59 protein-coding genes, 3 tRNA genes and 1 pseudogene (1 of these 63 cut by a window edge) are annotated in these 55,582 nt (G+C 61.5%); 40 read left to right on the top strand and 23 right to left on the bottom strand.

All coding sequences use genetic code 11. The features are described from left to right. The 17 genes from murD to QEG70_RS12050 form a co-directional block, all read left to right on the top strand. On the top strand, nt 1–1,243 hold the 3' portion of the coding sequence (murD, locus tag QEG70_RS12130) for a UDP-N-acetylmuramoyl-L-alanine--D-glutamate ligase (RefSeq protein ID WP_308720915.1). 146 nt of this gene lie to the left of the window's left edge; the window shows 1,243 of its 1,389 coding nt (coding positions 147–1,389); its start codon lies beyond the left edge, outside the window; it ends in the stop codon at nt 1,241–1,243. Then, nucleotides 1,240–2,406 (top strand): FtsW/RodA/SpoVE family cell cycle protein, encoded by a 1,167-nt coding sequence (locus QEG70_RS12125; protein WP_308720914.1) that lies wholly within the window; start codon nt 1,240–1,242, stop codon nt 2,404–2,406. The genes murD and QEG70_RS12125 overlap by 4 nt, the downstream gene beginning before the upstream one ends. Beyond that, nucleotides 2,403–3,515 (top strand): undecaprenyldiphospho-muramoylpentapeptide beta-N-acetylglucosaminyltransferase, encoded by a 1,113-nt coding sequence (gene murG / locus QEG70_RS12120; RefSeq protein ID WP_308720913.1) that lies wholly within the window; start codon nt 2,403–2,405, stop codon nt 3,513–3,515. Before QEG70_RS12125 ends, murG begins: the two co-directional genes overlap by 4 nt. A gap of 33 nt (nt 3,516–3,548) precedes the next feature. Then, the gene (murC, locus tag QEG70_RS12115) at nt 3,549–4,997 is read left to right on the top strand and encodes a UDP-N-acetylmuramate--L-alanine ligase (protein ID WP_308720912.1); all 1,449 of its coding nucleotides are present in this window, start codon (nt 3,549–3,551) and stop codon (nt 4,995–4,997) included. Continuing rightward, a complete protein-coding gene (murB, locus tag QEG70_RS12110; protein ID WP_308720911.1) occupies nt 4,994–5,965 on the top strand; it encodes a UDP-N-acetylmuramate dehydrogenase in 972 nt (323 codons plus the stop codon). Before murC ends, murB begins: the two co-directional genes overlap by 4 nt. After that, nucleotides 5,962–6,900, top strand: a complete 939-nt coding sequence (locus QEG70_RS12105; protein ID WP_308720910.1) for a D-alanine--D-alanine ligase — start codon at nt 5,962–5,964, stop codon at nt 6,898–6,900. The genes murB and QEG70_RS12105 overlap by 4 nt, the downstream gene beginning before the upstream one ends. After that, nucleotides 6,897–7,832, top strand: a complete 936-nt coding sequence (locus tag QEG70_RS12100; RefSeq protein WP_308720909.1) for a cell division protein FtsQ/DivIB — start codon at nt 6,897–6,899, stop codon at nt 7,830–7,832. Before QEG70_RS12105 ends, QEG70_RS12100 begins: the two co-directional genes overlap by 4 nt. Continuing rightward, nucleotides 7,829–9,235 carry a cell division protein FtsA gene (gene ftsA / locus QEG70_RS12095; RefSeq protein WP_308720908.1) on the top strand — a complete coding sequence of 469 codons (1,407 nt, stop codon included), beginning with the start codon at nt 7,829–7,831 and terminating at the stop codon, nt 9,233–9,235. Before QEG70_RS12100 ends, ftsA begins: the two co-directional genes overlap by 4 nt. A gap of 78 nt (nt 9,236–9,313) precedes the next feature. After that, nucleotides 9,314–10,825, top strand: coding sequence for a cell division protein FtsZ (gene ftsZ / locus QEG70_RS12090; protein ID WP_308720907.1), 1,512 nt, complete (start codon nt 9,314–9,316; stop codon nt 10,823–10,825). Nucleotides 10,826–10,983: 158 nt separating this feature from the next. Next, nucleotides 10,984–11,940 carry a UDP-3-O-acyl-N-acetylglucosamine deacetylase gene (gene lpxC, locus QEG70_RS12085; RefSeq protein ID WP_374762598.1) on the top strand — a complete coding sequence of 319 codons (957 nt, stop codon included), beginning with the start codon at nt 10,984–10,986 and terminating at the stop codon, nt 11,938–11,940. A gap of 82 nt (nt 11,941–12,022) precedes the next feature. Beyond that, complete coding sequence (locus QEG70_RS12080; protein ID WP_308720906.1) at nt 12,023–12,907, top strand: outer membrane protein assembly factor BamD; 885 nt, start codon at nt 12,023–12,025, stop codon at nt 12,905–12,907. Nucleotides 12,908–12,946: 39 nt separating this feature from the next. After that, a complete protein-coding gene (recN, locus tag QEG70_RS12075) occupies nt 12,947–14,668 on the top strand; it encodes a DNA repair protein RecN (RefSeq protein ID WP_308720905.1) in 1,722 nt (573 codons plus the stop codon). 1 nt (nt 14,669) lies between these two features. Continuing rightward, the gene (gene ligA, locus QEG70_RS12070) at nt 14,670–16,817 is read left to right on the top strand and encodes an NAD-dependent DNA ligase LigA (RefSeq protein ID WP_308720904.1); all 2,148 of its coding nucleotides are present in this window, start codon (nt 14,670–14,672) and stop codon (nt 16,815–16,817) included. A 423-nt stretch (nt 16,818–17,240) separates the two neighbouring features. Continuing rightward, complete coding sequence (locus QEG70_RS12065) at nt 17,241–18,368, top strand: BMP family ABC transporter substrate-binding protein (protein WP_308720903.1); 1,128 nt, start codon at nt 17,241–17,243, stop codon at nt 18,366–18,368. A 28-nt stretch (nt 18,369–18,396) separates the two neighbouring features. Beyond that, a complete protein-coding gene (locus QEG70_RS12060) occupies nt 18,397–19,956 on the top strand; it encodes an ABC transporter ATP-binding protein (RefSeq protein ID WP_308721103.1) in 1,560 nt (519 codons plus the stop codon). After that, complete coding sequence (locus QEG70_RS12055; protein ID WP_308720902.1) at nt 19,956–21,020, top strand: ABC transporter permease; 1,065 nt, start codon at nt 19,956–19,958, stop codon at nt 21,018–21,020. The genes QEG70_RS12060 and QEG70_RS12055 overlap by 1 nt, the downstream gene beginning before the upstream one ends. After that, nucleotides 21,017–21,955: an ABC transporter permease gene (locus QEG70_RS12050; protein WP_308720901.1), complete on the top strand. Its 939-nt coding sequence runs from the start codon at nt 21,017–21,019 to the stop codon at nt 21,953–21,955. Before QEG70_RS12055 ends, QEG70_RS12050 begins: the two co-directional genes overlap by 4 nt. A 174-nt stretch (nt 21,956–22,129) precedes the next feature. Here QEG70_RS12050 and QEG70_RS12045 read toward each other — a convergent pair whose 3' ends face one another. Then, nucleotides 22,130–23,212, bottom strand: a complete 1,083-nt coding sequence (locus QEG70_RS12045; protein ID WP_308720900.1) for an ABC transporter substrate-binding protein — start codon at nt 23,210–23,212, stop codon at nt 22,130–22,132. Nucleotides 23,213–23,357: 145 nt separating this feature from the next. Here QEG70_RS12045 and QEG70_RS12040 point away from each other — a divergent pair. Both QEG70_RS12040 and QEG70_RS12035 read left to right on the top strand, forming a co-directional pair. Then, a tRNA-Asn gene (locus QEG70_RS12040) sits at nt 23,358–23,433 on the top strand. Between the two features lie 679 nt (nt 23,434–24,112). Then, on the top strand, nt 24,113–24,562 hold the full coding sequence (locus QEG70_RS12035) for a hypothetical protein (RefSeq protein ID WP_308720899.1): 450 nt from the start codon (nt 24,113–24,115) through the stop codon (nt 24,560–24,562). Between the two features lie 56 nt (nt 24,563–24,618). On the opposite strand, the gene QEG70_RS12030 is transcribed toward QEG70_RS12035, so the two are convergent. The 3 genes from QEG70_RS12030 to QEG70_RS12020 form a co-directional block, all read right to left on the bottom strand. Continuing rightward, entirely contained in the window at nt 24,619–24,963 is a 345-nt protein-coding gene (locus tag QEG70_RS12030; protein WP_308720898.1) for a hypothetical protein, read from the bottom strand. A 48-nt stretch (nt 24,964–25,011) separates the two neighbouring features. Further along, nucleotides 25,012–25,560 carry a recombinase family protein gene (locus tag QEG70_RS12025; RefSeq protein WP_308720897.1) on the bottom strand — a complete coding sequence of 183 codons (549 nt, stop codon included), beginning with the start codon at nt 25,558–25,560 and terminating at the stop codon, nt 25,012–25,014. A 383-nt stretch (nt 25,561–25,943) separates the two neighbouring features. Continuing rightward, nucleotides 25,944–26,306, bottom strand: coding sequence for a hypothetical protein (locus QEG70_RS12020; RefSeq protein WP_308720896.1), 363 nt, complete (start codon nt 26,304–26,306; stop codon nt 25,944–25,946). Nucleotides 26,307–26,592: 286 nt separating this feature from the next. Between QEG70_RS12020 and QEG70_RS12015 the strand changes: the two genes are divergently transcribed. Both QEG70_RS12015 and QEG70_RS12010 read left to right on the top strand, forming a co-directional pair. Continuing rightward, a complete protein-coding gene (locus QEG70_RS12015; RefSeq protein WP_308720895.1) occupies nt 26,593–27,051 on the top strand; it encodes a hypothetical protein in 459 nt (152 codons plus the stop codon). Between the two features lie 12 nt (nt 27,052–27,063). Continuing rightward, nucleotides 27,064–27,336 (top strand): helix-turn-helix transcriptional regulator, encoded by a 273-nt coding sequence (locus QEG70_RS12010; RefSeq protein WP_308720894.1) that lies wholly within the window; start codon nt 27,064–27,066, stop codon nt 27,334–27,336. 171 nt (nt 27,337–27,507) lie between these two features. Here QEG70_RS12010 and QEG70_RS12005 read toward each other — a convergent pair whose 3' ends face one another. From QEG70_RS12005 to QEG70_RS11950, 12 genes are all read right to left on the bottom strand, one after another. Beyond that, nucleotides 27,508–28,200, bottom strand: coding sequence for a hypothetical protein (locus QEG70_RS12005; protein WP_308720893.1), 693 nt, complete (start codon nt 28,198–28,200; stop codon nt 27,508–27,510). Between the two features lie 315 nt (nt 28,201–28,515). Continuing rightward, complete coding sequence (locus QEG70_RS12000; RefSeq protein ID WP_308720892.1) at nt 28,516–31,110, bottom strand: DUF927 domain-containing protein; 2,595 nt, start codon at nt 31,108–31,110, stop codon at nt 28,516–28,518. Then, on the bottom strand, nt 31,107–31,415 hold the full coding sequence (locus QEG70_RS11995) for a hypothetical protein (RefSeq protein ID WP_308720891.1): 309 nt from the start codon (nt 31,413–31,415) through the stop codon (nt 31,107–31,109). The genes QEG70_RS12000 and QEG70_RS11995 overlap by 4 nt, the downstream gene beginning before the upstream one ends. Further along, nucleotides 31,412–31,684 carry a hypothetical protein gene (locus QEG70_RS11990; RefSeq protein ID WP_130731244.1) on the bottom strand — a complete coding sequence of 91 codons (273 nt, stop codon included), beginning with the start codon at nt 31,682–31,684 and terminating at the stop codon, nt 31,412–31,414. Before QEG70_RS11990 ends, QEG70_RS11995 begins: the two co-directional genes overlap by 4 nt. 225 nt (nt 31,685–31,909) lie before the next feature. Beyond that, nucleotides 31,910–32,107 carry a helix-turn-helix transcriptional regulator gene (locus tag QEG70_RS11985; RefSeq protein WP_048855537.1) on the bottom strand — a complete coding sequence of 66 codons (198 nt, stop codon included), beginning with the start codon at nt 32,105–32,107 and terminating at the stop codon, nt 31,910–31,912. Nucleotides 32,108–32,218: 111 nt separating this feature from the next. Beyond that, entirely contained in the window at nt 32,219–32,893 is a 675-nt protein-coding gene (locus tag QEG70_RS11980) for a hypothetical protein (RefSeq protein ID WP_308720890.1), read from the bottom strand. A 132-nt stretch (nt 32,894–33,025) separates the two neighbouring features. Continuing rightward, nucleotides 33,026–33,355 (bottom strand): hypothetical protein, encoded by a 330-nt coding sequence (locus QEG70_RS11975; RefSeq protein WP_308720889.1) that lies wholly within the window; start codon nt 33,353–33,355, stop codon nt 33,026–33,028. After that, nucleotides 33,352–33,651, bottom strand: coding sequence for a hypothetical protein (locus tag QEG70_RS11970; protein ID WP_308720888.1), 300 nt, complete (start codon nt 33,649–33,651; stop codon nt 33,352–33,354). The genes QEG70_RS11975 and QEG70_RS11970 overlap by 4 nt, the downstream gene beginning before the upstream one ends. Further along, on the bottom strand, nt 33,648–33,770 hold the full coding sequence (locus QEG70_RS11965; protein WP_259369275.1) for a hypothetical protein: 123 nt from the start codon (nt 33,768–33,770) through the stop codon (nt 33,648–33,650). The genes QEG70_RS11970 and QEG70_RS11965 overlap by 4 nt, the downstream gene beginning before the upstream one ends. Continuing rightward, on the bottom strand, nt 33,767–34,015 hold the full coding sequence (locus QEG70_RS11960; RefSeq protein ID WP_308720887.1) for a hypothetical protein: 249 nt from the start codon (nt 34,013–34,015) through the stop codon (nt 33,767–33,769). The genes QEG70_RS11965 and QEG70_RS11960 overlap by 4 nt, the downstream gene beginning before the upstream one ends. Continuing rightward, nucleotides 34,012–34,272: a hypothetical protein gene (locus QEG70_RS11955; protein WP_308720886.1), complete on the bottom strand. Its 261-nt coding sequence runs from the start codon at nt 34,270–34,272 to the stop codon at nt 34,012–34,014. The genes QEG70_RS11960 and QEG70_RS11955 overlap by 4 nt, the downstream gene beginning before the upstream one ends. Then, a complete protein-coding gene (locus QEG70_RS11950; protein WP_308720885.1) occupies nt 34,269–34,469 on the bottom strand; it encodes a hypothetical protein in 201 nt (66 codons plus the stop codon). The genes QEG70_RS11955 and QEG70_RS11950 overlap by 4 nt, the downstream gene beginning before the upstream one ends. A gap of 357 nt (nt 34,470–34,826) precedes the next feature. Between QEG70_RS11950 and QEG70_RS17020 the strand changes: the two genes are divergently transcribed. The 7 genes and pseudogenes from QEG70_RS17020 (at nt 34,827) to QEG70_RS11915 (ending at nt 39,928) form a co-directional block, all read left to right on the top strand. Next, entirely contained in the window at nt 34,827–35,090 is a 264-nt protein-coding gene (locus QEG70_RS17020) for a helix-turn-helix domain-containing protein (RefSeq protein ID WP_475704682.1), read from the top strand. Next, the gene (locus tag QEG70_RS11940; RefSeq protein WP_308720884.1) at nt 35,091–35,330 is read left to right on the top strand and encodes a hypothetical protein; all 240 of its coding nucleotides are present in this window, start codon (nt 35,091–35,093) and stop codon (nt 35,328–35,330) included. It begins immediately after the preceding gene. Between the two features lie 609 nt (nt 35,331–35,939). Further along, entirely contained in the window at nt 35,940–36,935 is a 996-nt protein-coding gene (locus QEG70_RS11935; protein ID WP_308720883.1) for a hypothetical protein, read from the top strand. Nucleotides 36,936–37,003: 68 nt separating this feature from the next. Then, nucleotides 37,004–37,504 (top strand): hypothetical protein, encoded by a 501-nt coding sequence (locus tag QEG70_RS11930; protein WP_308720882.1) that lies wholly within the window; start codon nt 37,004–37,006, stop codon nt 37,502–37,504. Between the two features lie 36 nt (nt 37,505–37,540). Next, nucleotides 37,541–37,819 (top strand): annotated as a pseudogene (locus QEG70_RS11925) (CatB-related O-acetyltransferase); the annotation flags it as partial. Nucleotides 37,820–38,108: 289 nt separating this feature from the next. Beyond that, nucleotides 38,109–39,065: a DNA cytosine methyltransferase gene (locus QEG70_RS11920; RefSeq protein WP_308720881.1), complete on the top strand. Its 957-nt coding sequence runs from the start codon at nt 38,109–38,111 to the stop codon at nt 39,063–39,065. Next, nucleotides 39,065–39,928 (top strand): NgoMIV family type II restriction endonuclease, encoded by an 864-nt coding sequence (locus QEG70_RS11915; protein WP_308720880.1) that lies wholly within the window; start codon nt 39,065–39,067, stop codon nt 39,926–39,928. The genes QEG70_RS11920 and QEG70_RS11915 overlap by 1 nt, the downstream gene beginning before the upstream one ends. Nucleotides 39,929–39,932: 4 nt before the next feature. On the opposite strand, the gene QEG70_RS11910 is transcribed toward QEG70_RS11915, so the two are convergent. Beyond that, on the bottom strand, nt 39,933–41,135 hold the full coding sequence (locus QEG70_RS11910; RefSeq protein WP_308720879.1) for a tyrosine-type recombinase/integrase: 1,203 nt from the start codon (nt 41,133–41,135) through the stop codon (nt 39,933–39,935). Nucleotides 41,136–42,110: 975 nt separating this feature from the next. Between QEG70_RS11910 and QEG70_RS11905 the strand changes: the two genes are divergently transcribed. The 3 genes from QEG70_RS11905 to QEG70_RS11895 all read left to right on the top strand — a co-directional run bounded on the left by QEG70_RS11905 (nt 42,111) and on the right by QEG70_RS11895 (nt 44,181). Continuing rightward, on the top strand, nt 42,111–42,389 hold the full coding sequence (locus tag QEG70_RS11905; RefSeq protein WP_308720878.1) for a hypothetical protein: 279 nt from the start codon (nt 42,111–42,113) through the stop codon (nt 42,387–42,389). A 42-nt stretch (nt 42,390–42,431) separates the two neighbouring features. Then, entirely contained in the window at nt 42,432–43,145 is a 714-nt protein-coding gene (locus tag QEG70_RS11900) for an autoinducer binding domain-containing protein (RefSeq protein ID WP_308720877.1), read from the top strand. Between the two features lie 94 nt (nt 43,146–43,239). After that, nucleotides 43,240–44,181, top strand: coding sequence for a pyruvate kinase (locus QEG70_RS11895; RefSeq protein WP_308720876.1), 942 nt, complete (start codon nt 43,240–43,242; stop codon nt 44,179–44,181). Between the two features lie 71 nt (nt 44,182–44,252). Here QEG70_RS11895 and QEG70_RS11890 read toward each other — a convergent pair whose 3' ends face one another. Continuing rightward, entirely contained in the window at nt 44,253–44,834 is a 582-nt protein-coding gene (locus QEG70_RS11890; RefSeq protein ID WP_308720875.1) for a hypothetical protein, read from the bottom strand. Between the two features lie 400 nt (nt 44,835–45,234). On the opposite strand from QEG70_RS11890, the gene QEG70_RS11885 reads away from it, so the two are divergent. Beyond that, nucleotides 45,235–45,777 (top strand): hypothetical protein, encoded by a 543-nt coding sequence (locus QEG70_RS11885; protein ID WP_308720874.1) that lies wholly within the window; start codon nt 45,235–45,237, stop codon nt 45,775–45,777. 117 nt (nt 45,778–45,894) lie between these two features. On the opposite strand, the gene QEG70_RS11880 is transcribed toward QEG70_RS11885, so the two are convergent. Together QEG70_RS11880 and QEG70_RS11875 are read right to left on the bottom strand one after the other, a co-directional pair. After that, nucleotides 45,895–46,374 carry a GlcG/HbpS family heme-binding protein gene (locus QEG70_RS11880; RefSeq protein ID WP_308721101.1) on the bottom strand — a complete coding sequence of 160 codons (480 nt, stop codon included), beginning with the start codon at nt 46,372–46,374 and terminating at the stop codon, nt 45,895–45,897. Between the two features lie 178 nt (nt 46,375–46,552). Further along, complete coding sequence (locus tag QEG70_RS11875; RefSeq protein ID WP_308720873.1) at nt 46,553–47,509, bottom strand: alpha/beta hydrolase; 957 nt, start codon at nt 47,507–47,509, stop codon at nt 46,553–46,555. Nucleotides 47,510–48,157: 648 nt separating this feature from the next. Here QEG70_RS11875 and QEG70_RS11870 point away from each other — a divergent pair. Further along, nucleotides 48,158–49,384 (top strand): cation:proton antiporter, encoded by a 1,227-nt coding sequence (locus tag QEG70_RS11870; protein WP_308720872.1) that lies wholly within the window; start codon nt 48,158–48,160, stop codon nt 49,382–49,384. A 42-nt stretch (nt 49,385–49,426) separates the two neighbouring features. Here QEG70_RS11870 and QEG70_RS11865 read toward each other — a convergent pair whose 3' ends face one another. Continuing rightward, nucleotides 49,427–49,822, bottom strand: a complete 396-nt coding sequence (locus tag QEG70_RS11865; RefSeq protein ID WP_308720871.1) for a winged helix-turn-helix transcriptional regulator — start codon at nt 49,820–49,822, stop codon at nt 49,427–49,429. 110 nt (nt 49,823–49,932) lie between these two features. On the opposite strand from QEG70_RS11865, the gene QEG70_RS11860 reads away from it, so the two are divergent. Next, nucleotides 49,933–50,997: an SDR family oxidoreductase gene (locus QEG70_RS11860; RefSeq protein ID WP_308720870.1), complete on the top strand. Its 1,065-nt coding sequence runs from the start codon at nt 49,933–49,935 to the stop codon at nt 50,995–50,997. Nucleotides 50,998–51,050: 53 nt separating this feature from the next. Here the strand turns inward: QEG70_RS11860 and QEG70_RS11855 are convergent, their stop codons facing one another. After that, nucleotides 51,051–52,298 (bottom strand): MFS transporter, encoded by a 1,248-nt coding sequence (locus tag QEG70_RS11855; RefSeq protein ID WP_308720869.1) that lies wholly within the window; start codon nt 52,296–52,298, stop codon nt 51,051–51,053. A gap of 108 nt (nt 52,299–52,406) precedes the next feature. On the opposite strand from QEG70_RS11855, the gene QEG70_RS11850 reads away from it, so the two are divergent. From QEG70_RS11850 to QEG70_RS11825, 6 genes are all read left to right on the top strand, one after another. Next, nucleotides 52,407–52,772, top strand: a complete 366-nt coding sequence (locus QEG70_RS11850; RefSeq protein ID WP_308720868.1) for a tRNA-binding protein — start codon at nt 52,407–52,409, stop codon at nt 52,770–52,772. Next, nucleotides 52,772–53,254, top strand: a complete 483-nt coding sequence (gpt, locus tag QEG70_RS11845; protein WP_308720867.1) for a xanthine phosphoribosyltransferase — start codon at nt 52,772–52,774, stop codon at nt 53,252–53,254. Before QEG70_RS11850 ends, gpt begins: the two co-directional genes overlap by 1 nt. A gap of 148 nt (nt 53,255–53,402) precedes the next feature. Then, a tRNA-Pro gene (locus tag QEG70_RS11840) sits at nt 53,403–53,479 on the top strand. Nucleotides 53,480–53,555: 76 nt separating this feature from the next. Next, on the top strand, nt 53,556–53,807 hold the full coding sequence (locus QEG70_RS11835; RefSeq protein ID WP_240906337.1) for an NADH dehydrogenase ubiquinone Fe-S protein 4: 252 nt from the start codon (nt 53,556–53,558) through the stop codon (nt 53,805–53,807). A 26-nt stretch (nt 53,808–53,833) separates the two neighbouring features. Further along, nucleotides 53,834–53,910 (top strand) — tRNA-Arg (locus QEG70_RS11830). 246 nt (nt 53,911–54,156) lie between these two features. Next, nucleotides 54,157–54,600, top strand: a complete 444-nt coding sequence (locus QEG70_RS11825; protein WP_308720865.1) for a hypothetical protein — start codon at nt 54,157–54,159, stop codon at nt 54,598–54,600. A 446-nt stretch (nt 54,601–55,046) separates the two neighbouring features. Here the strand turns inward: QEG70_RS11825 and QEG70_RS11820 are convergent, their stop codons facing one another. After that, nucleotides 55,047–55,268: an energy transducer TonB family protein gene (locus QEG70_RS11820; protein ID WP_308720864.1), complete on the bottom strand. Its 222-nt coding sequence runs from the start codon at nt 55,266–55,268 to the stop codon at nt 55,047–55,049. Nucleotides 55,269–55,582 lie beyond the last annotated feature (314 nt).

Here is a 55,582-nt window from a genome sequence, read left to right as displayed (position 1 = left end):
GGCCCTTGCCGACCACCCGCGCCTGAAGGTTGCGCCGTTTGCCAACATGCTGGGGCTCGCGGCCCTCGTGCTCTCGCCCGGCATTCCGCACCACCTGCCCAGCCCGCACCCGCTGGCCACCATGGCGCGGGATGCGGGCGTGCCGATCCTGTCCGATGCCGAACTGCTGTTCCGCGCCGTGCGGGCTGCGGGAAGCCAGGCGCGTTTTGCGGGCATTACCGGCACCAACGGCAAGTCCACCACCACCGTGCTGCTGGCGCACATGCTGGCCTGTGGCGGCATTGCGGTCGCGGCTGGGGGCAACCTCGGTCCTGCCGCACTCAGCCTGCCGCTGCTGCCCGATGACGGGGTGTACGTGCTTGAAATGTCATCATACATGCTCGAGCGGCTGGAGCAGTTGCATTTCGATGCCGCCTGCCTGCTCAACCTCACCCCCGACCACCTTGACCGCCATGGCGACATGACCGGCTACACGCGGGCCAAGATGCATGTGTTCGACCGCCAAGGCCCGGGCGACCTGGCCGTGCTGGGCGCGACCCTGCCCGATTATGCCAGCCTGAACCGCCTGCTTGCACCCACCCGCGCCACGGTGGCGTGCATCAGCGGGGCGGACATACCGCAATGCGATTTCTATTGCACGCCGCACGCACTGTGCGACCGCCACGGCGTGATTGCCGACCTGACCCATGTGCCCGACCTGCCCGGCACCCATAACCGCGAGAATGCCGCCGCCGCCACGGCCATGGCGCTGCATCTGGGCCTGCCGCGGGCTGCGGTGGAGGGCGCGCTGCGCAGCTTCAGCGCGCTCGACCACCGGCAGAAAACGGTGGGCAGCATAGAGGGCATTCGCTTCATCAATGACAGCAAGGCCACCAATGCCGATGCCACGGCCCGCGCGCTCGCCTGCCATGAACGCATGGTGTGGATTGCAGGCGGCACGGCCAAGGCGGGCGGAATCGAGCCGCTTGCGCCCCTGTTCGGGCGCGTGGCGCTGGCGCTGCTGATCGGGCGCGACGCGCCGGTGCTGGCCCGCACCCTTGCGCAGCACAAGGTGCCCTACCGCATTGTCGAAACCCTTGAGCGCGCCGTGCCCGAGGCATACGAGGCCGCCCGCGCGCTGGGCGTGGACGTGGTGATGCTTTCGCCCGCCTGTGCGAGCTTTGACCAGTTCAGCGGTTTTGAAGCCCGAGGCGCGCGTTTTGCAGCCCTTGTGGCAAAGCCGGAGGGCACCGGCGCGCAATGAGTGGCCTGTCGCGCATAAACACATCGCATCTGGCGCGATGGTGGCGGAGCATCGACCGGGTCACCCTGATCTGCGTGTGCATCCTGATCGGGTTCGGCTATATCCTGATGCTGGCGGCAAGCCCGGCGGTGGCGGTGCGTATTGGCGCCTCGCGCGATATGTTCATTTTCAAGCAGGTCGTCTTTCTGGTGCTCGCGGCAGTGATCGTGTGCGCAACCTCGCTCCTTTCGCTACGCGGGGTGCGGCTGATGGGGTGGATCGGCTTCGCACTCGCACTTGCCGCCACCTTCATGACCCTTGTGCATGGCATCGAGATCAAGGGCGCGCGGCGGTGGATCGCGCTGCCGATGATGTCGGTCCAGCCCTCCGAATTCCTCAAGCCCTTCTTTGCCGTGGTCACCGCCTGGCTGCTGACCGAGCGCAGGACGCGACCATATCTGCCTGGCCTGCTGGTGGCGCTGGGGCTGTTCGCGCTCGTGCTGCTGCTGCTCAAGTCGCAGCCCGATATCGGCATGCTGAGCGTGATTACCACCGTATTCCTGGCGCAGCTTTTTGTTGATGGGCTGAGCCTGTTCCTGGTGGGCGCAGGTGTCGCCAGCATGGTGGCGGCATTTATTGGCGCGTATATGGTGTTCCCGCATGTGCGCTCGCGCGTTGAGCGGTTTCTGCACCCCGCCGTGGGCGACCATTACCAGATCGACACGGCACTGCGCGCTTTTGGCAATGGTGGCCTGCTGGGGCGCGGGCCGGGTGAAGGCCGGGTGAAGGACCTGCTGCCCGATGCGCATGCCGATTTCGTATTCGCGGTGGCGGGCGAGGAATTCGGCATGCTGGTGTGCCTGTTCATCATTGGCGTGTTCGCCACCATCGTCATCCGCACGCTGCTCAAGCTGCTGCGCGAGAACGATCCCTTCATTGCCGTGGCAACGGCGGGGCTGGTGACGGGCTTCGGGTTGCAGGCCTTTGTCAACATGGGCTCGACGCTGCACCTCATCCCGACCAAGGGCATGACGCTGCCGTTCATTTCCTATGGCGGGTCATCGGCCATGTCGGTGGCGCTGACCATCGGGCTGGTGCTGGCGCTGACCCGCAACCGGCCCAACGAGACCCGCTTCGGGCAGTTTACGCCAGCCCCTACCCCCGCACCGAGAGGATCGTCATGACCCAACACTGCATTGCCGTGGCGGCCGGGGGCACCGGCGGCCACTTCTTCCCCGCCGAGGCACTGGCCTGCGAACTGGTGCGCCGGGGGCATGACATTCTCCTCATGACCGACCAGCGCGCAGGCGGGCGCGACAGTGGCGTGTTTGCAGGCCGCCAGCAGTTCGTACTGCCGGGCGCTGGCATTGCCGGGCGCGGCCTGGCGCGGGCCAGCCGGGCGGCGCTGGCGCTGGCGCGGGGCACGATGCAGGCACGCGGCATCATTGGCCGCATCCGTCCTGCCGCCATCATCGGCTTTGGCGGCTACCCCTCCGTGCCGCCGCTGCTTGGCGGCTGGCTGCTGGGCAGGAACCGCCCGCTGCTGTTCATTCATGAAGGCAATGCGGTGCTGGGCAAGGCCAATGGCTTCCTGGCCCCGCGCATGGATGGCATCGCCACGTCCTTCCCCACGGTGGCGGGCGTGCCCTCTGGCGTGCCCACCACGCTGACCGGCATGCCGGTGCGCCCCGATATCGCGGCACTGGGCGGGGAAGGCTATGAACCCTCGAACGGCGTGCTCAACCTTCTGGTATGGGGCGGCTCGCTGGGTGCCCGCGTGTTCAGCGACGTGGTGCCCGAAGCCCTTGCCGCCCTGCCGCCTGCGCTGCGCGCGCGGCTGCAGGTCACCCAGCAGGCCCGCGCGGAGGATGTCGAACGCGTGCAGGCCGCCTATAAAACGGCTGGCATTCCCGCCACCATAGCGCCTTTCCTTGATGACGTGCCCGGCCTGCTGCGCGCAGCCCATCTGGTCATTGGCCGCGCGGGTGGCTCATCGGTGGCGGAACTGGCCGTGGCGGGCCGCCCGTCGCTTCTGGTGCCGCTGCCCATCGCCGCGCGTGATGAACAGGGCGCCAACGCGCAGGCGCTGATTGATGCAGGGGCGGCATGGATGATCCGCCAGCCTGATTTTACTGCCCCGGCACTCACGCAACGCCTGACCACCCTGCTCGCTGACCGCGACCTGCTGGCCCGCACGGCGCAGGCCGCAAGCCGCCTTGGCCGCCCCGATGCCGCCCGCCTTCTGGCCGATATGATAGAAGCCCGCTTGCCTGACACGCCCCGCACCGCTTAATTCCCGGCAGCGCGAATACGGAGACCTGAGTAGATGAGAGCCCTGCCCCTTTCGATTGGCACCATTCATTTCGTCGGCATTGGCGGAATTGGCATGTCCGGCATTGCCGAAGTGCTGCACATGCTTGGCTATGCGGTGCAGGGCTCCGACATTGCCGAGAGCGCCAATGTAGCCCGCCTGCGTGCTTCCGGCATTCCCGTCACCATTGGCCATGACGCGGCCAATCTTGGCGGGGCTCAGGTGGTGGTCACCTCGACTGCCGTCAAGCGCGACAACCCCGAGGTGGTGGCCGCGCGCGCGCGCCTGATCCCGGTGGTGCGCCGCGCCGAGATGCTGGCTGAACTGATGCGCCTGCGCTGGTCGGTGGCTGTTGGCGGCACACATGGCAAGACCACCACCACCAGCCTTGTCGCCGCCGTGCTCGAGGCCGCGAAGCTTGACCCCACGGTCATCAATGGCGGCATCATCGAAGCCTACGGCACCAACACCCGCATGGGCTCGGGCGACTGGATGGTGGTCGAGGCCGATGAGAGCGACGGCTCGTTCCTGCGCCTGCCTTCGGTCATTACGGTCGTGACCAACATGGACCCCGAGCACCTCGACCACTGGGGCACGGAAGAGGCGATGCAGGCGGCGTATGACCAGTTCGTGTCGAACATTCCGTTCTACGGCTTTGCCGTGCTGTGCATCGACCACCCCGCCGTGCAGCAGATGATCCCGCGCCTGTCCGACCACCGCATCGTCACCTACGGTTTCTCGCCGCAGGCCGACGTACGCGCCGAAAAGGTGATTACCGACAAGCTTGGCGCCACCTTCGAGGTCGTGATCACCAACCGCAACCGCAACCGTTCGCGCCGGGCGGGCCCGTTCCGCCTGCCCATGCTCGGCCATCACAACGTGCAGAACGCGCTGGCGGCGATTGCGGTGGGCACCGAGATGGAAATCGACGATGCCACCATCCGCTCGGCCTTTGCCGCCTTCAGGGGCGTCAAGCGCCGCTTCACCCGCACGGGCGAGACCGGGGGCATCACCATCATCGACGATTACGGCCACCACCCCGTCGAGATCGCCGCCGTGCTCAAGGCCGCACGCCAGGCGGGCGCGGGCAACGTGATCGCGGTGATGCAGCCGCACCGTTATTCGCGCCTCAAGAGCCTGTTCAACGAGTTCTGCACCTGCATGAACGACGCGGGCACGGTCATCATTGCCGATGTGTATGCCGCCGGCGAGCAGCCGATCGAGGGCATCGACCGCGATGCGCTGGTCGAGGGCCTGCGCGAGCGCGGGCACCGCTCGGTCGTGCCGCTGCCGGGGCCTGAGCATCTGGCGGAAATGATCAACGCCATCGCCCGCCCCGGTGACTTCGTGGTGTGCCTCGGTGCTGGCAGCATCACCAACTGGGCACAGGCGCTGCCAGCCCAGCTTGCGGAACTGCAGGGCATTGCCCATGCCCCCGCCCAGAAGGCGGATGCCCATTCATGACCACTGACCCCGCCACTCCCCTGCCTCAATGGGCGCAGGTTCTGGACACGGACGAATTCCGCCCCCGTGGGCGCCTGACCCCGCAGGCCGCCCTCGGCCCGCGCACATGGTTCCGCGTGGGGGGGGCGGCCGAGCTATTGTTCCAGCCCGCCAGTGCCGAGGACCTGGCGCAGGTGCTCGGCCGCCTGCCGCTTGAGGTGCCGGTGCTGCCGCTGGGCGCGTGCTCGAACGTGATCGTGCGCGATGGCGGGATTGACGGGCTGGTCATCCGCCTCGCCCGTGGTTTTTCGACCATCCGGCGCGATGGCGATGGCCTGGTCGTGGGGGCCGCCTGCCTGGACATGACCGTGGCCGAACATGCGGCCGAAGCAGGCCTGTCGGGGCTTGAATTCCTGGCGGGCATTCCCGGCTCGATCGGGGGGGCCGTGGCCATGAACGCGGGCGCTTACGGCTCGGACATGGCTACGGTGCTGGACTGGGTGGAAATCGTGACCCGCGATGGCGGACTGCTGCGCCTGCCTGCCGCCTCGCTTGATTTTGGCTACCGCCATGCCAGCCTGCCGCCGCAGGCCGTGGTGGTGCGCGCGCGCCTCAACGCGCAGGAGGCGCCGCCTGCCGTCATCCGCCAGCGCATTGACGAGATCCGTGCCGCGCGCGAGGGCGCCCAGCCGGTGCGCGCGCGCACCGGCGGCTCCACCTTCCGCAACCCCGCACCCGACGAATCGGAGCGCAAGGCATGGGAACTGATCGACGCCGCAGGCTGCCGCGGGCTTGTGGTGGGTGGTGCCCAGATCAGCGAGAAGCACTGCAACTTCATGCTCAATACCGGCACCGCAACCGCCGCCGACCTTGAACGTCTTGGTGATGTCGTGCGTCAGCGCGTGCATGACCATACGGCGGTCATGCTGCGGTGGGAAATCAAGCGCATCGGGCGGCCTGCCCCGCAAGGCACGGGAGATAACACATGAAACGCCGCATCTGCGTGCTGATGGGCGGTCTTTCCGCCGAGCGCGAGGTCAGCCTCGATAGCGGGCGCAACGTGGCGGACGCGCTGCGCGGCCTTGGCCATGACGTGCATGTCATCGACCCCACCGCCGACCTGCTGGCCCTGGTGCGCGACCTGCAACAAAGCCAGCCCGATGTCGTGTTCAACGCCCTGCATGGCCGTTTTGGCGAGGACGGGTCGATTCAGGGCATACTCGACTGGATGGGCATTCCCTACACGCATTCCGGCGTGCGGGCCTCGGCCACCGCCATGGACAAGGATGCCGCCCGCGCCGTGTTTGCCGCAGCCAGCCTGCCCATCGCCACCGGGATGTGCCTCACCCCCGCCGAACTCGAACCCGCCGACCCGCTGCCAGCCCCCTACGTGGTCAAGCCGCTCAATGAGGGGTCATCGGTGGGCGTGGAGATCATCCGCGCAGGCAGCAACCGCCGCGCCGAGATCGCACGCGGCTGGACATTCGGCCCCCGGATGCTGGTGGAAGAATACATTCCCGGCCGCGAACTGACCGTGGGCGTGCTGCATGACCGCGCCCTGACCGTGACCGACATCACCCCCACCGGCAGCGGCCCCACCTTCTATGACTACCAGGCCAAATACGCCGCGGGCGGCTCGTGCCACGAACTGCCCGCGCGCATTCATCCCGCCGCCTTCGAGCAGGCGCGCGAACTGGCGCTGGCCACCCATCGCGCGCTGGGCTGCCGGGGGGCAAGCCGCACTGATTTCCGTTACGATGACACGGCAGGCACCGACCTGCCCGGCCGCCTCGTGATTTTGGAAACCAACACCCAGCCGGGCATGACGCCCACATCGCTGCTGCCCGAGCAGGCTGCCGCCTGCGGCATGGACTACGCCACGCTGTGCCAGTGGATGATCGACCAGGCGACCTGCCGTACATGAGGCGACCGACCGACAGCGGCGACCGCCCATCAAGGCTTTCGATCTTCCTGCGCCGCCAGAAACGCCTGATCCGCCCGGCCCTGCTGGGACTGGTGCTGGTGGGGCTGGTGGCGGGCGGCGTCATGGCGCTGCGTCATGTCGGCTCGGACCCGCGCTTTGCCACACTGAGGGGCCGGATCATCAACATGCTGCCGCTGCGCGTGACCGAGATTGACGTGACCGGCTGCGTGCTGACCAGCGAAAACGCACTGCAGGAAGCGCTGGGCGTGCGCACGGGCGATTTCATTCTCGGCTTTTCGGTCAAGGCGGCGCGCGAGCGCATCGACGCTCTGCCCTTTGTCGATCATTCCGTGGTCGAGCGCCACCTGCCGGGCACCATTGTCATCCATCTGTTCGAGCGCCAGCCCTTTGCGGTGTGGCAGAATCACGGTCATTTCATGCTGATCGACCGGGCAGGCAACCAGGTGCGCGACAAGGGCATGACCGGCAAGGATGCCGAGACCTTCCGCCAGTTGCCGCTCGTGGTCGGACCCGACGCCAATCTTGCCGCTGCCGCCATGATCGATGAACTCACGGCCCAGCCCGAGGTGAGCAGCCATGTCGTGGCCGCGGCCCGCGTGGGGCAGCGCCGGTGGAACCTGACGCTGCGCAACGGCACGACCATCCTGCTGCCCGAAGGACAGGAAGTGGCAGCGCTCAAGCGCCTTGCACAAATGCAGGAAACCATAAAAATACTCGACCGGCCCGTTATCGCCATAGACATGCGCCTGCCAGACCGCCTGATCATCCGTGAGAACCCCGTGACGCCAAATGACAACAGCAACGGACCCGACCAGGGCGATGGCCCGCCACAGGCGGCCCCCACGAGCGACCAGGCACCCGTGCAGCCATGGCTTGACCCTGATAACGGCCTGAGACGGAGGCGGGCATGACGTATCCAGTGCCGGGACCGGTCAGGACGACCCTTCCCGCAACACGCACGACCACACCGGCAACCCCTGCGGTACCGGCCATCCGTGGCCCTGCCGTGCCCGCGCGCGTGCCCCGCCCGCGCGCGCCCGCAACCCTTGTGCCCGCCGCCGAGCGCATGCCCACGCGCAAGCTGCGCACCGGGCCGTTCAGCGTGCTTGACATCGGCTCGACCAAGATTGTCTGCCTGATCGGGCGCGGCGAGCCTGACAACACCATCCGCATCCTCGGCCATGGCTGGCGGCGCTCGCACGGGGTGCGCTCGGGCGGGATCGTGGACCTGCGCGAGGCGGAATCGGCCATACGCAACGCCGTGGCGCAGGCCGAGGACATGGCGACGGAGCGGCGCGATTCGATTTTCGTCAACCTGTCATGCGGCCACCCCGAGAGCCGTCACATCAATGCACGCTGGCCCATTGGCGGGCGCGAGGTCACGCAGGGCGATGTCAGCCGCATCATTGCCGAAGGGCGGCTGCGCGCCATCTCAGAGGGGCGCTCGGCCATCCATACCCTGCCGCTCGACTATGCGGTGGACGATACGCAGGAAGTACTCGATCCGCGCGGGCACCTGTGCGACCTGCTCTCGGCACGGCTGCATGTGATCGACGCCAACACCACGGCGCTGCGCAACCTCGAGGCCGTCCTGTCACGCGTGGAACTCAAGATCGCGGGCATGGTGTCCTCCCCGCTGGCCTCGGGGCTTGCGGTGATGAGCGAGGACGAGCGCAACCTCGGCGCGACCGTGGTGGACATGGGCGGCGGGCTGACCTCGATCGGCGTGTTTGGCGAGGGCAGGCTGCTGCACACGGCCACGATTCCGGTGGGGGGGCTGCATATCACACGCGATATTGCGCAGGGTCTTTCCACCTCGATCGACAGCGCCGAGCGGCTCAAGACCATGTATGGCTCGGCCGAACTGCTCGCGGGCGATGATAGCGACCCCATCCTCGTGCAATTGATTGGCGATAACGACCATCATTATGTCAGAATTTCACGCTCAAAGATCGTTTCGATCATACATCCGCGCGTGGAGGAAACCCTGGAAATGATACGTGACAGGCTGGAAATGGCAGCCGTGGGGCCTGCGGCCGACGGCCGCGTGATCCTGACCGGCGGCGGCTCGCTGCTTGAGGGAATCGGCCCCATGGCGGCGCGCATCCTCAACCGCCAGGTGCGCCTTGGCCGCCCGCGCCGCATTGTGGGCCTGCCTGAAAACTCGGCCACATGGCCCATGTTCTCCACATCGGCCGGACTGCTGGCCTGGGCTGCGGGCGCTGCTGATGAAATGGGCGAGCCCGACACGCGCGACGCCCGCCCCGGCGGCCTTGTAAGACGTTTTGTGGATTTCATACGTGATAGGGTATGATCTTGCGCGGAAACCCTTTATTGTACTTTTGCCGTTAGTATGCCCGCACGCCTACCCCCCATCCATCGGGAGCCCAGCATGACCCTCAACCTGACCATCCCGCAACAGAATCATTCCGATTTCACCCCCCGCATTACAGTGATCGGGGTTGGCGGTGGTGGTACCAACGCGGTGGACAACATGATCCAGTCGCAGTTGCAGGGGGTGGAATTCATCGTCGCCAACACTGATGCGCAACAGCTTTCGCACAGCAAGGCCGACCGCCGCATCCAGCTTGGCCCGCACCTGACGCAGGGCCTTGGCGCAGGCGCCAAGCCAGAAATCGGCCGCGCCGCGGCGGAGGAAGCGTGCGATGAACTCTCCCGCCACCTTGATGGCGCGCACATGGTGTTCATCACCGCGGGCATGGGCGGCGGCACCGGCACGGGGGCGGCCCCCGTCATTGCCCGCATGGCGCGCGAGCGCGGCATCCTGACCGTGGGCGTGGTGACCAAGCCCTTCATGTTCGAGGGCATGCGCCGTACCAAGTCGGCCGAGGCGGGCATTGCCGAGCTGCAGCAGTTCGTTGACACGCTGATCGTGATCCCGAACCAGAACCTGTTCCGCATGGCCAATGAGAGCACGAGCTGGCGCGATGCCTTCAAGATGGCGGACAACGTGCTGTACATGGGCGTGCGCGGCGTGACCGACCTCATGATGGCGCCGGGCCTCGTCAACCTCGATTTTGCCGATATCCGCACCATCATGGCGGAAATGGGCAAGGCGATGATGGGCACGGGCGATGCCGAGGGCGACAACCGCGCCATTGCCGCCGCCGAGGCCGCGATCTCGAACCCGCTGCTTGAAGACACCTCCATGAAGGGCGCGCAGGGCCTGCTCATCAACATCACGGGCGGCGAGGACCTGACGCTGTTCGAGGTGGACCAGGCGGCCAACCGCATCCGCGAGGAAGTGGCGGAAGACGCCAACATCATCTTCGGTTCCGCCATCGACACCTCGCTCAATGGCAAGATCCGCGTCTCGGTCGTGGCCACGGGCATCGACAACCCGCCAGCGGGCCGCAGCGCGCCCAAGCCTGCCGAGGCAGCGGAACCCGCAAACGCGCCGCAGCCCGCGCCGGAAGCAGCAGCAGCGCCTGCAGCCCCCGCCACGGCACAGACTGCACCCCAGTCTCCGGCCGCGCCCCCGCTGCAGCACCCCGCGGCCCCACCCCGGCCCGGCCATGCCGCAGCTCCGGGTGCCGCGCAGCGCCCGATTGGCGCGCCGCCACGCGCGCCCTCGCCGAACGCAGTGCCGCCGCAGGCGCAGCGCGGTTCGCCCCGCTCGCCCCTGTTTACGGAAAACGCCAGGCCGCCCCAGGCGCCTGAGCCACAGGCCCCGCCCCGCAGCCTGTTCGGAATCGTGACCGGGGCGCTGCGCCGCCATTCCACCCCGCCGCAGCCCGAGGCACCGCAGCCCCAGCGCACCGAGCCTTCGGTGCAGCAGCAGCCCATGGCGCAGCCTCCCGCCCCGCCCGCGCCGGGCAACGCCACGCCGCCTGATGACGGGGGGCTTGATATCCCTGCCTTCCTGCGTCGGCGCTCGCACTGACACGAACCCTGGCGCGGCCCTTGCGGGCCGCGCCAATTACTTGCGCACAGGTAACAATAGGCAATAATCCTTGACTGTTCCGACGGGAAACAAGGCGCTAGCATGAGCCCATGCCAGTTAGCGCGAGTTCCCCCACCTTACCGTCAAGGATACAGGCAATGAACGGCATGGTGCCGCCCGCACACTTTCCCTTCATGCCGCCATCCAGCCATGATGGGCAGATGCAGCATACCCTGAGCCAGCCGATCAGTAGCGTGGGCACCGGCCTGCATACCGGCGCGCGAATCAGCCTGCGCCTCTCGCCCGCGGCAGAAAATACCGGCATCGTCTTTCACCGCACCGATTGCGCCATGCCACCTGTCACCGCCCGGTATGACACGGTGGTGGACACCCAGTTGAGCACGGTGCTTGGCCACGGCCCACAGGGCGCGCGCATTGCCACGGTGGAACACCTGATGGCGGCCCTTGCGGGCTGTGGCATCGATAACGTGCTTGTCGAGGTGGATGGACCGGAAATCCCGGTATTTGATGGCTCAGCCGCCGAGTTCGTGTTCCTGCTCGAATGCGCGGGCCGCAGGCGGCAGGAAGCCCGCCGCCCGCAGATCCATGTAACCCGGCCCGTGCGGGTGGAAGAAGGCGACGCGTTTGCCGAGCTCACCCCTGCCACGCAGCCGGGGCTGGGCATTGATATTTCCATCGATTTTCCCGCGGCAGCCATTGGCCAGCAGCGTTATGCAACGCAGGTTGACAGCCACCTGTTCCGCGAGCAACTGAGCCGGGCGCGCACTTTCGTGCTCCAGCCCGAGATCGAGCACCTGCACGCCATAGGCCTCGCGCGCGGCGGCTCGCTCGACAATGCCGTCGTGGTCAATGGCGAGAGCGTGCTCAACCCCGCCGGCCTGCGCCACCCGGATGAATTCGTGCGCCACAAGGTGCTTGATGCGATTGGCGACCTGTATCTGGCCGGTGGCCTGATCGAGGGGCATTTCAGGGGGCACAAATCGGGCCATACCCTCAATAATCGCCTGCTGCGCAAGCTGTTTGCCGACAAGGCGAACTGGCATGCAGCCCCCGCCAGCACGCCTGCGGGCCAGCCCTGCACGCAGGCCGCATGATGACGGCGCACGAAATCCGCACGCGGAGACTTCACCCACACCCGGCACATGATATAAAGCTCCCGTAACTGGAAGAGCTGGCATGTTCGCACGCATATCACATCAAACCCCGCAGCCTTCGCGCAGGCCCTGTCAGCCGGCACGCTGGCTGGCGTTCCTGCCCCTTGCAGGGCTGCTGGCAGCATGCGGCAACAGCGCAAGCACCATCAACGAGCGCGCGCCGCGCGTCGGCTCGGCCGAGACATTGTACAATAACGGCGTCGATGCCCTGCGCTCGGACCGCTACCTGCTGTCGGTCAACCAGTTCGACACGCTGCAGCGCAACTATCCCTACTCGCAGTACACGGCCAATGCGCAGTTGATGGAAGGGTATGCCAACTACCTGCTCAACAAATACCCCGAAGCCGTGCAGCAGCTTGACCGCTTTCTGGAACTGCACCCCACCAGCACCGATGCCGCCTATGCCTTCTACCTGCGCGCGCTATGCTATTACGAGCAGGTAGCCGACGTGCAGCGTGACCAGCAGGGCACCATCGAGGCCATGGATGCGCTGGAAGAGGTGATTACCCGCTTCCCCCAGAGCCCTTATGCCCGTGATGCGCAGCTCAAGATCGACCTGTGCCGCGACCATCTGGCGGGCAAGGAAATGCTGGTGGGGCGCTACTACCAGCAGCAGAACGACTTCCCCGCCGCCGCCGGGCGCTACCAGCGCGTAGTGCAGGATTTCCAGACCACCAACCACGTGCCCGAGGCACTCGAGCGGCTGGTCGAAGTCTATCTGGACATGGGCCTGCTCGAACAGGCCCGCAAGACCGGCTCCGTGCTGGCCTATAACTACCCCAGCAGCAAGTGGTACGAAGATGCCTACGTCCATCTGCGCGCCCACCACCTGATCAAGGGCGTGGACGGCAAGGACAACAAGCAGGGGCGCAACATCTTCCAGCGGGCGTGGCACTCGGTTTTCTGATTTCCGCCAACGATCCTTCGTGCTGAACAGGAACCGATCATGCTGACACAGCTCTCGATACGGGACGTGGTCCTGATCGAAAAACTGGACCTCGCCTTCCCCCCCGGCCTGACCGTGCTGACGGGCGAGACCGGGGCGGGAAAGTCCATCCTGCTTGACAGCCTTGGCCTGGCCCTGGGCGAGCGGGCCAGCGCCTCGCTCGTGCGCGCAGGCTGCGGGCAGGCCAGTGTCAGCGCCAGTTTCGAGATCGCACCCGCCCATCCGCTGCATGAACTGCTGCGCGAGCAGGGCATCATGCTCGATGATGAACGCGAGCCGATCCTGCTGCGCCGTGTGGTCACGACTGATGGCCGCTCGCGCGCCTATATCAACGACCAGCCGGTCGCCGTCAGCCTGCTGCGCCGCGCCGCCACCCTTCTGGTGGAGATACAGGGCCAGCACGAGCAGATGGGCCTGGCCGATCAGGCCACCCATCTCGACCTGCTTGATGCCTTTGGCGTGCCCGGCCCGCTGCGGGGCCGCGTGGCGGGCGCCTACCGCACATGGATCGAGGCCACGGCGGAACTGGCCACCGCGCGCGCGGAAATGGAAAATGCCGCGCGTGAGGAAGACTGGCTGCGCCAGGCGGTAGATGATCTGGGCACCCTTGCCCCGCAGGAAGACGAGGAAGCCCAGCTTGCAGGCCTGCGCCAGGCCCTGCAGCAGGGCGAACGGCGTGCCGAGGCCATTGCCGCAGCGCTGGCCGACCTTGCGCCGCGCGACCGGCGCTCCCCCGGCCCGGCATCCGCCCTGCGCAATGCCAGCCGCGCCCTGCAACGCCTGCTGCCCGCCCCCACCGACCTCAATCCCGAGGCCGTGGGTGCTGCCGAGCAGGTAGCCGCACAGGAAGCCCTCAATGCGCTGGAACGCGCGGAGGAGGCTCTGGCCGAAGCCGAGAACATGCTCTCGCGCCTGGCATCTGACGCACAGGCCGACCCGCGCCTGCTCGAACAGACCGAGGAACGCCTGTTTGCGCTGCGTGCCGAGGCCCGCAAGCATGGCGTATCGGTGCCGGAACTGCCGGGGCTGCTCGCTGCCTTTACCGAACGGCTGTCCGCCCTCGATTCGGGCAATGCCCGCATTGAAGGGCTGGAGAAAACCGTGGCCGAGGCCCGCGCCCGGTTTGAGGAAATCGCCCTTGAACTGACGGCGGCGCGCGAGAAAGCCGCCCGCAGGCTGGAGCAGGCGGTGATGGCCGAACTCAAGCCACTCAAGCTGGAGCGTGCGCGCTTTATCGTATCCCTCGTGCCGCTTGAGGCGGAAGCATGGAACGCACGCGGCAAGGAACAGGCCTCGTTCCTGATCGCGGCCAATCCCGGCCAGCCGCCGGGGCCTCTGGCCAAGGTGGCCTCGGGCGGCGAGCTTTCGCGCCTCATGCTCGCACTCAAGGTGGTGCTGGCCGGGCGCTCGGCCATTCCCACGCTGGTGTTTGATGAAGTCGATTCCGGTGTTGGGGGCGCTACAGCCTCGGCCATTGGCGAACGGCTCTATGCCGTGGGCCGCAGCGTGCAGGTTCTGGTCGTGACCCACAGCCCGCAGGTGGCGGCACGCGGCGATGCCCATCTGCGCATCAGCAAGAGCGTGAACAAGGGCCGCACCGAAACCCATGCAGCCCCGCTCGACGCGCAGGCAAGGCGCGAGGAAATCGCCCGCATGCTTTCAGGCGACACCATCACCCCCGCCGCCCGTGCCGCGGCTGACAGCCTGCTGAAAGGGGGCTGACATGCCCGCAGCCGCCCCGACCGATGAACTGGCCGCGCAGGCCCGCGCGCTGCTGGCCGATTACGCGACAGAGGCACAGACCGAGGCCCGTGCGGCCGCCACGCTCAAGCAGCTTGCCACCCTGCTGCCCGTACTCGATGCCGCCTACCACCAGCACGACGCGCCGGTGGTCGATGATGCCACCTATGACGCGCTGCGCCGCCTGAACACGCGGCTGGAACTGGTATTTCCCCATCACGCCCAGGCCAACAGCCCCAGCGCCACGGTGGGCGCGCCCGCCAACGGTCCCTTCCGCCGCCACCGGCACATGGTGCCCATGCTGTCACTGGACAACGTGTTCTCGCGCGAGGAATTCGAGGGGTTTATCAGCCGCATCGCCCGCTTCCTGGGTCTGGGCGAGGAGCAGGCGCAGGCACTTTCCTTCGTGGCGGAACCCAAAATTGATGGCCTGTCGATCAGCCTGACCTACGCGCAGGGGCGCTTCGTGCGCGGCACCACGCGCGGCGACGGCACGGAAGGCGAGGACGTGACCGCCAATTTGCGCACGCTGCGCGATATTCCCGACCAGCTTCCCGCCCCCTACCCTGACACGATCGAGATCCGGGGCGAGATCTTCCTCTCCAAGCAGGCATTCCTTGACCTGAATGCAGCGCAGGAAGCGGCGGGCGAAAAACCCTTTGCCAACCCGCGCAATGCCGCCGCAGGCTCGCTGCGCCAGCTTGACCCCACCATCACAGCCAAACGCCCGCTCTCGCTGTTTGCCTATGCTGCGGGCTATTGCGATGGCCCGCTACCTGCAACTCATCATGGCTATCTGGAACAGCTTGCCAAATGGGGCTTTCGCGTCAATCCGCTGAGCACGCAGGTGCCGGACGCGCAGGCCGCCGAAGCCTTCATGGAGCGCCTGACGCGCGAGCGCTCGGGGCTGGATTACGACATTGACGGCGTGGTGTACAAGCTCGACGACCGCACGCTACAGGAACGCCTGGGCTTTGCGGGCCGTGCCCCACGGTGGGCGATCGCGTGGAAATTCCCCGCCGAGCAGGCCATCACCCGGCTGGAAAAGATCGACATTCAGGTGGGTCGCACCGGGGCGCTGACGCCGGTGGCCTTTTTGGAGCCGGTCAATGTAGGCGGCGTGATCGTGACCCGCGCCAGCCTGCATAATGAGGATGAAATCGCACGCAAGGACATCCGCGAGGGCGACCTTGTGCATGTGCAGCGCGCAGGCGACGTGATCCCGCAGGTCACTGGCGTGGTGCTGCCGCGTGACCATGAAACGCAGCCCTTTCACTTTCCTCATATCTGCCCGATATGCCACGCGCATGCCGAGCGGCCCGAGGGCGAGGTGGTCTGGCGCTGCTCGGGCGGGCTGAGCTGCCCCGCGCAGGTGGTGGAGCGGCTGATCCATTTCGTGTCACGCGATGCGTTCGATATTGACGGGCTGGGCGACCGCACCATTGTCGAGTTCCATGAACTCGGCTGGCTGCGCACGCCTGCCGACATCTTCCGCCTTGGCGCGCATGAGGAAGAAATTGCAGCGCGTGATGGCTGGGGCAAGGTCTCGGCACGCAATCTGGTCAACGCAATCGAAGCCCGGCGCACCATTGAACTCTCGCGCCTGATCTATGCGCTGGGCATCCGCCGCATTGGCACCAGCAATGCAAAGCTGCTGGCACGGCATTACGGCTCGCTGGCCAACTGGCGCACGCAGATGGAAAAGGCCGCAATCGTGGGATCGGACGAACGGCTGGAACTCGGCTCGATCACCGGCATCGGCACCACCATTGCCGATGAACTGGTCGCCTTCTTTGCCGAGGCCCATAACCGCGCCACGCTGGATGACCTGACCGGCCAACTGACCCGCGTGCTTGATGAGGAAGCGCCAGAGGCAGGCAGCCTTTCGGGCAAGACCATCGTGTTTACCGGCACGCTGACCACCATGACCCGCCCCGAGGCCCGCGCCGTGGCCGAGCGGCTGGGAGCACGGGTGTCGGATAGCGTGTCCAAAAAGACCGACCTTGTGGTGCTGGGCGAAAAAGCGGGCTCCAAGGCGCGCAAGGCCGCCGAACTGGGCATTGATACGATGGATGAGGCAAGCTGGCGCATTCTTGCGGGCATGCCCCCTGCCCCGCAGGCCGAAGGCTGACACGCCTTGCCGCAGGCCAAACATGTGCGGGCCACTTCCATGAGTGCAGGCATTTTATGCTGCCCTGCCCGGACATTGCACAACGCTGGCGATTGATGACCGGGCCCCGCTCGCGCTCCTGCTCGGGCATGGGGTCATTGCGGTCCGGCCATGGGGAAATTTTGATGATCCCGCGCGGGTCGTGGACTTATATGACATGCACTGCCCACACCCCCGGACCTGAAACGGCTGCACCAACCACCGCCTTTTTGAAAAAAGGCAACACCCTGATGCACAACATAACTGTGGCCTTGCATGGTCCTGTCGCGTAACATTTGGGCAGGAACCAGACACGGGCTTACACGCGCGGGAGCACCAGACCGACCAGCACGCCAGGCCGCCGCAGCGGGGTGCGGCATCGATTTTTCAGGGGGATGACATCTTATGACAGTTTCAGGGTCGCGGGGGCGGCTGCTGACAACGCGCCGCGAGATGCTGGGCCTTGCGGGTGGCGCAGGCTCCAGCCTGCTGCTGCCCCGCCACGCACGGGCGCAGGCCCAGCCCGCATGGCGCAGGCCGCTCGCTGAATCCGACGCCATCGTGGCGTTTGGCCATACCGGCCCCATTACCGATGGCGGCTGGTCCATGGTGCATGACCGGGGCGTGCAGGCCGTGCGCCGCACCTTCCCCAAACTGCGCACCATCTATGTGGAAAGCGTGCCCTACTCCGCCGATGCCACGCGGCTGTTCCGCCAGTTCGTGGCCGAAGGCGCGCAGATGGTCATGGCAACCTCGGAATATGGCGACTTCATAAAAGATGTGTCCGACCGCGCGCCTGATGTCGCGTTCATGGAATGCGATGGCACCAACGTAACCGGCAACCTGGGCTGGTATTACGTGGCGCACTGGTATGCCAGCTATATCATCGGTATTGCCGCAGCCCTCATGACCAAAACGAACAAGATCGGCTTCCTGGGCGCGTTTCCCATCCCCTCGGTCTATGCCTCGGCCAATGCAACATTGCTGGGTGCGCAGTCGGTCAACCCGGCCATCACGCTCCAGAGCATCACCATCAATGCCTGGTTCGACCCGCAGGCGGCAACGCAGGCCGCCACCGCGCTGGCCGATAACGGGTGTGATTTCCTGTGCGGCATCATGGATGAACCGGCCTACCTGCGCGTGGCCATACAGCGCGGGCTGAAGGCGGCCATGTGGAACACCGGCATGCTCGATTACGGGCCGCAGGCCTATGTCAGTTCCGTGTGCCTCGACTTCAATGAGTATTACATCAGCCAGGTGCGTAACCTGCTGGCGGGCACATGGCAGCCGGAAGGGCATTTCCTCACCCTCGGCCACGGCGTGGACCGCGACGGCTGGGGGCCGACCGTGCCGCCCGAGGCGGCCGCCCGCGCCGATGACATGCGCACGCGCATGCTGGCGGGCCACAACCCCTTTGTCGGCCCCATATACGACAATCATGGCCGCCTGCGCGTGCCCGCGGGCACGGCGCTGAGCGACCTTGAAATCTATCACTCCGACTGGGCGGTGGCGGGAGTATCGGGCCTTGAATAACCCTGTCTCCCCCGCTGCCCCCTCCGGCATGGCGCCGGGCACGCCGCCGGTGCTGCAGTTGCGCGGCATTGGCAAGTTCTTCCCCGGCGTGATCGCCAACAAGGACGTGGACCTTGATGTGTGGCCGGGCGAGATCCATGCCCTGCTTGGCGAGAACGGGGCTGGCAAGTCCACGCTCATGAACGTGGTGACCGGCATCTACCAGCCCGAGGAAGGCGAGATCATCCTCGATGGCTACGGCCAGACCTTCGCCTCCCCGCAGGATGCCATCCGCGCGGGCATCGGCATGGTGCACCAGCACTTCAAGCTGGTGCAGGCTTTTACGGTGGCCGAGAACATCCATCTGGGCTGGGATGAGGCCCCCCGCCTCGCCTCGCCCGCCGTGATGGAAGCCCGCACGCGCGAGATTTCGGAGCGCTTCGGCTTTCCTGTCGATCCTGCCGCGCGGGTGGCCGACCTCTCGGCTGGCGAGCAGCAGCGCGTTGAAATCCTGCGCGTGCTGGCGCGCCGGGCGCGGCTGCTGATCATGGATGAACCCACCGCCGTGCTGACGCCGGAGGAGACGGGCGAGCTGTTCCGCGCGCTGCGGGCCTTCCGCGCGCAGGGCAATGCGGTCATCATCATCAGCCACAAGCTTGACGAGGTGATGGAGATTTCGGACCGTGTCAGCATCCTGCGCGGCGGGCGCAAGGTGGGCACGTTCCGCACAGCGGACTGCAATCCCTCCATGCTGGCGGCCACCATGGTGGGGCGCGACATCGTGCGGCGCAACATGCGCGCGCGCGCCGAAGGTGCTGCCCCCATTGCCCCGCAACCCATCATGCAACTGCGCCATGTCAGCGTGCGCGATGACCGGGGCGTGGAGACGCTGCGCGATGTCAGCCTTGACCTGCATGGCGGCGAGATCCTGGGCATTGCGGGCGTTGCGGGCAACGGCCAGCGCGAACTGACCCATGTGCTGACCGGCCTGATGGCCCGCACTTCAGGCGAGATCGTGCTTGATGGCAGCGTGGTAAACCGCGCCGACCCGGCCCTGTTTGCCCATGCAGGCGTGGGCCACATCCCCGAGGACCGGCTGCGCAGCGCACTTGCGCCCTCGCTGTCCATCACCACCAACATGGCGCTGCGTGAATATGCCCAACCCCCGATTGGCCGCCACGGCCTGTATGATGCGGGGGCGGCAGGCGTGCTGGCGCATGACATTGCGGAGCTTGCGCAGGTGAGCATTCCCGATTTTGGCATGCCCATCCGCAACCTTTCGGGCGGCAACCAGCAGCGGCTGGTGGCACGGCGTGAGATCCGCATCGCCAACCGGGTGCTGGTGGCTGCCTACCCCGCGCGCGGGCTGGATATCGGAGCTATTGCCACCATGCTGGGTTACCTGACCGACCTGCGCGACCAGGGCGTGGCCGTGGTGTTCATTTCGGAAGATCTGGAAGACCTGCTGAACGTGTCAGACCGCATCGGGGTGATGTTCCACGGGCGCATGATGGATGTGATTGATGCGGAAAATGCGGATATCGCCACCATTGGCATGCTGATGGGCGGCCGCGAACCAGCCAGCCTCCAGCCGGGAGGGCCGCAGTAATGGCGACACGCGCCTTTCAGCGCCTGCCCACCGCGCCCGCGGGCCGCATTCTTGCCCTGCGGCTGGTGGCCATTGCGCTTTCATTGTGCATCATCGCGGGCGTGCTGGCCCTGTCAGGCCACAGCCCTGTCATGCTGGCGGAACTGATCCTGCGCTCCACCCTTGGCTCGCGCTTCGGGCTGGAGGACCTGATGCTGTTCATGTGCCCGCTGCTGCTCACAGGGGCGGCGGTTACGGTATGTGGCACCATCGGGCTATGGAATATCGGGGCGGAGGGTCAGTTCTATGCTGGCGCCATTGCCGCGACCGGCGTGGCCCTTGGCCTGCATGGCCCGGTGCTGGTCATGCTGCCGCTCATGACCATTGCAGGCATACTGGGCGGCATGGCGTGGATTACCGTGCCCACGCTGGCCCGTGCCTATGCCGGGGTGAACGAGATCATCACCACGCTGCTGCTCAACTTCATCGCCTCACTCCTTACCTATTACCTGACTACGGGGCCGTGGCGCGACCGGATAAGCGGCGCGCAGGTCTCGACGCAGCGGCTTTCGGTGTCCATTCCCGAGATGTGGGGCATCGTGCACTGGGGTTTTCCGGTTGCCATCATGATCGTGGTGGGGCTGGCGCTCATACTGTCGCGCACGCGGTGGGGGTATGAGATCTGCATTGGCGGCGCCAACCCGGAGGCCGCGCGCTATGCGGGCATTCCGGTGCGCCTGCGCATCATCTCGGTCATGCTGCTTTCGGGCGGGCTGGCGGGGCTGGCTGGCATGTTCGAGGTAGCCGGCACAGTGCACCGGCTGCAGGGCGGCATGGCCAACAACTTTGGCTATCTGGGCATTGTGGTGGCGGTGCTGGCGCGCGGGTCGTGCCTGAACGTGATCCCGGCAGCCCTGCTCATGGCGCTGATCCTTGATTCGGGCATTGTCATGCAGACGCAGCAGCTTTCGGCCTCGGTCATTCTCGCCATTACCGGGCTGATCCTGTTCATGATCGCCATTGGCGATGAACTGGCCCATTACCGGCCTGTGGCCACCACGCCCGCGAAGGGAAAAGCCTCATGATCATGCTGCTGACAGGCATGCTGGCCACCGCCGTGCTGGCCGGTGGCGTGCTCGCCCTTGCGGCCCTTGGCGAAGTGCTGGCCGAGCGCGTGGGCGTGACCAACCTTGGGGTCGAGGGCCTCATGGCGCTGGGCGCGGTGACGGCGGTGATGACCGTCTCCTCGGTGCATTCGCCCTGGGTCGGGCTGCTGGTGGCCATTATGGTGGGCGCCGTGGGCGGCATGGTGTTTGCCTTTGGCGCGGTGGTGATGCGGGCCAACCAGGTGCTGTGCGGGCTGGCCACGACCTTCATGGGGCTGGGGCTGTCAACCGCGCTGGGGCACAGCTACGCGGGCCAGCCGGTGGAGACGACCTTCGGGCATGTCAGCATTCCGCTGCTATCCTCCCTCCCCATCATCGGCCCGGCGCTGTTCGGGCAGAATATCCTGATCATACCGATTTACCTGCTGCTGCCGCTGGCGGTGCATTTCATCATGTTCCGCACCCGGCACGGGCTGAACATGCGCGCGGTGGGCGAGAACCCGGCGGCGGCGGATGCGGCGGGCATTCCGGTCATGGCCATGCGCTTTTGGTACGTAACCCTTGGCGGCGCCATGGCGGGCATGGCGGGCGGCTACCTGACCCTGACCTATGTGCCGGTCTGGTCGGAGGGCATGGTGGCGGGGCGTGGATGGATTGCGCTGGCGCTGGTGATCTTTGCGGGCTACCGGCCCATTATCGTTACCCTCTCGGCCCTTCTGTTCGGGTTGGTCACGGCGCTTTCCTTTGTGGGGCAGGCCCATAACTGGCCGATTGACCCCGCCTTCCTCAACATGCTGCCCTATATTGGCACCATGGCCTTCATCATCGTGCCAGTGGTGGTATGGCACCGCATGCGCCGGGTGATGGCAGCGCCTGCCGCCCTGGCCCAGCCCTATTACCGCGACGTGCGCTAGGCCGACTTAGAGGCTGTTTAAAAAATAACTCATTGATAGAAAATAATAAAAATTTTCAGATACCGCCTTTTTTTAAAAAAAGGCGGTATTTTTTGAAGCTTTTGGCAAAAAGCTTCACCAAAAACTTTCTTATGATTACTGGATGTTTTCTGAACTGTTTTTTCAAACAGTCTCTTATGGCCGGATCTGGGCAGGACGCAGGATATCGGCGGAGATACGGCGGGCATAGCTGGCGGAATTGAGGCTGTCGGGGAACTGGCCGAGCAGCTTGAGTTCATCGACGTAACGCGCGATCTGGGTTTTCAGGTCATTGCCCACGGGGCTGATGCCCAGCACCTCATGGCGCATCATCTGCAATATGGCGTCCTGCTGCATGCCATCAACGCGGCCATCAAGCAGGCTGGCCGCCTCGGCCATGTGGGCGGGGAGCCAGTGGGCGGCATTATAGAGCGCGAGCACGAGGGCCACGGCCGCCCCGGGCGTATCACGCAGCACATCGGTGGACAGGCCCAGCGCCAGATTGGTGCGCCCGGCATATAATCCGTTCACGCTATTGACCAGTTCCACCACATCAAGCGCCGGGTTGCGCAGCAGCCGCCAGGCAAGCGGGTCGTGCAGGGCCACGGCATCGACCGTGCCTGCGGCAAGCGCGTCGTCAATTTCATCAGGCGGCAGGATGACCCAGTTGGGCGCGGTATCAGGGTTCAGCCCCTTGCGGCGCAGGATGATGGAAAAGAACAGCCGGTCAGCCATATCGGCATTGAGCACGGCAATGCGGCGGCCCACCAGATCCTCGATCTTGGCAATGCGCAGCCTGCGCCGCACCAGCAGGCGGAAGGTGCCCGCCTGCAACCCCATGACCAGCCGCACCGGCAGGTCGGGACTGGCCTGCCATGCCTGCAGCCATGACAGCACGGGGGCCACCGCCGCCATGGCGCGCCCTGCCTGCAGGTCGGCAATGGCGTCACGTCCGTTGGCTACGCCCTCGCGCAGGTGCACGTTCAGGCGGTACTGCACAAAGAAATCCTGCCGCAGGGCAACATTATACAGGGTGGAAGACTGCGCGTAGGGCCATGACAGCGTCATGTCATGGGGCTGGCCATCGAGCAGGGCATCGTCGCGGCGCACGATCCGCGCCTGCTGGCGGCTCTGCACCCATTGCGAGCCGACCACGGCACATCCGCCCGCCACCAGCATGGGCACGAGTGCGCGGCGAAGCAACTGGCGTGGCTTTCCTTCCCTGTTCTGTTCGACCATTGGCTGCGGTTTCTCCCAAGATGCGAAGGCATTACCCTTCTTTTAGCCTGCCGGGGTTCTCTTTTTTCCCCTTTTTTAAAAAAAGTGCAAAAGGGGGGTTTACGCTCCCCCATCAGTGTGGCTATAAGCTGCTCACCAACGCTGATCCCGAATAGCTCAGTTGGTAGAGCAAGCGACTGTTAATCGCTGGGTCGTAGGTTCGAGTCCTACTTCGGGAGCCACCTTTCCTTAAAAATTAATATTAAATCAGTAGGTTACGGATTTCTTCAAATCTGAACCCACGATTAAACCCATGATGAGCGATGCGCTTTCCGGGGACGTTCTGACACGTCCAGACCGGTTTGAACGCGGGTTGGCAGCGTACGAAACCCATCGCAACGGCTCTCATCCCTTTCCTATTTCCTCTGCGGATGGCACGGCATACGTGTGCCTTTCTGCCTTGGCGGCGCTGACAATACAGCACAGGAACGGGGGAAATGGGTTCCTCATAACAGGTGGGCTGAGGCGCGATCACCGTTGAGAACAACGCGACTGAACGTGAAAATGGCTATTTGCTCTGCTGAGAACAGCGGAATAAACAGCAAAACTGTCCTTGATCGGATCGGGAAAGGTATGCCGACCTATTCGGCTTCAAAAGCATTCCGATCAATGGAAAATACCCGGCATGCGTGCTATCATTGGCATACACGGCTGGGCTTCGGTGCTTTCGTGCTTTGAGCTGGTATCTTTTCGACGTGCTACGGGTCGAGCGGTTTACCGGCATAACCAAACGCCAGAATGTAATCGACATATGCAAGCGCCTTGGTGGTCAGCCGGAAGGAATGATGCGCGGTCATTTCAACCAGGCCTCAGCGCAAGTGTCATGAGCTTTCTGCGTAAAGGCAACCGGCAGTAACCGCCATGCAGTTCCTCACTATCCAGAACGGCCAGCTTGTACCCATCCAGTCGGTCAGCGGCGATCAGATGGGGCAGCTTGCCCAGATTGCCCAAGCTAATAACCAGCCCATGCAGCCAACTATGGGCGCAACCATGCCCATCAGTGGAATGGTCGCACCGGCTGCCACTGGCGGCGGCGCGCCCCAAGGGATCGGCAATATGCTGTCGTCCTTCGTAAATGGGTATTACCAGCGGCAGGCCCTACAGCAACAAAGACAGTTCCAGCAGCAACAGCAGCAGGAAACAGACCCGTTTGGCGGCAAGGGCACCAATGCGGCCAATCCGCACCTGAACGCCTATCAGGGCTTTGATCCCTTCTCGGATAATGAGGTGAATACCGTCGATCCCTTTGGAGGCTCTGGCACGACATCTTCCGTCGCACAGGCGCTCACTACAGGTCAGGATGGGATCTGAGGATTATCGCCTGCCATCATGTGCGGTATTATTTTACCGCATGATGAGGCGGTGGCTCATTCCCCCTTGCGCCCCAGCTCAAACCACACGTCAATAATGGCTTCCTGAATGGTCTTTCCCGGGTGTTCTGAACATTTCAGGGCTACCGCTGAAACGATACCGTCAAAGCCAACTTTCTGGCCAACCTGCGGGTATCGGTCGGAAATATGAAAGGCCGTATCAGCGGCTGAAACCGTGTTCATCCCGCTGACCATCCCGGCGATATAAAGATCAACAGGGGTATGTTTTTCCTTGCTCCAGTCCGCACACTTTGCCGGTACCGGATCAAACGTAACTGGTGACGCCGCAAGCGCCATCTGAGGGGCCAGCATGAATATCACGCCCCAAAACCTTATCTTCATGCCTGGCTATTCCTCTGACATTGCCGATTATCTGCGCATCAATCCTTATCATCCCACGACCTTTCCCAAGCACCGATAAACAGACGTGCGACCAATTCCCAGCCGTCGGGCGATCTCGGTCGGGCTGATCCCCTCCGCGCTCATTGCATGGATCTGGTCGCGGTCGATGGATGGCCTGCGCCCCTTATAGACACCGCGCTCCTTGGCCGCCGCGATCCCTTCCATCTGGCGCTCCTTGCGGAGGTTGGTCTCGAACTCCGCGAACACCCCCAGCATATCGAGGAACGCCTTGCCGGCCGCCGTGCCGGTATCGACGGGCTGCTCGGTGCATTGCAGTTGTGCCCCCTTGGCCTTCACCTCAGCGATGATGGTTTGCAGGTCAGCTATGGAACGGGCCAGCCGGTCTATGCGCGTCACCACCAGAACATCACCCTCCCGGAGGAAGGCCAGCAGCGTTTCCAGTTCGGACCGCCCTTCCCTGCTCGTGCCGGATTTTTTCTCGACGCGGATCATGTCGCACCCGGCGTTGGTGAGTGCTTCCTCCTGCACGGCAGCGTTCTGGTCGATGGTCGAGACGCGGGCATATCCGTATCGCATGGTGTGATCCCTAAAAGTGTTCCGTTTGGGTCTAGACCTTCATCCATAATGTTCCATTTGCAATTGGACAACCCTAATGGAACACGGAAAGCCGCCATTCGGGTGTTCCGCTCCGTTGCACCGTATCGGTATACCCTTCTGGAACACACAGACGCACCGGGAAGCACCGGGACATATCATCCGGGCTTCATGCCCATTCCGGGGGATCACTTCTTCAGCCACCCGCAATTTTTTCATTCCCTAAAACGCGCGCGCGAGGCCAGCCCGTCTATGTGGCAGGCGCAGTATCCTTGTGGGTCATTGCAAGTAAGGTGCGGGCTACAAGGAACAAGCTTTCCGTGTTCCTGTTCCCAACCAGCCACGGCGGCACGGGTCGGTTGGTCTTACCTGATACTCAGCGGAGGCCAGCCCCCCTGCTTCACACTCGCTATGGCGGAGGTCGTCTTGCCCGGCTGTATGATGCCACGCAACTGCAGCACTACCTCGGCCAGCATCCCCATAACCTCCGGCGACACGTCTGCCTTCACGGGTGCGTCCGGCTTGGCATGGGCCCTATCCAGCCTATCCGCCAGACGCCCGACAGTGCGCTCAAGGTCAAACAGCCGGTATTCTATCCTGTCCAATCGCTCACTCTGTTCCACCTGCCTGAACACCGCGTCGCGAATGTATTGGGACTGGTTCGCCCCACACACCGCATCGAGGTCCATTTTCTGCTGTTCGGTCACTTTGAAGGTGATGATTGGCATGGAAAATCCTTGTTCTCGACCTGCCTAAAAGGACGGGTCAAAATTTATTACCCGTGTTGGCGGTTTCCCAAGGAAAAATGCCGGTCTGGTATTAAACTTTTTTCCGTTTCTGAGCGGCTTTGATTTTTTATCATAGGTTTTTCAATGCCTTACAGTCCATCAGGACTGCGTATTGTGTATAGACCAGATTAAGGACACAAAACGGAGACATATTTGAAAAAGCACCCGCCACCCAGCACAATGGCCTGAAACATAGTCCCCATCCCCTGAGCGGAGCGACCTGCCCATGCCGATCAAGCGAAAAGCCGTCGCCGTGATGCGCAAGCGACTGCCGTGGATCGAGCGCAAGATGCAGGATGGATACAGCCGGGAAGCCGTCTGGGAGATGCTTAGGAAACAGGAGCGGCTGTCCCTCACGTTCAGCTCATTCATCACCACCCTGGCCCGCGTCCGGCAGGAGCATGAACTGACCCGGCCGAAGCGACAGGTCATTCATCGCAAGCGCGCCACGGTGGCACGGGAAGCAACTGCTCCCACACAGAACGATCAGGGCACTGAAGCCCAGCCAACCGAAATGCCCATGACTGGTGATGAGGGGGCCGCCATGACGGAGGTGCCCACGAGCAGCGAACCTCCCTTGGTGGACCATTCGACGTTGCCTGATGCGCCCGAAGCTGACGAGGCCACCGACGAGAACAGAGAAGGCAAACGGAAGGGATTTTTCAGCCGCTTGTTTGGTGCATAGGGAGACGCGACAATGGATGGTGCATTACCGCGCTGGCTAGATCGAAAGGCACTGGCTCATTACCTTTCAATCAGTCCCAATCGTGTTCGCTATCTTCAGCAAGCAGGAAAACTGCCACAGACGAATTATCACCTCGGCCCACGCTCGCCGCGGTGGGACAGGCATGAAGTTGATAAAAAAATGCTTGAAGGCAGCGACACTGCGAAAAAAAAGCAAGACATGGACGCTATTGTTGCCAAGATTTGTGAAGAAAACCGCAATTATAGACACCGGCATAAAAAGTGACGGAAAGGCGCGCGCCTGCTGGCAAATGTAGACATTGAAAGCGCCGTTCAGAACGCAATGGCTGCCCGTGCCACCCGCACATTGGTTTCGCAGGATCTCATCATCAGGGAACTTGCCCGGGTATGGTGCGCCCCTTCACGCTGCGGATCAGGTGCGTTTCATCCTTGTCGCTCATGATGCAATCCTTGCGGGTGCGCCGTCAGCCCTCTCACGGGTATCCTGTTCGGTGACCGGCACAGACCCGGTCGGTGGGTGGCAGGTCCGGCAGCGCCATCCTTGCGGGCGCATCATCTCGCGCCACCACAGCGTGCCGCGACAGCACTGGCAGACCGATCCCTCCGGCACCGGCTTACCCTCCGTATCGACCCATGACGCGGGCCTACGATTGGCTGGGGCATCCACGACGTAAGGTTCAACATCAGCCGTCACTGTCCGTCGTGGCGGGGTGATGCGATATTCGGTGTATTCTTCATCCCATTCCACGGACCATCCACGTGCCAGGCTATCGACGGCAATCACCACCGCCCGGCGGCTTTCACCCAGCCGATGCAGGAAACGGGTTTCAGTGGCTTCGGGTGACAGCTTGCCGGACAGGCGGGGATGCCCGCACCGCACGACGACCGACACGCCGTAATGCCGGGCCTCCCCCAGCAGCGCCATGGCGGAACCGGTCAGCGCCGCCCTGCGCTCGGCATGGGTAACACTGGACAGGTCAATCCCCTCCGCCGGAGGTGACGGCATGACAGGAACCACATCGACCGGCTGGGGATCATTGGCGGGTGGCATTGCCATTTCTGGCACCTGCTCCGGTGCCAGTTGGGGCAGCAGATCGGACACCCAGTCCGACAGGTTACGGCTCACCATATGCCGTGTTCCGGCCCGACACATGAAAAATACGGTGTTCCACGTGTTCCCGGTGTTCCATGCCGATTTAATGGCGGTAAACAGCCATATTTTCCGCTTTGTGCTGGAACACGTAAGCAGATGCCAACGTGTTCCACGTGTTCCACCACCCCGGTTTTTGCCGCATCTGGAACACGTGGAACACCGGCGAAATTGCGCGGTGTTCCACCCTGAACATGTGATAAATGGTAGTTCTGTGCGGGTTCCAGAGAGATGGAACACGTGGAACACATGGAACACCGCAAAAACACTGACCCGGAGCCGGACGGGGGAATGTCACGCATCGTCATCCCCCATGATCGCGCTGCTGACGACATAGACGCGTGACCGGCCCACATCGGGGATACGCACGGACTGCGACATGCGCCCCGATGGATCTGGCAGCAGGTAGCCTGCATCACACAGCGCACGGGCCGCCCGCTTGGCATCCAGCCCCTTGCACACCTCCTTGCGGAACATCTCGGGCAGCAGCAGGTATTGCCACTGGTCGCCCTCCGGCGTGCCAACACGCCGTTTGAACCCGGCACGGTAATTGGTGCGGATGTTCTCGTTGGCGACCACCTCGCCCCCGGTGTCACGACTGAGGTTGGTGAAGCGGCTTTCGCCATGCTCCTCGATAAAGGCCCTCACCTGTTCGATGGCCTGCTGGTCCTCGCTGGCCCCTGCCCCGCCACGTTCGGCCAGCCATGACTGGAAGCACGCACCCGCCGCGCGAAAGGCCTCGCCACCCTGCCAGGGCAGCACGCCATATCCGGCCGCCAGTTCACCGCCTGCCGCGATCAGGGAAAAGCGGGCCGACACGCTGCGCACCTGACCATCAGCCCCTTCGGGCAGGAAGGCATCGTCAAAGCGGGCACGGATGGCCTTGATGGCCTCAAGCAGTCCCTCCGCATCATTGCCGCGGTCCTGCGCCAGACGCGACAGGAAGGCCCGTGACGCCGTGCCATACCAGGTGCGCGAAGCCACACGCAGGTGGTCGGACAGTGCGCCGCCGGATTCCATATCGTGCAGGTTCTCGAATGCGCCCATCCCGGCCCCGGCATCGGCGGAGATGTTCACGAGGCGCACCTCCTGCCCGGCCATCGTGCGCTTGCCTGCCTCGCCCATCTTCGCGGCCAGGGTGACCTCGCCGGTCGAGAGGAAGAACACCCGCCATGTCTTGCGGGTGCGGGCATTGCCGCTGCGCCCGGCGCGCATCTTCCCGGTGTTGTTGGCCAGCATGTAGATGATGTCCCCGACCTCGCGGCTGTCGGCCTGCCCCATCTCGTCAAGGATCAGGACGGTATCGGAGGTTTCGGACGCCACGCCTTCCAGCCCGTTGGCCGTGCCGCGCCATGCACGGATCTGACCATCACGGTCGCCACGCCCCCACACGCTGCCTGCAATATAGGCGGAGGTGGACTTGCCGGACTGGGACTTGCCGACCAGATGGATGCCGCCAGACTGCTCACCTGCGATATCCAGAAGCGGCCCGGCGAAGGCTGCGGACAGGAACAGGGCAAGACGGCTGTTGCCCACGGCATAGGCCGCCACCTCGCGCTGCCATTCGGCCAGGGTGCCAGCCGTGGCGAACTCCTGCCCGATGGCGGCACGAGTGGACTGGAACACCACGGCGCGCGCACCGCTGCCCATTGTCACCCCGCCGGGCAAGATAAAGGCTGGCCCGCTGCTGGTGGCATGCCATCCGGCCCGGTCCACGCAGCGCAGGCGGGTGCGGGTCTTCACGCTGGCGATAAACTGGCGGAGGTGGCGCGTGGCGGAAATGGAGCAGTTCAGCCCGGCATCTTCCAACTCACCGGCGATCTCCTTACCCTCGCCATGCACCAGCTTCTTGGGGATGGCCCACTGGTGCGGGCGGTGGTCGCGGTCTGCCCAGCGGATCAGAAGGCCCCATGCCTGCCCGGTGCCGTCATTGGTTTCAGCCACCACATCGAAGGGCGCTGCAATCCAGACAGGGGATGGCGGCAGGTCGCCTGTGGCCTCGGGCATGAAGTTCAGGCCGAAGCGGTTCATGTAATAGCCGTGGGGCATTTCCACGTTGGGCGCGGCCAGCGGGGCCTTGTCCAGCAGCGGGCGCAGGATCTCCATATCCGGCACGTCGTCGCCCTGTGTCATGTCGAATGGCAGGTCGTCTGCCAGATCCCACCCCGGCGGCAGGCCGGTCGGCAGTTCGACCTTGCGCGTGATCCCTCCCCCTGCTTCGCGCAGCAAACGGATCACATCATCTGCCCAGGACTGACCCGCATCGTCATTGTCCGGCCAGATGGTGACGCTCCGCCCGGCCAGGGGCGACCAGTCATTGTTGGCCGCCGCCTTGCTGCCACCCTGCGAGGTCATGACCACGAAATCGGGAAACAGGCGGCCGGCCGCCTCCGCTGTCTTTTCGCCTTCCACCAGCAGCACGGGAGCATCCCCAAAGGCAGCAAGCTGGTCCAGCCCATAGAGCGGTAGCGGCTTTGCACCCTGCTTCCAGTGCCAGCCCGTCGCATCGCGGCGGTTGCCACGGTTATCAGTCCAGACCCGGCGGCCGTAGGCCAGGGGCAGCACCACCTTACCACCAGCACCGTCATCCTTGCGGAAACGGGCACAGAGCGGCTGGCCGTCCGCATCGCGGTAGACCCACATGGCGGAGGCGCCACGCGGCATGTCTGGCGCGCACGGTGCGGGGCTGACAGGTTCCCATACCTCGCGCCCATCGTCTGCGGGGGCTGTTCCCTGCCACTCGACCTCCGACAGCGGGGCAAAGGCGGTTTCAATGCCGGGTGTAAGGTCAGTGACATTGCCGAAATTATCGACGGAGGTGGCAGGCACGGGGATATGCGGATCAGGTGCGGGATCGGTGTAATCGGTAGGCATGTCGGTTTCGTTCATGCGTCACCTCCCAGCCCCAACATGGTCGCCAGACGGGCTGCGGCCTCGCCCTGGCGGATATTGAACAGGTAGGCGGCCAGCGATACGGGATCACCGCCCCGGTCGCCCGTGGCAAAGTCAGACCAGCGGCAGGTATTCATGTTCACCTTGAAGGAGCCCGGTTCGCGGTCGCCGCGCCGGGGATTGCGAGCCACCCATTCGTGGCCTTCACGCTTGCCGTCCGGCAGCCAGCGCCCCAGCAGGGCAGGCAATGCGGCCAGGGCGGCACGATTGATACGCTCGAAGTCGATACGGTGCTGGGTCATGGCTGCAGCTCCCGCCCCAGCGCCACATCGCGCATGATGGTCGCCGCGCCGACCAGCACCTCAAGGGCCTGTGGTCCGGCACGCTCCAGTTCCAGCCCCAGAAGGTGGCTCATGGCGGAGAACGCCGCGCACTGGGCAATACTGCGCCCCTCACCCAAGGGGGGAGGGTCCTGTGCGATGCAGCGTTCCAGCTGATCGAGGTAGTCGCGCGTCATGGCCCGCACCATCTGCTGGCGCGTGGCGGCGTCAAAAGCAGTGGTTTGGCTCATGCGCGCACCTCCGGCCAGACGGCCAGAAGGAGAGAATTTCCCGGATTCTGTACGGACTCCGGGTGTCCGCGCTTTTCAAGGCTCGGCATCGGCACTTTCCTATGTGCCAGCCACGAATTTAGGTGGACGAATCGACCCGGCAGTCCCTACAAACGCTGTGCAATCATTGTTTGTGTGGTGTTTCCGGGTCGCCGGTCCGCTTATCGTGGGCTGGCGATTTCCATTTCAAGCATTGTCGGGCTGCGTCAGCGAGGCGATCCATGCGGCGTAGCTGTCTGCCGTAATCCGCGTGGCCCGCCCGATCTTCACCCGGACCAGTGTCCCTGCAGCCATCAGGCGATGGACGGTGGAGCGACTGGCTCCTGTCTCCCGCATGACATCATCGATCCGCAAGAGGACACGGTCGGTCAAGGCAATCGGCATGTGTGGGAATCTCCATATCCATTGCGACACGTCAGGACGTGTCATGGACTCTGAAATATTCCCATTATCATGCAGGTTTCCAGAAAGAAGGACGGCCCGACGTTTCATCCCTTATTGGTTCTTGGACTCACCTATCTTCATGCGCCAGCACAGATGATGAAACGTCGCGTCATCAGTTATGCTCCAGATGTGTTTTTTGAAGAACTGTCCTTCTCTGATACGTCTGCGGCGCCTGGAATGCGCCATTTCTCCCAATTCACGAGACAGGGCATCCAGCGCCTCCCGGGAACTCAATCCGTCTTCGATCAGGAGGTCATATAATCTGGCTTCATGGGTTTTCTGACGAATGGATGCCAGTTGGGCAAAAGCATTGTAGCCTCGACGCGTAAAATTTAAGGCTTGTGGCAATAACGTAATGGCTTCTTTCGGCCGAACCGGGTCCGGCACCCGATCCTCGTACTTCTCGGGATAGTCCATAATTTCGCCTGCACTCCGGGTGCCATTTGCAAGATTAACAATCGCAGCAGCCGTTTCTAAAAAGAAATCCGCCATCTCGGGCATAATAATTACATCTGCGACTGTAATTTCCTCACCATCAGGACCAACCTCTAAAATACAACTTTTCATTAGATAATCATGTATTTTCATCCACATCAAAGCTGGGTTATTTATTTCATAGGCCAGCTTCAGGGTAGCTCTGAACTCCTTTCGATATTCATGGTTTGGAGTAAAGCCATAGCCATATCCGGAACCAATCACCCCCAGTTCTTCCTCATCATCAGCCATGAACAAGCCTCCTGTTCCAAACAGCCGTTACCCAAACTTCATGTTTATGAGTATTGCATGACATTCCCAGACACGCCGGGACACAATCTGGTTTATGGACCGCCCGCATAAGCAATCGGTGAATGGCTGTTTTCATGACAGGCAGTCCTCAATGGCGTGGGCATATCGACCGATCCCATCGGCCAGCCATGCCAGTTCAGTGCCGGTCTGTTTGTCCCCCTCCGCCATGCGGGCCAGTATCCCGGCCATGACGCTGATTTCCGTGGTGGCAGCCTGTATGGCCGCCAGCCGGTCGGGCGTTGCCAGGCTGGGCGGCGCTGTATGCGCGCGCCATGCCCGGTGGCAGGACGCAGAACTGCTGCCCATCGCCTCGCCTACCTCGCGCCATGACAGGCCTTCCTTGCGGAGGCGTTCAATCCGGCGGAGGTCACGGGCGGACCAGGTGCGTGCGGGGCGGCTCATGCCCGGCCCTCCGGGTCTGCGGACAGGAAAGCGATGAAAGCCGGGTCCGTCGTCAGTTCGACCCAACGAGCTTTCCCCGCCTGGGCGATGGTCTCGGCCACGTAATGCATCTGGCCCCGGGACGCGCCGCCTTCCTTCCAGATGGAAAAGCCAATGGCATAGGCTGCGCCCTGCAGGTAATCGAGCAGCTTTGCCGCCCCTTCCCCGTCTGAGAACGTCTGTTGTGCTATCTGCCAGCCTATGAACTGCAGGTCCGGCACGATCGGCGTGACCGAGGCTTCCGGGCTCTTGCTCATGGCTTCACCTCCGCCCACAGGCGCATTGTCAGGATACCCAGCGCGTTGCCAGCCCGGATCGTCCAGGCTGATAGCGGGATGAGAAACCACAGAGCTGCGTGGATCAGGATGCGTTTCATTTTGCATACCCTCCAGTCTTCAGAGCCTCGGCGTCCTCCTGTGCGGTGGCCTCCATTTTTGCGGTGAAATCAGCCAGCCAGAACACCACGCCCATCCACTGGCTCTTTATTTCCATGGTGACCTCATCGGTCATGTCCATGTCATGCGCGAGCGTGTGAAGGGTATTCCGCAAGTGCTGGGCTGTGTGCTGCTGCCAGTTGAGGGCATATTCCCCTCTCTCCGGGAAACTTGGGATACTGCTCACTTTGCCTCTCCCTTCATCGCCAGAATGTCGCGTGCCAGGCTGGCCTCTATGGTGCCCGGATCAGGTTCGGACAGTAGAAACAGCCGTGCCTTGTCCTGCAGGTCGGCAAAGGACCGGGCGGGGGTCTGAATGACCTTGAGGCGCGCTGCCTTGTAGCGGTCGGATTGGGCCCGTGCCCGGATCGTAGCTGGTTCTTTGTAGCAGCGGCGATCAGCGCCAAAGGCGGCCATTGTGGCCTTGCGGATGGGACTGGTCATTTTGCTCTCTCCCGACGTCCCTCGGGAAGGGCCAGCCATGCCATATCCAGTTCGGTGTGGAGGCGCTTTACCCACTTGTGCATCCATTCCAGAGGGACAGGCTCCGAAGCGGTGATAAGGGCATCCAGTATCTCGGCCAAAGCGCCCAAATCGCATACAACGGCATGCACGCGGGTCTGTGGTGTTTCCTCGCTCATCGGGCCACCTCCGCCAGCGCGATCACTGTGGGGTGGGGTTTTGCGCCGCCGTGACGCAGAACCTCCGGCTGGGCGAAGCCTGCCAGCGCGAGCAGGAGCAGCGCAGGGGCGATCAGCCCGGCCGCCAGATGCTCGGATGTGAGTAAGGAGTCTTTCCCAGCTTTGGGAAAAAGGAAGCCGAGTACGCTTGTACCCAGCCGAGAGCATGCCCATGTGTGTCTGGGCGTGCTATAGGCACGATTAGCCATTGCCGAAACTCCAGTTCGGTTGTGGTTAGGCCGGGCATGGGAGGGTCCAAGCTCCCTGCCCGGTCGTTCGCTCCTTGCAGAACGTCCTTCTGGATGCCACTATGTGCAGATGAACGCAAGCACAAATGGCGCTGTGGAGGACATTACATCCGCACAGGTTCGCGCCGCCCGAGGATTATTGGGTTGGTCAAGGGACCGACTGGTTAAGGCCAGTGGCGTGCCAAAACGCACTATCGTCCGATTCGAGGATGAAGTGACATCCCCCAGAAAATCAACAATCTCTGCCATCCGCGCCGCCCTGGAGGCGGCTGGGGTCGAGTTCATCGCTGAGAATGGTGGCGGGGCTGGGGTACGGTTGAGGAAGGAAATCTAAATGAGTAATTGCTTCTTTCGTCCTTTAGAAAAAAGGGACGGAACCTACAAAACAAAAACAAGCATAATTCAATCCATAAGAGAAAATATTGATTCTAATATAAAATTTCTCATAGAATATTGCTTCGATCATAAGGGATATGTAATTGTATTTGACCAAGAAATTGATGATGAAACTGCTTTCTATTTACAATTAAAGGAAATTTGTGAACCTATGCCAAATTCAAGATTTATTTATTGAAAATTACAAAGTAATAAAAGCGACTAGTGACCTTGTCTCTTCTTGAAGCGCCTAGCCGCTCATGTGGAGGCTTTGGCACCAAGGTCGGAGTAGGTGCGGATGGACATGGCAGGACGCTGTCCTTCACACTGCCGCCCGGATAGGCACATGAACTGCCGTGTGCCTATGCCCTGCTTGATAATCTGCCACACCCACCGATCCATGTCGTCTGCGATCGCGGGTATGCCTCGCACAAATTCCGTGAACATCTCTGGAACCACGGATCCCGTCCCGCCAAGGAAAAATGATCTGGAAGTCGCCTGTTCCAAATGGACTTACAGACACCGGCACCTGGTCGAAAACCTGTGGGCAATGCTCAAATAATGGCGGGCTGTCGTGACCTGATATGAGTAGACCGCCGCATCTTTATTCTTCGTCATATCTGCTACAGCAGACTATATCACGACCCAACAGGTCCTAAAAAATAATCTATTCCAAACAATTATTTGATTTTATTTTTAATGATTTTCATATTTTTTATAATTCCATAATCGGTTCGGGTAACCACAATCTCTATCGACTCATGTGTCTGATTGTGTCCTGTTATGCCTCTGCAAGCCGGAGGATAAGATGACCAAGAACTGCACGATCCAATATCGGCAGGTGAAAACCGATAATCTTGGCCCAATGTTCGATTTAAAATCTGTGGTGGTCGACGTTCTCCGTAGATCTCAAGGCCAAACGAAAATTGGTGAGAGTGCACGCCTGCGGATTATCGACTTAGACCAAGACAATAGCTTTGTTATTTTAAATAAAATATCAAATCCTGAAAGTTGGGATGAACCAGTTTTTGCAGGACAACTTATACAGTTACAAGACGGAACAGAAGTTCAAGCCGTTCTTCAGTCTTTGGATGAAGATACCAACGAATTCATTCTTCAAAACCTAGAAATAGGCAATCAAGCACGCGTTCTAAAGGGAGCGCTATATTTTGGAATAGTTGGGAATCATCTAGGAATTATCGAAGGTCAGCAAGTTAGAGGTAGAATATTAGAACGCTACCTCACTGCATTATTGCAACAGGCAGAAGAGCTTGAGCCGGGCAATTCGATTATCCTGAATGGACGTTTCCAAAGCGGCGACGGGAAAGAGCTCGCAGAATCTACAGAAATTACCGTAGCGGCTGAACGGAATAACGGGGCGCTTGTAGAAACAGCCAGTCAGGTAGTTGAGCAAGAAGCTGGCAGAATGAAGCGGGATGGAGCAACGGTTTTTGACGTGCTCAAAACTTTGGGATGGAGCCCCGAAGCAATCCGTGACCTCAAAGCTGAAGTTCCGGACGATGGCTGGATAGAAGGTTTTTTCCGGGTTTTGATCAAAAAGAAGAGGAAGCGATCCCCGATATCCAGGGCAACAATTAACGAAGCTCTTCGTAATATCGATCCTGCTGATTTAGGACTTCGTGGAGATGGCACGGAAAAAGGGGGCATCGTAAAATTAGCAACTTCTCGCCCTGTTAAGACGTCAGGATCATTGATTGATCCAGCAGATGCGATAGAACAGATTGTGAACGCCCTCCGTGAATGGTCTTTAGCAGGGAAGATAGATTGCACCTTCGAAAGTTAGGCTGGATGGCTGTGCTGGGAGCCGCGGCAATTGGCGCCCTGTTGCCTCCGGGAACCATCAAAGGAAGCGTGGGCCGTACGCTCATTACCTTCTTGGGATTGGTTTCGGCCAGCATTCTCCCAACGGTCTCTCTGATAATGGGCAGCATGACGGCGAACGGCCGTTCGGTGAGTGCCTTGAAAGCTCTGCGTGCAGAATTAGCAGCTGCAGTCGATGCATTATTTTTCATTTTAGGGCTTGTCGGCCTTATCGTTTTTACGCTCGTTGTCAGATCCCTTCAAATGCCTGACGTGCTGCGTGCCATTCCTTACGTCCACGCTATCATTGTACGTGGAAGCCAAGCGTTTGTTGTTGGTTGCACAGCCATGACCTTACTTTGCGCTACGCAAATTCCTGCGATTCTGCGGCGCTCTCTCGACATTAGGTATCAAATCGCTGTCGACGAAGCCCGGCGTAAGACCAGCGAAAACGCACCGCCCCCAGGAGAAATGGCAAAGCATTTTTCTACAGATCCGGAATTTGGAAAATCGTTTCCTCTTAGATCTCAAAACACTTCCGATCAGGAATAATGGAGAGATTTGATCGCCCTCAGCGATAACGTCTAGCTGGCCGCACGGGCCAGCATCATGTGAGGCGTAACCATCGGATCTGGCGCGATCATCGCCACCGCGGCCGTGGTGACGAAGGACGTACCGCCTTATGCCATCGTGGGCGGCAACCCGGCCCGGGTCATCAAATACCGCTTCCCCGAAAGAACCATCGAGCGGCGGCTGACACTGGCATGGTGGGACTGGCCGGAGGAAGTCATACGAGCCCGGATGCCGCTGCTGATGAGCGATAACATCGAGGGTTCCCTGCAGGCATACGAAGGTGTTCCAGGGTAGCACTTTCATCCCCGATTGCAGGAAATGGCGGAAAACCGCTGATCTTCTCAACCTACATGCCCGGAGGTGGAACACGTGGAACACCGTGCATTTTCCAACGTGTTCCACTCGGCACTTCCGAAAAACCGCAGTTCCTCTAGGTTCCTAGCGTGGTGGAACACATGGAACACGTGGAACACCCCTTTTTTGCATAGTCCGGCCCGTGTGCCGCGAATCACTATCTCTGCCCGCGAAGACATGCCATATCAGGGTTTCCTATATGTTCATGTTTGCCCGATGAGACACAGCTATGACGAGATTCAATTCACTGGAGATGTGTGCCGGTGCTGGCGGCCAAGCTCTTGGATTGGAAACGGCTGGCTTTTCGCATGAGGCACTTGTCGAGCTGGAACCTGCCCCCTGTGCGACCCTCCGCCTCAATCGCCCATCATGGAACGTCATTGAAGGCGATCTGAAAGATTTTGGTGGCACCCCCTATAAGGGGATCGACCTGCTGGCCGGAGGCGTCCCATGCCCCCCCTTCTCCAAGGCAGGTAAGCAGCTTGGGGCCAAGGATGAGCGCGACCTGTTCCCCGAGGCGATCCGACTGGTAGACGAGTGCCGCCCGCAGGCGGTGATGCTGGAAAATGTGCGCGGTCTCCTTGATGCCGTCTTTGACGACTATCGGAACAAGGTTGAAAAGCAGCTGAAAAAGCTGGGGTATGTCCCCAGCTGGCGCCTGTTCAATGCCTCCGATTATGGCGTGTCTCAGCTTAGACCTCGCGTGGTGTTCGTCGGTATCCGCAAGGATCTGGCCGAGGGCTTTTCATGGCCTGAGCCCCTGCAGACCGCCCCTCCAACCGTTGGGGAATTGCTGCATGACCTGATGGCTGCCAATGGCTGGATCGGCGCTGCCCGGTGGCGGGAACTGGCCAACGCGATCGCACCCACCCTTGTCGGCGGTTCAAAGAAACATGGCGGCCCCGATCTTGGACCCACACGCGCCAAGCGTGCATGGGCAACAATCGGCGTCGATGGCATGGGGCTTTGGGATGATGCACCAGGTCGTGACTTTGTAGGGATGCCACGGCTGACCCCACGGATGACTGCCCGTATTCAAGGGTTCCCTGACGACTGGCAGTTTTTCGGACGCAAGACGGCAGCCTATCGTCAGATTGGAAACGCCTTTCCGCCACCTATGGCAGCCGCAGTAGCCCGCCAGATCTTCGCCGCCCTGTCTGCCAAACGTATCTACAAGGTTGCATAATGAGTAAGCCTGCCGCCTTTGCTGAGGCCCGCAAGACATTCCATGCTGCCCTCCTGAAAAGCACCCTGACCATTAACAGCCAAGGCGTGGTCAGCAATGCGGACAGCAGCAACCAGACCAGTCGAAAGATTGCCAAGGGCATTGCAGAGCTTCTGAAAGCCGAGACGATCGGCGAGCGCATTGCTGGTCAGACCTCCGGCAATCAGTTTGAAAGCATCTGTGCTGATTTTGTGAAAGAAACCTTCCTGCAGTTGGAGCATCTCCGCCCCGGAGCATGGGACATCCGCCAGGTAGGCGGCCGGAACCGGTTGGAGATCGCGAAGTTTGAGCAATATGCCCATCTGGTCGCCTTGGACCGAGCCGCGAAAGCCGATGCTGAACTGGCTGCGGCACTGGGAAGCGATTACACCATCACACCTGATATCATCGTGTCCCGCGAGACGGTCAATGACAACGTAATCAACGCGCCAGGCCATTTGGTGGACGACCACGTGACAACGCTGGCCAGCCTGCGGAAGAAAAATAATGAGCTCCCACTGCTCCACGCCAGCATTTCCTGCAAATGGACAATCCGAAGCGACCGGGCACAGAACGCCCGCTCCGAAGCCCTGAACCTTGTTCGGAACAGAAAAGGCCGCCTCCCCCACGTTGTCGTGGTGACAGCAGAGCCAACCCCCAGCCGTCTTGCATCCATCGCTCTGGGAACCGGGGATATCGACTGCGTTTATCACTTCGCCCTGTATGAGCTGCAGGAGACGCTACAAGCCTTGGGCATGAATGATGCGGCCGACATGCTGGCTGTGATGGTCGATGGAAAGCGGTTGAAGGATATTTCTGACCTACCGCTGGATCTGGCTGTTTGAACCGCTACACCTGCGCCGTAATTTTCCCCCAGGCGCTCATCATCTCCCGCCGCTTATCGAATAGATCACCCCGCCGATAAGCGGCTTCAACCTTATCCCCGATAGCATGAGCCAAAGCCATTTCGGCCACCTCTCGGGGATAGTCGGTTTCCTCCGCAGCCCAGTCGCGGAAAGTCGATCGTAGGCCATGCACGGTCACATCCTTTGTGTCGGCCGCCTGATGCAAAGCCTTGGACAGCGCCACGTCTGACAGCGGCTTGCCTGCTTTCTGTCCAGGAAACACAAGATCCCCATGCGCTGGATCTCGAATCGACAGGACGGCCTGCAGGATAGACACGGCACCATCGCTCAAGGGCACGCGATGCTCCTTCCCTGCCTTCATCCGTTCGGCGGGAATGGTCCAGATCTTGGCCTTCAGATCAATCTCCGACCAGACAGCTCCCCTCACCTCGCCAGAGCGTGCTGCTGTCAGGCATAGAAAGCGGACGGCCTTGGCGGCGATGCCTTGAGACTCTGCCAGCTTGGCCATCACCCTCGCTATATCCTTCCGATCGATGGCGGCATGATGCTCGACCTTGGCCACAGCGGAGGGCTTGGGCAGGACATTCGCCAGATGGCCGCGCCAGCTAGCCGGGTTCGCGCCATCCCGCCAACCATGCACTTTTGCATAGTTCAAGATGTTCTCGATCAGCCATCGGGCCCGACTGGCGGTTTCCGGCTTGGTGGTCCAGATCGGCCGCAGGACCGACAGAACATCCTCCGTCTCCACTTCGTTCACGGCTTTGTCGCCAATGACCGGGCATATGTGGATGCGGAGTATGCCTTGCCGGAGAGGCGCCGCTCGGGCGCTGCGCCAGTTGGGTGCTTTCTCGACCATGAACTTCTCCGCCACCTGGGCGAATGTCAGGCCGCTTTCCTTTTTCCGTTCGGCCTGCTCCTGCCGACGGACCTCGAGAGGATCAATCCCATCCGCCACCTGTTTGCGCGCGGCGGCAGCACGCTCACGGGCATCTGCCAGGCTGATCGTGCGGGTTGAGCCGATCCCCATTTCCCGCACCTTGCCGGTTACCGGACTGGTGTAGCGGACCGACCATGCCCATGTGTTGCCCTTGACGGTCAGCCACAGATTCCCTCCGTCCGCGAAAACCCCATCTTTGAGGGACGAGACGGCACGGACTGTCAGGCGGTTATGGCTGATACGGGGCACTGCGAAACCTGTGGTCTGGGGTTTGGAAATCGAATCGGATCAATAGACCCATGATACCAAACCCACGATCAGACCCATGATAAAAACGGCCATCGTGGGACACGTTCAGACACGTCAGGAAACAGGGTTCAAATTATATGTCTATGGAACAGTAGGTTATTGACGCTTTCAGACACCCACAGACACTTAGGTTAGGCTCATACTTCGGGAGCCACCTTTCCTTAAAAATTAGTGTTAAATCAGTAGGTTACGGATTTTATTAAATCTGAACCGATAACGGGTAATGCTTCTTCCGGGAACGTGCAGATACGTTCAGGCCGGTTTTTTGTGCTGTCTGGCTTACCTCGCGCCATCATATCGGCACCACCCACCCACAGGTACTGATTGTTTTGGTGTGATTGCTTGCCAGTTTGCCGGAAAAGCGTCTCCAAAAAATGAGGTTATTTGTCTGCAGTTCGTAAGCGCGCGACGGGCTATGAAAATTCATGCCTCAGCCTCAATGCGTCGCGTGATGACGCAGCCTGGTCGCTAAACACGTCAAGCCGCATTCGAAAACCGGTTCGTTCAGCATGAACGCCCCCACAAAATAAGCGGAAATGCGCCTTCAAAAACATGCATGGTGTTTTTTTCATAACAAAATCATAACGAAACCACGCCTTGTTGAAATATTCCGTCACATATATTGATTAATAATCTTCTTATTACACGATATATGTGGCATAAGAACAACAAATAACAAGCATCGCCGGGCCGTTATACGAAACAATGCGATATTTTTTCGAGGGATGCCATACTGCAATGCGGTTGCGATCAGATTTCTTTCTTCAGAGATACGCTCCGCTGACCTTTCAGCTTTGTCTGTCTGGCATACCGTGGAGCGCATCCGCAGCGCCCGCGAGACCTTCGGGGCCAACTTATTTGACGCTTCCCCCTATTGCCCCCTCCCCGCCTGCAGCACCAGAACAGCCCCGCGCGTTGCACGAAACCGTTTATCAGAGCGCCTCCGCTCTCCAGCCTTTTGCCGTTTCCCCCGGTTCTGGCAGGCTGAACCATGTTGTCCCTTTTGCAATCGAACATAGCCAGATCAGTCCCATTCCGTTTGAACAGGGCACAACCGTCACCGCGGCCTATCCGGTCAAAGGCGTGCGGGGCATGGATCTGGTCGTCAACGCATTCGGCGGACACCGACAGACCAATACGGGAAGCAATGTCAGTTCAGCCGCCGTAACCGCAGGCGTGCGGTTTAAATGGTAGACCCCACCATCATGACGGCACACAGGAAGCGGTAAGCACATCATGATCGACCTGTTTGAAAATATTATCGATCTGACCACCGAAATGCGCCAGGCCTGTGAAGCAGACAGCCTCAATCACGCTTTTCGCGCGCTCCTGGCCCGCCTTGGCCCGTTTGCCCATGCTGCGGGCACGGTGCATAAAACCCGGCCTGATGAACGCTACCTGATTGATACGACCTATCCTGCTCACTGGATGGAGCATTACACCCGCAACAATTATCAGAATATTGATCCTGTCATTGACCCGGTAAACCATGGGCTTACACCCTATAACTGGGACCAGGCCTATATTCGCAATGCTGACCAGAAGAAAATAATGAATGAATTCCGGGATGTCGGTTTTCAGTCCGGGCATGCCATCCCGCTTCATCTCACGCCCGGCATGTTACTGCTGGTCAGCGTGGCCTCGCCCGAAAAAGAAATCGACTTCCCGACACAGCTCCTGATCCAGTTGAGTGTTGGCCAGTACCACACCCGTTACTGCCAGCTCGCCATGCTGAGCACTCATGACGAAAAGCCACTCATGACAGGGCGGGAGCGGGAATGTCTCCTCTGGGTTGCCCAAGGCAAGGACACGGCCGAGATCGGCACCATCCTTTCAATAAGCGACAATACCGCCAAATATCACCTGAAGAACGTGATGCAGAAACTGGGCTGTCATAATCGCGTCCAGGCGGTTGTGCGGGCCATTCAGCTTGGACTGATCCATCCCTGACGGATCATCTGAAACGTATTGTAACATCAGAACTGCCCGGATGGGTTATAGCCCCGGTTTATCAGGCTTCTAGAATACAAAAATCCTGAATTTCATGGTCTTTGTGTTCATGTCCTTACCGCCTGGAATTGTCGCGACAATTGGCCCGGTTTCCGCCAGCGCAGACATGCTGCGCTCCCTGGCGGGCGCCGGCACGACAATGGCCCGGCTGAACGGATCGCATAACACGCGCGCATGGCATGGCCAGGCAATCCGCCTGATAAAGGAAACTCTTCCCGGCCTGCCTGTTCTGCTCGATATTCCCGGCCGCAAGATCAGGACCGCCTCCCTTGCCCATGAACCAGCCTTCAGGGCGGGGGATGTGATGATTCTGACCACTGATCGCGCGCACGATGGCACGCGCAAGGTGCCGGTTGATTTTGACCGCTTTCATGAATTCATGATGCCCGGCTTCGCCGTCCATGCGGATGATGGGCATCTGTCTTTCCTTGTCGAGGCAGTCAGTGGTCGTGACGTGCATATGCGAGCGACAGTTGGTGGCGCGCTGCGAAGCCGCAAAGGCATCAACGTGCCGCAGGCCCGCTTCACGCGCGCTGGTGACAGAACACGACCGCGAGATGCTGGCGTTCGCCGGGGCAAATGGCGTGGATTACGTTGGCATCAGCTTTGTGGAAGGTGCGGAGCATGTCGCGGCCATTCGCAATCTTGTGGCAGCCCCATGCGCATAGTCGCCAAGGTGGAGAATGGGGAAATTATCGCCGCATCCGACATGGTCATGATCGACCGGGGCGATCTGGCAGTCGAAACAGACCCGGATGTGGTTTGCCTGCTGCAAAAACGGATCATTGCAGCAGCACGCGGGCAGCAAACGCCCGTTATTGTTGCAACAGAACTGCTCGATACCATGATCAGGCAGCCCTATCCGACCAAAGCCGAGATCAGCGACATCACCAACGCGGTGCTGGACAGGGCCAGCCTGCTGATGCTGTCAGGGGAAACAGTGATCGGGTCTTACCCCCTGGCGGCAACGGCATGATTGCGCCGGATTGCCCTGGCCGTGAGGGCATATACGTAATACCTCCTGAGCGCATCGGGCACGTAATGGTCTTACCATAGCCTCGGCTTATGTCGCCACGAAGGCGGGTAATGCCAAAGACGCGGCATGGTGACGGATGTGGTCTGGCCCGGCTGGGTCCGGATCTCCTTGACGACAGCCTTCTTGACCGTAACAGCCCTGTTTCCCATCTGTGTCACTGCATACCAGACGCCAGCAGGCAGGTTGAAGAAGGTAAAGTGTGCATCCGCATCACATGTTACGTGCCGGATGAATGGTGCAACCTCAGCAGACTCTACCGCGGGTCCGGTCATGACATTATGACGGGCCATATGATCGACTACGGAATCAGACGCAGGACTTTGCGGCAACAGTAGCACATCCTTCCCGGCGCAGCTCATGTTGTACTTTGGGCCAACAATTTCATGAAGAGACCCACTATAGGGCAAATACCGCTCTTTAAAGTAAACGAAGGATGCCGAGCCGGTGATGGTGGCCGTTCCCTCTCTTGCAGACCATGACATATCCCGCGCGCTGGCAGGTGCGCGCACGGATTCAGGGTCCAGACCACAGCCCGCCAGCAACAGACCTGCACTGATCAATATATATCTGTTCATTGCTGTAGAAATCACCATCGACAAATGATCGCATGCTGCTTGCGACCGGGCCCATCCGCATCAAACCGGAATTCTTTATTTTTCATATTGTAATGGAATAATACCATAATCTGCCATGCATTGTCGGTAAGCCTGTTGCCATATAACACAAAATGGCAGATCAGTTACACATCTAGAATGATAAATTACTTATCCATGTTACATAATTATTGTGCGTAAAAGATGTATTCCCGTTCATGCCTAAACCGATCATGGCCCATGACGGCACCATCATGCCGCGCTGTCATGGAGTACGGCATGCATCCTTACCCATCCATATTGACTGATGCGCGATCTGTCGCACAATCGGCAGGACAGTGATGAATGAACAGGATGGCCTGCCGGTCAGGAGCACGAAAGGCATGATGGAGGCACGTGCATGAATTTTCTGATTCCGCGCAGAATTCTTTTCTGCTGTGTCAGCGCCCTTGCGGCCTCAACCCTTGGACTGGGCGATGCACGGGCACAGGACGTTGAACCGCACGGTCCCTCTGCCGCCCAGAAGGCCGAGATCGAGCAGGCCGTGCACGAAGCCATGCAGCACGATATCCAGAGCGCCGCCGAATACAGGCTCCCCAAGGATTTCTTTGCCCGCATGCTGCCGCTGATCCGGGCCATCCGGCAGGCGCATCTCACGCCGCCCATGCAGACCAAAAACATGCCGCTTGCCGTCACGATCCGACGCACCGAGGCCATGCCGGAACTTCAGGCCATATTGCAGGAACACGACATGTCGGCACGGGATTTTGTCATGAGCCTCACCGCTTTTGAAATGACGGCCACCATGAGCGACGCGCCCCCGGCCGATACAAAGCACGCCCCGAAGCTGAACCGCGATAACGTGCGGCTGATCCAGTCCCACCGGGCGCTGACGCAGGCGCTTTTGCATGACATGGATGAGGATAGCGAGAAACTGCAGTAACGCCGCAGCCCAAGAATGCCGTAAAAATACAGAAGTTTTTGGTGAAGCTTTTTTCAAAAAGCTTCGGAAGATGCCACCTTTTTGAAAAAAGGCGACACCCCGAAACCCTTAGCCGTTTTAACGGAATTCCGCCCGGTATTTCGTCACCGCCGCCTGTGCGCAGGCTTCATCTTTCTCGCCACCCGGTGCGCCAGAGACGCCAATGCCGCCGAGGGCCGCGTTATCCGCCACCCGCCGCAACGCCACCCCACCGGGCACGAACAATACTTCGGGTATGGTATTGAGCGCGCCATTGGCAGGCCCCGTTACCTTGGCGGCAATCAGTTCGCTGGTGGTGTTCATGTTGAAGGCCAGGCCATAGGCAAAGGCGGTATAGGCCTTGCGATAGGAGACGGAAAGCGATTGCAGCGGCACGCTATCCCCCTTGATGACGGCCTGCTGGTGCCCGCTCGTATCAACCACCGTGGCCGTAACGGAATAGCCCTGCGCGGCACAGGCTCTGACCGCCTCTTCCGCCAGTTGGGCGGCAAGCTGCCAGTCAAGCTTGGGAGTCAGGACAACGTGGCCTTGCGCATGAGCAGCCGGAGCCGCCAGCATGAGGCAGGTCGCCACAAGCCCCCCATGCCCTGCATATCGCCCCCATTGCATCATTGCGCATTCTCCCCTCACGCACGGGCAGCATGATGCAAAGCCGGGCCGGTCGCCTGCAACCACAAAAGCCACCGTACACGCAATGGTGCCTGCCCCGGGCAGCGACCGGGAGCAGGCCTTGCCCTTACAGGCCCAGCGTGCGCTTGAGCCCCGCGCAATACGCCTCCATGAACCGGCGCGACAGTTCGGCCTCGGGCACGAACATGTCGAACACATGGTAGGCGCCGGGCACCACCATCACCTCGGTCGGCACGCCTGCTGCCATGAGGCGGCGGCTGTATTCCAGATCCTCGCACAGGAACAGATCCATCGATCCCACGCCAATAAAGGTGGGCGGCAGGCCGGTCAGGTCCTTTGCCCGCGCGGCAGCGGCATAGGCCGGAGTATCATCGCCACCTGCCGCAGCCCCCAGATAGGCTTCCCACGCGTATTTATTGGCTGAGCGGGTCCAGACAAACTCGCCGAAATCAGGGGCCGGATCGACCTTGGTGGCCGTGCGGTCATCAAGCATGGGGTAGATGAGCAACTGGTAGGCCAGCTTGTACTCCTTGCGGTCACGTGCCATGAGCGACAGGGCAGCACTCAGCCCCCCGCCCGCGCTCTCGCCTGCCACGGCCACCTTGTCGCGGTTGATGCCAAGCTGTGCCGCGTTGTCATGCACCCATTTGAGGGCGGCGTAGCAATCCTCGATCGCGGCGGGGTATTTCACCTCCGGTGCGAGGCGGTAATCGACCGATACGATCACAAAGCCCATCTTGCTGGCCAGCACCTGGCATTTGGGGTCATCGACTTCGGGGTGGCCGGACACCAGCCCCCCACCGTGGATATAGACCATGCCCGGCGCATTGGCCCGCCGCGTGCGGGGGCGATAGACCAGCACGCGCACATCCGGCGCGCCAGCGGGGCCGGGGATGTATTCTTCCTGCACTTCCACATCAGGCAGGGGCTTGCCTTCGATCAGGCGCACCGATGTCATGAAGATTTCGCGCACTTCGGGCAGGGAGCGGCCGGACAGGCCATCGAAGGACGGCATCTTCTCCAGAATGGGCAGGAATTCAGGATTGACGACATTTTTGGGCATGGTGAAGGTCCTCTTTTATCACAGGCCACGCTTTGGGAGCGGCCTCGATGCAGGAACCGTCACGCACGGCGGCGTGAGCAACCATGATCAGGATCAAATAATATTAGCTACATATGAATATAAAATATAAAAATATAGGATTCTTTTATCTATTATATTTTAAAAATAATTCATTTTCAAAATACCTAGATCATATAGAGATAACGAATATGACTATATTCCATACGATTTCAAAACAATATTAAAATTAACCTTCATTACCGCCTGTCAGGACAGTCCTGAACCGGTTTTCCACGTCATGAACAGACCGTCCGCATCAGAAGGCTCACCGGAAAGGCCCTTTTCCGACACTTTGATCGGGTGACGGGTCTGCCGTTCTCTTCAACACCCGGAGGTGGGGGCAATCGCTGTCATGCCATCAAATATGTCAGACCCGTTCCGAACCACCATGCCTGCACCGCGTTTGATGCCAATGCCGGAATTTGCCCGCCGCTTTGCCGGGCATGGTTCGCTGCAAGATCAAAAAGAACATAATAAGAACTTATTTTGCATATATTCATTATTCTGCGCAACTTAAAAAAAATAAATCCCAAATGAATTTTTTATGCATATAACATATGCCTGTTTATAAACGGGAAAGGATAGCCATTGTCAGACATTACGGCCCTTGTTCTTGATGCTGGCCTCTTTGTTCTTCTCCCATGGGGGCTGTGGCGGCTGCTGGGGCGGACAATACCGATTGTTGTCCTGCCCATCCTGCTTGGCATCATCCTGGCCGTCATGCATGCGCCCGTGCAGCGCCTTGGCATTCCCTCCGTCTATGGCGACAACCTTGGCTGGCTGGCCGTTCTGGTGCTGGCCTTTACCGCCGGGCTGGAAATGTGGCAGTCGCCCGATGCCCATGTCTCGGCCCACACCATCCCGCCCCCGCCGCTAGGCCGCCTGCTGGGCGGGGCGGGCGTGGCACTTGGCGGGCCGTTCGTGGTCGGCTCGCTGCTGGTTTTTTGCTTTTTCCTGCCGCTGCATGGCTGGCAGCCGCCGCATGTGGGGCCGGTGGTGGGCGCCATGGCCATCGGGCTGTGCATTGCGGTCAGCGCCCTGCCGGTGCTGATCGGCATCGTGCGCGAGCTTGATCCCACGCAGCGCTCCATCGGCCAGCTTGCGCTCAAGCTGGCGGTCGTCGATGACGCAGCACTCTGGGTGGGGCTTGTGCTGCTGCAATTCGCAGCCCGTGGGCCTGCCGCCCTGCATGGCTGGACCGGGCTGGAGGCCGTGGCCGTCGCCCTGCTTGCACTCCTGGCCTTTGCTGGCAACTGGGCCACGCGCAACATGCCCAACCCGCCAGCCATCATCATCTGGCTGGCGGTGCCCGTCTACCTGGCCGCGGGCTCATGGGCCAGCATGCAACTGGGGCTGCATGAACTGATCGGGGCCTATTTCGCGGGCGCGCTCATGCCGCCGCGCTGGGTAGCGCGGCTGCCGGTGGAACAGGTGGGCACGTTCTCGCTCATCTGGCTTGCCCCCATGTTTTTTGGCCATAGCGGGCTGCACATCAATGGCGATGCGCTGACCTGGCCCTCGGTCGTGGCATCGCTGATGCTGGTGGTGATTTCCGTGCTGGCCAAGATGGCCTCGGTCTACGCCTTCCCGCCCGCGCCCGGCCTGTCGCGGCGGCAGGCGCTGAGCGTGGGCGCGCTGCTGCAATGCAAGGGGCTGATGGAAATCGTGGCCGCCACCATCCTGCACGCCCAAGGCATGCTGTCGGACTTCGCGTTTGCCTCGCTCATGGTGCTGGCGGTCATTTCCACCGCGCTGACCGGCCCGCTCTTTCGCCTGTTCGCCCCGCGCACGGGGGCGGGCGGCCAATTGCGCTAATGGCACACATGGCGGACAGTCACAGGCATTCCCCCTGACCTGCTACGGCTTCAGCGCCATGTGCCTGTTGCGTTCCACGCAATCGAGCAGTTCCGCGTTTTCGGCGCCCCAGCGATAGAGCATTTCCAGCGGGGTGACAAAGTGCTGGCCCAGAGGGGTCAGGCCGTATTCAACAGCGGGCGGCATGACCTGCATGACTTCTCGTGCAACCAGCCCCATCTGTTCAAGCTCGCGCAGGGTCTGGGTCATCATTTTTTTTGACAGGCCGGGAATGGCGCGCTGGAGTTGGCCGGGGCGGGATGCCCCGCCAAGCAGGTGCAGGGTGTGCAGGATCATGGTGGTCCATTTGCCGCTGAACAGGCGCAGCAGGCGGCGCGGTGCGCAATCCTCCACAAAGGGAGCATGTCGATACTGATCGGGCAGCGGGGCGAGGTTCATGTATAAACTCCCGGGAACCTTTGGGTAACCAGGGCACAAAAAGGTGCCGGATTGCCTTTTGTAGCGTTTGCCAACAGCGTGTGAAACCCACGGCATTCACGGAGGAACAGATGTCTCACAAAGCACTCGTTGTCGGGGCAAGCGGCATTGTTGGCCAGAACCTTGCCAACCGCCTGGTGGCGGAAGGATGGAGCGTTTACGGCCTTGCAAGGCGGGTCGGGTCCCTGCCTGCAACCGTCATGCCGGTTGCGGCCGATGCGCTCGACCCGGCCTCCCTGCGGGCGGCGCTGGCCGGTGTCATGCCCACCCATGTGTTTTTCACCACATGGACCCGCCGCGCCACCGAGGCGGAAAACTGCGTTGCCAACAGCGCCATGATCCGCAACGTGCTCGCGGCCCTGCCCAGGCCACAGGCCCTTGTGCATGCCAGCCTGGTTACGGGGCTGAAGCATTATCTGGGTCCGTTCGAGGCCTACGCACAGGGCGCGCCGCCACAGACCCCGTTTCGCGAGAGCATGCCCCGGCTTGACGTGGAAAACTTCTATTACGCGCAGGAAGACGTGCTGTTCGAGGCAGCCGAGCGGCATGGCTTTGCATGGACGGTCCATCGTCCGCACACGGTTATCGGCCATGCCATTGGCAACCTCATGAACATGGGCACCACGCTTGCGGTCTATGCCACGCTGTGCCGCGAGGCGGGGCTGCCCTTCGTCTTTCCCGGCTCGCCTGCGCAATGGCAGGGCCTGACGGATGTTACGGATGCACGCCAGCTTGCCAGCCAGATCCTGTGGGCTGCCACCAGCCCTGCCGGGCGCAACAGGGCGTTCAATGTGGTCAATGGCGATGTATTCCGCTGGAACTGGCTCTGGCCTGAACTGGCCGCCTGGTTTGGCATCGAGGCCGCGCCCTATCCCGGCCATGCCACATCACTTGAACAGATGCTTGCAGGCAGGGAGACGCAATGGGCCACCATCGCGGACAGGCACGGACTGCGCGAGCCAGCTCTCGGGCGACTGGCCTCGCCATGGCACACCGATGCCGATCTGGGGCGGCCGGTCGAATGCGTGACCGACATGAGCCTCAGCCGCAGGCTCGGCTTTACCGGCTACCAATATACGCCCGATTCATTCTTTGACCTGTTTGAACGCCTGCGGACCGGACGCTACATTCCCTGATTACGCAAAAAAGCCGGGCTACCGGCACGGCACATGACATCATTCCCGCCAGCCTATTGCGGGGTGATGTCATCCAGCCGGTCCACGCGCCACAGGGTGGGGAACATGCGTATCCACAACCCGGTTATGACCAGCGTGCCAACACCCCCCAGCGCCACGGCCCCGACCGGGCCGATCAGGGTGGCCAGCATGCCGCTTTCGAACTCGCCAAGCTGGTTGGATGAGCCAATGAACAGCATGTTCACCGCCGAGACACGCCCGCGCATGCTGTCGGGCGTGCGCAGTTGCACCAGGGCGCTGCGCACCACAACACTCACCACATCTGCCGCCCCCAGCACCGCCAGCGCGATGATGGATACCGCCATGGAGCGCGAGAAGGCGAACACCACCGTGGCCAGCCCGAATATGGCCACCGCGAGGAACATGCGCGCCCCGGCCCGGTGGTTGAGCGGTTTCCAGACCATGATGATGGAGCACGCCACCGCCCCGATGGCGGGCGCGCCGCGCAAAAGCCCCAGCCCCACCGGGCCTGCATGCAGGATGTCACTGGCATAGACCGGCAGCATGGCGGTGGCGCCCCCAAGCAGCACGGCAAACAGGTCAAGCGATATGGCGCCCAGCATGTCGGGCCGCGCGCGCATGAAATGCGCCACCTCGACAAACGTGGCCAGCGAGAGCGGCACCCGCGGCCTTGGCGCAAACACCAGCCGGATGCACAGCGTGCTGAGGCACGCACACGTAAACCCCAGCGCGCACACAAGGTAGCACACCCCTGCCCCTGCCCCGTAAAGCAGCCCGCCCACCGATGGCCCCGTCACCGCCGCCGCCTGGAACAGCGAGGAGGACACCGCCGCCGCGCGCGGAAACACATGGGCAGGCACCAGCGATGGCAGGAAGGTCTGCTGGCAGGGCATCTCGAACGCGCGGGCCGCGCCGAAGATCATCACCATGGCATAGATCATCCACGGCGTGGTCCATCCGCCAAACGCGGCAATGGCCATGAACAGCGCCGAGAGCGCCTCGATGGCCTGGCATGTGACCACGATCACGCGCCGGTTGAAATGATCCGCCGCATGGCCCGCGGGCAGCAGAAGCCCCGCCATGGGCAGGAACTGCGCCAGCCCCACCAGCGCCAGCGCCGTGGTGCTGTGGGTAAGCGCATAGATCTGCCACCCCACGGCCACGGCCTGCACGCAGGCCGAAAAGGAGGATGCCGTGCGGGCGGCAAGGAAAGCCAGAAGCCCCGGATGGCGGTGCAGCGGCAGGGGGGGAGCGGCAGGCGGAGCGGAAGCAGGAGGCATGATGGCTGTATCCTAACAGCAGCACTCGTGGATATCCTATGCTTTGCCTATCAAAAAAACGCATTCTCCCGTTTGCAAATCCGCCCCAACACGGGCAAAAGCGGTTGCATGACAGACCCTGTAGAGCATGCCACCGTGCCCGGCACACAAGGGGAAGCCCGTGAGTGGCTCGATATCCGGGCCGGCACGGTGCTGGAGGCACGCCCCCTGCGCGAGATGCGGCCGCACGCCTTCTGGCTCACGATCGATTTCGGCCCCCATATCGGGGTGCGGTCATCGGTGGTGCAGGTCAATCACCGCTATGTGCCCACCCGGCTGGTGGGCCGCCAGATCTGCGCGGTGATCAACGTGCCGCCCCGGCAGGTTGGCTCCTTCCGTAGTGAAGTGCTGACGCTGGGCATGCCCGACAGTAATGGAGAAGCCGTCCTGATCCGCCCGGATGGCCGTGTTCCCGATGGAGGAAAACTTTTCTGATGGCCAAGAGCTACGCAACCGTAACATGGGACCAGCTGCACCGCGATGCCCGCCAGCTAGCCAGCACGCTGATGAACCGTGGCCCCTTCAAGGGCATTGTGGCCATCACGCGCGGGGGCATGATCCCCGCCGCGATCATCGCCCGCGAACTCGACTGCCGCCTGATCGAGACCATCTCCGTCGTGACCTATGACGAGGAGAAGATGGGCGAGGCCAACGTGATCAAGAAAGCCGAGGCCGCCGGTGATGGCGAGGGTTTCGTGATCATTGATGACCTGGTGGATTCGGGTGTGACCGCCCAGCTCGTGCGCAAGCTGCTGCCCAAGGCGGTGTTCGCCTGCCTTTACGCCAAGCCCGCCGGCCGCCCCGTTACCGACCTGTTCGTGGTCGATGTGCCGCAGGACACGTGGGTGCTCTTCCCGTGGGATACGGCGCCCCTGTTCATTCCGCCGCTGGCCAGCAAGTCGGTCGAGAAAGCCTGATCCCTCTCCCCACCCCGGTCATTACACGACGTGTTGTTCGCCGCTGCCGCCCGCCCCGCTTGCCCGGGTCGGGCTGGCGCGGTATTTTTTTTTGCAAGAATGTGCTTGCCAGAACAGCCGTTGCCCCATAGTTTCCCGCTCGTGGTCACGGGGCGTGGCGCAGCCTGGTAGCGCGCGTGTTTTGGGTACACGAGGCCCCCGGTTCGAGTCCGGGCGCCCCGACCATATCCTGGGAGTGACAATGCTCATGCGAGCCCGGATTTACAGGCAGTCAAAACCCGCCGGCCAGTCTGGCCAGGCAATGACCCATACATGGGTGCTGGATTACGGGCAGAACCGCCCCCGCCATGTCGATTCCCTCATGGGCTGGACCGGCAGCACCGACACGCCATCGCAACTGCAGCTCCAGTTTCCTGACCAGAACAGCGCCATTGCCTATGCCACCACGCAGGGCATTGCGTATGATATTGAGATCCCTGCCCCGCGCCATCGCAGGCCAAAAGCCTATGCCGATAATTTCCGGTATGACCGGATACAGAACTGGACGCATTAAGCGCGATCTGGCACAAGGGCAGCCTTGCGCCCTTAGCTCAGTTGGATAGAGCAACAGCCTTCTAAGCTGTGGGTCGCTGGTTCGAATCCAGCAGGGCGCGCCAGATTTCAATGACTTGGCCGCTTAAAAGTTTGCACGGTTTGCAGTGCATCATGGGTCATGCAGCCCATTTTATAGAGCGGCGATCAAGGTCTTTATTTTCGAAGTTTTTAGAAAAAAGCTTCACCAGCCTCTTTGCTTATATTGCAGCCTGCCGCTCATACGTTGCCAGGCAGGCAAATAAAAAGGCCCGGGAATAATCCCGGGCCTTTCTGACAGATATGGATCAGTTGGAGTCATTCCGGTCGCCATGGCCTTCGCCGCCGTGACCGCCCCAGCCGCCGCCATTCTGGCCGCCATGTTCACCACCACGACCTTCACCGCCGCCATGGCCACCCCAGCCACCACCATTCTGGCCGCCCTGCTCGCCACCACGGCCTTCACCACCACCGTGACCGCCCCAGCCGCCGCCATTCTGGCCGCCATGTTCACCACCACGACCTTCACCGCCGCCGTGACCGCCCCAGCCGCCGCCATTCTGACCGCCCTGCTCGCCACCACGGCCTTCACCGCCGCCATGACCACCCCAGCCGCCACGATGCTCACCACTTTCATTGCGGTTCGAACCATCGAACTGGGCGTGAGCCGCGACCGGCAGGGCAGCACCAAGGGCAAGGGCCAGTACAAATGCGCGTTTCATAATCATTCCTTATATATCGACTATCGACCCTCAAGAGATTGGACCGCGACGTGATAAATAAAAGGGAGGATCGTGTAACAAAGAGAATCACAATCCCCCCTTTGCGAAATTCAAAATTATTTAAGCATTTAAAGTATATTAAGAATATTTACTAAATTATCTCATCATTTCAAAAAGTAACATATGCCATACAGTCATATTTATAATATGAAAGTGGCATCATATCTCTGTAACACAGGGAATTTATTTAATTATATCATATATTCCCGGATTTCAATCTTACCCAATGAAGACGCGACAGCCCCGACCGTCAGGATGAATGGTCGATCGTGATCGGGCCTGCCATGGCCAGAACATGCATAATTCCGGCGAGGTGCAGCTTTTTTAAAACAGTCGTTAAAAGGCAGATTAATTCACTGCTGTTTAAAAGGGTTCGCCCAAAACGCCCTTTGGTTGCGGAAAGCTGCCTGCATGCGCTTTGTGAATACGGCCCCATAACTTCAATGGAGATGAAATGTAACCGGCAGAAGGACATGCATTCCCGCCAGCGCGCCCCCTTGCCCTTGCGGCGTACATTGCACCTTGCGCGCAGCGGCAAGGGCCGTGCTGTCCAGATCATCGTAGCCGGTGCTGGATTTCAGGCTGACCTGTGTCACCTGCCCCTCGCTGCCCAGCACGACATCAACCATCGCATTGCCTTCCTCATGCATGTGCCGGGCCATGGCGGGATAACGCCAGGCTGGAGGCGTGCAATGAGGCACGGCTGATGCGGCTGGCGCTGCATGCGCCGTGCCGGGCGCACCGGAGCCATTCTGCGGTGCCGCAGGGGCTGCCCCGGCCGGTGCGGCAGCGTTGGGCCGGGCGGGAAGCGGCGCAGATGATTGCCGGGGCCGGGCCGCAGGATGCCCACCCGGCGCTCCGGCGGGCGGCGCGGCAGCAGGCGGCGTGGCCACGGCTTTTGGCTGTGGCTGTGGCTGTGGCTGTGGCTGTGGCTGTGGCTGTGGCTGTGGCTGTGGCTGTGGCTGTGGCTGTGGCT

Origin of the sequence: Komagataeibacter xylinus (genome assembly GCF_031081985.1) — a bacterium.
Classification (GTDB): domain Bacteria; phylum Pseudomonadota; class Alphaproteobacteria; order Acetobacterales; family Acetobacteraceae; genus Komagataeibacter; species Komagataeibacter xylinus_E.
The sequence above is the reverse complement of the archived record's forward strand: the minus strand, read 5'-3'. Positions and strand labels throughout refer to the sequence as shown.

Bases quoted from the DNA above. Each gene is read 5' to 3' on its own strand.
- QEG70_RS11865 (WP_308720871.1), bottom strand. From the start codon at position 49,822: ATGAACCTCGCCCCGCTGCCCGATCAGTATCGACATGCTCCCTTTGTG.
- lpxC (WP_374762598.1), top strand. From the start codon at position 10,984: ATGAACGGCATGGTGCCGCCCGCACACTTTCCCTTCATGCCGCCATCC.
- QEG70_RS11965 (WP_259369275.1), bottom strand. From the start codon at position 33,770: ATGAAACGCATCCTGATCCACGCAGCTCTGTGGTTTCTCATCCCGCTA.
- murB (WP_308720911.1), top strand. From the start codon at position 4,994: ATGACCACTGACCCCGCCACTCCCCTGCCTCAATGGGCGCAGGTTCTG.
- QEG70_RS12025 (WP_308720897.1), bottom strand. From the start codon at position 25,560: ATGCGATACGGATATGCCCGCGTCTCGACCATCGACCAGAACGCTGCC.
- QEG70_RS12050 (WP_308720901.1), top strand. From the start codon at position 21,017: ATGATCATGCTGCTGACAGGCATGCTGGCCACCGCCGTGCTGGCCGGT.
- QEG70_RS11885 (WP_308720874.1), top strand. From the start codon at position 45,235: ATGAATTTTCTGATTCCGCGCAGAATTCTTTTCTGCTGTGTCAGCGCC.
- QEG70_RS11980 (WP_308720890.1), bottom strand. From the start codon at position 32,893: ATGGCTGATGATGAGGAAGAACTGGGGGTGATTGGTTCCGGATATGGC.
- QEG70_RS11935 (WP_308720883.1), top strand. From the start codon at position 35,940: ATGACCAAGAACTGCACGATCCAATATCGGCAGGTGAAAACCGATAAT.
- QEG70_RS11835 (WP_240906337.1), top strand. From the start codon at position 53,556: ATGACCCATACATGGGTGCTGGATTACGGGCAGAACCGCCCCCGCCAT.
- QEG70_RS12065 (WP_308720903.1), top strand. From the start codon at position 17,241: ATGACAGTTTCAGGGTCGCGGGGGCGGCTGCTGACAACGCGCCGCGAG.
- QEG70_RS12010 (WP_308720894.1), top strand. From the start codon at position 27,064: ATGGATGGTGCATTACCGCGCTGGCTAGATCGAAAGGCACTGGCTCAT.
- QEG70_RS12055 (WP_308720902.1), top strand. From the start codon at position 19,956: ATGGCGACACGCGCCTTTCAGCGCCTGCCCACCGCGCCCGCGGGCCGC.
- ftsA (WP_308720908.1), top strand. From the start codon at position 7,829: ATGACGTATCCAGTGCCGGGACCGGTCAGGACGACCCTTCCCGCAACA.
- QEG70_RS11880 (WP_308721101.1), bottom strand. From the start codon at position 46,374: ATGCTGGCGGCTCCGGCTGCTCATGCGCAAGGCCACGTTGTCCTGACT.
- QEG70_RS11860 (WP_308720870.1), top strand. From the start codon at position 49,933: ATGTCTCACAAAGCACTCGTTGTCGGGGCAAGCGGCATTGTTGGCCAG.
- ftsZ (WP_308720907.1), top strand. From the start codon at position 9,314: ATGACCCTCAACCTGACCATCCCGCAACAGAATCATTCCGATTTCACC.
- QEG70_RS11990 (WP_130731244.1), bottom strand. From the start codon at position 31,684: ATGAGCCAAACCACTGCTTTTGACGCCGCCACGCGCCAGCAGATGGTG.
- QEG70_RS12125 (WP_308720914.1), top strand. From the start codon at position 1,240: ATGAGTGGCCTGTCGCGCATAAACACATCGCATCTGGCGCGATGGTGG.
- QEG70_RS11855 (WP_308720869.1), bottom strand. From the start codon at position 52,298: ATGCCTCCTGCTTCCGCTCCGCCTGCCGCTCCCCCCCTGCCGCTGCAC.
- murC (WP_308720912.1), top strand. From the start codon at position 3,549: ATGAGAGCCCTGCCCCTTTCGATTGGCACCATTCATTTCGTCGGCATT.
- QEG70_RS12100 (WP_308720909.1), top strand. From the start codon at position 6,897: ATGAGGCGACCGACCGACAGCGGCGACCGCCCATCAAGGCTTTCGATC.
- QEG70_RS11975 (WP_308720889.1), bottom strand. From the start codon at position 33,355: ATGAGCCGCCCCGCACGCACCTGGTCCGCCCGTGACCTCCGCCGGATT.
- QEG70_RS12060 (WP_308721103.1), top strand. From the start codon at position 18,397: ATGGCGCCGGGCACGCCGCCGGTGCTGCAGTTGCGCGGCATTGGCAAG.
- QEG70_RS17020 (WP_475704682.1), top strand. From the start codon at position 34,827: ATGAACGCAAGCACAAATGGCGCTGTGGAGGACATTACATCCGCACAG.
- recN (WP_308720905.1), top strand. From the start codon at position 12,947: ATGCTGACACAGCTCTCGATACGGGACGTGGTCCTGATCGAAAAACTG.
- QEG70_RS11895 (WP_308720876.1), top strand. From the start codon at position 43,240: ATGGTCTTTGTGTTCATGTCCTTACCGCCTGGAATTGTCGCGACAATT.
- QEG70_RS11920 (WP_308720881.1), top strand. From the start codon at position 38,109: ATGACGAGATTCAATTCACTGGAGATGTGTGCCGGTGCTGGCGGCCAA.
- QEG70_RS11985 (WP_048855537.1), bottom strand. From the start codon at position 32,107: ATGCCGATTGCCTTGACCGACCGTGTCCTCTTGCGGATCGATGATGTC.
- QEG70_RS11820 (WP_308720864.1), bottom strand. From the start codon at position 55,268: ATGGCCCGGCACATGCATGAGGAAGGCAATGCGATGGTTGATGTCGTG.
- QEG70_RS11950 (WP_308720885.1), bottom strand. From the start codon at position 34,469: ATGAGCGAGGAAACACCACAGACCCGCGTGCATGCCGTTGTATGCGAT.
- QEG70_RS12080 (WP_308720906.1), top strand. From the start codon at position 12,023: ATGTTCGCACGCATATCACATCAAACCCCGCAGCCTTCGCGCAGGCCC.
- QEG70_RS11970 (WP_308720888.1), bottom strand. From the start codon at position 33,651: ATGAGCAAGAGCCCGGAAGCCTCGGTCACGCCGATCGTGCCGGACCTG.
- QEG70_RS12035 (WP_308720899.1), top strand. From the start codon at position 24,113: ATGCAGTTCCTCACTATCCAGAACGGCCAGCTTGTACCCATCCAGTCG.
- QEG70_RS11890 (WP_308720875.1), bottom strand. From the start codon at position 44,834: ATGGTGATTTCTACAGCAATGAACAGATATATATTGATCAGTGCAGGT.
- gpt (WP_308720867.1), top strand. From the start codon at position 52,772: ATGGCCAAGAGCTACGCAACCGTAACATGGGACCAGCTGCACCGCGAT.
- QEG70_RS11825 (WP_308720865.1), top strand. From the start codon at position 54,157: ATGGCCTTCGCCGCCGTGACCGCCCCAGCCGCCGCCATTCTGGCCGCC.
- QEG70_RS12045 (WP_308720900.1), bottom strand. From the start codon at position 23,212: ATGGTCGAACAGAACAGGGAAGGAAAGCCACGCCAGTTGCTTCGCCGC.
- QEG70_RS11850 (WP_308720868.1), top strand. From the start codon at position 52,407: ATGACAGACCCTGTAGAGCATGCCACCGTGCCCGGCACACAAGGGGAA.
- QEG70_RS11875 (WP_308720873.1), bottom strand. From the start codon at position 47,509: ATGCCCAAAAATGTCGTCAATCCTGAATTCCTGCCCATTCTGGAGAAG.
- QEG70_RS11900 (WP_308720877.1), top strand. From the start codon at position 42,432: ATGATCGACCTGTTTGAAAATATTATCGATCTGACCACCGAAATGCGC.
- QEG70_RS11940 (WP_308720884.1), top strand. From the start codon at position 35,091: ATGAGTAATTGCTTCTTTCGTCCTTTAGAAAAAAGGGACGGAACCTAC.
- QEG70_RS12005 (WP_308720893.1), bottom strand. From the start codon at position 28,200: ATGGTGAGCCGTAACCTGTCGGACTGGGTGTCCGATCTGCTGCCCCAA.
- QEG70_RS11995 (WP_308720891.1), bottom strand. From the start codon at position 31,415: ATGACCCAGCACCGTATCGACTTCGAGCGTATCAATCGTGCCGCCCTG.
- QEG70_RS12020 (WP_308720896.1), bottom strand. From the start codon at position 26,306: ATGCCAATCATCACCTTCAAAGTGACCGAACAGCAGAAAATGGACCTC.
- QEG70_RS11955 (WP_308720886.1), bottom strand. From the start codon at position 34,272: ATGACCAGTCCCATCCGCAAGGCCACAATGGCCGCCTTTGGCGCTGAT.
- QEG70_RS11915 (WP_308720880.1), top strand. From the start codon at position 39,065: ATGAGTAAGCCTGCCGCCTTTGCTGAGGCCCGCAAGACATTCCATGCT.
- QEG70_RS12030 (WP_308720898.1), bottom strand. From the start codon at position 24,963: ATGAAGATAAGGTTTTGGGGCGTGATATTCATGCTGGCCCCTCAGATG.
- QEG70_RS12015 (WP_308720895.1), top strand. From the start codon at position 26,593: ATGCCGATCAAGCGAAAAGCCGTCGCCGTGATGCGCAAGCGACTGCCG.
- QEG70_RS12000 (WP_308720892.1), bottom strand. From the start codon at position 31,110: ATGAACGAAACCGACATGCCTACCGATTACACCGATCCCGCACCTGAT.
- murG (WP_308720913.1), top strand. From the start codon at position 2,403: ATGACCCAACACTGCATTGCCGTGGCGGCCGGGGGCACCGGCGGCCAC.
- QEG70_RS12105 (WP_308720910.1), top strand. From the start codon at position 5,962: ATGAAACGCCGCATCTGCGTGCTGATGGGCGGTCTTTCCGCCGAGCGC.
- ligA (WP_308720904.1), top strand. From the start codon at position 14,670: ATGCCCGCAGCCGCCCCGACCGATGAACTGGCCGCGCAGGCCCGCGCG.